Origin of the sequence: Haloarcula salina, from assembly GCF_049603855.1 — an archaeon.
In the GTDB taxonomy this organism is placed as follows: Archaea; Halobacteriota; Halobacteria; order Halobacteriales; family Haloarculaceae; genus Haloarcula; species Haloarcula salina_A.
This window is the reverse complement of record NZ_CP187150.1, coordinates 57,672-115,342: the sequence shown is the minus strand read 5'-3', so window position 1 is coordinate 115,342 and position 57,671 is coordinate 57,672. Positions and strand designations below refer to the sequence as shown.

43 protein-coding genes, 2 pseudogenes and 2 CRISPR repeat arrays (1 of these 47 only partly in view) are annotated in these 57,671 nt (G+C 52.8%); of the genes and pseudogenes, 20 read left to right on the top strand and 25 right to left on the bottom strand.

Going from position 1 to position 57,671, the window contains the following annotated elements; all coding sequences use genetic code 11:
* Window positions 1–78 precede the first annotated feature (78 nt).
* Together ACOZ4I_RS20385 and ACOZ4I_RS20380 are read left to right on the top strand one after the other, a co-directional pair.
* Window positions 79–276, top strand: coding sequence for a hypothetical protein (locus tag ACOZ4I_RS20385; RefSeq protein WP_424005631.1), 198 nt, complete (start codon window positions 79–81; stop codon window positions 274–276).
* The gene (locus tag ACOZ4I_RS20380; RefSeq protein ID WP_424005629.1) at window positions 266–562 is read left to right on the top strand and encodes a type II toxin-antitoxin system RelE family toxin; all 297 of its coding nucleotides are present in this window, start codon (window positions 266–268) and stop codon (window positions 560–562) included. The genes ACOZ4I_RS20385 and ACOZ4I_RS20380 overlap by 11 nt, the downstream gene beginning before the upstream one ends.
* A 218-nt stretch (window positions 563–780) precedes the next feature.
* Window positions 781–1,537: a CRISPR direct-repeat array (repeat unit 30 nt; unit sequence GTTTCAGACGGACCCTCGGGCGGTTGAAGC).
* A gap of 50 nt (window positions 1,538–1,587) precedes the next feature.
* Here ACOZ4I_RS20380 and ACOZ4I_RS20375 read toward each other — a convergent pair.
* On the bottom strand, window positions 1,588–3,384 hold the full coding sequence (locus ACOZ4I_RS20375) for a GmrSD restriction endonuclease domain-containing protein (protein ID WP_424005627.1): 1,797 nt from the start codon (window positions 3,382–3,384) through the stop codon (window positions 1,588–1,590).
* Between the two features lie 285 nt (window positions 3,385–3,669).
* A complete protein-coding gene (locus ACOZ4I_RS20370; protein WP_424005626.1) occupies window positions 3,670–3,873 on the bottom strand; it encodes a cold shock domain-containing protein in 204 nt (67 codons plus the stop codon).
* Window positions 3,874–3,951: 78 nt separating this feature from the next.
* Between ACOZ4I_RS20370 and ACOZ4I_RS20365 the strand changes: the two genes are divergently transcribed.
* Entirely contained in the window at window positions 3,952–5,868 is a 1,917-nt protein-coding gene (locus ACOZ4I_RS20365) for a pentapeptide repeat-containing protein (protein ID WP_424005624.1), read from the top strand.
* 674 nt (window positions 5,869–6,542) lie between these two features.
* Entirely contained in the window at window positions 6,543–7,127 is a 585-nt protein-coding gene (locus ACOZ4I_RS20360; RefSeq protein ID WP_424005622.1) for a 5' nucleotidase, NT5C type, read from the top strand.
* Between the two features lie 22 nt (window positions 7,128–7,149).
* Here ACOZ4I_RS20360 and ACOZ4I_RS20355 read toward each other — a convergent pair whose 3' ends face one another.
* Together ACOZ4I_RS20355 and ACOZ4I_RS20350 are read right to left on the bottom strand one after the other, a co-directional pair.
* Window positions 7,150–7,935 (bottom strand): hypothetical protein, encoded by a 786-nt coding sequence (locus ACOZ4I_RS20355; protein ID WP_424005620.1) that lies wholly within the window; start codon window positions 7,933–7,935, stop codon window positions 7,150–7,152.
* Window positions 7,935–8,669 carry a class I SAM-dependent methyltransferase gene (locus tag ACOZ4I_RS20350; RefSeq protein WP_424005619.1) on the bottom strand — a complete coding sequence of 245 codons (735 nt, stop codon included), beginning with the start codon at window positions 8,667–8,669 and terminating at the stop codon, window positions 7,935–7,937. Before ACOZ4I_RS20350 ends, ACOZ4I_RS20355 begins: the two co-directional genes overlap by 1 nt.
* A 174-nt stretch (window positions 8,670–8,843) precedes the next feature.
* Here ACOZ4I_RS20350 and ACOZ4I_RS20345 point away from each other — a divergent pair.
* Window positions 8,844–9,076: pseudogene (locus tag ACOZ4I_RS20345) on the top strand (hypothetical protein).
* A 117-nt stretch (window positions 9,077–9,193) separates the two neighbouring features.
* Window positions 9,194–9,618: a CRISPR direct-repeat array (repeat unit 30 nt; unit sequence GTTTCAGACGGACCCTTGGGCGGTTGAAGC).
* A gap of 235 nt (window positions 9,619–9,853) precedes the next feature.
* A complete protein-coding gene (locus ACOZ4I_RS20340; RefSeq protein ID WP_424005617.1) occupies window positions 9,854–10,273 on the top strand; it encodes a hypothetical protein in 420 nt (139 codons plus the stop codon).
* Between the two features lie 558 nt (window positions 10,274–10,831).
* Here ACOZ4I_RS20340 and ACOZ4I_RS20335 read toward each other — a convergent pair.
* Window positions 10,832–11,653, bottom strand: coding sequence for an HNH endonuclease (locus ACOZ4I_RS20335; protein WP_424005615.1), 822 nt, complete (start codon window positions 11,651–11,653; stop codon window positions 10,832–10,834).
* 93 nt (window positions 11,654–11,746) lie between these two features.
* Window positions 11,747–11,938: a hypothetical protein gene (locus ACOZ4I_RS20330; RefSeq protein ID WP_424005614.1), complete on the bottom strand. Its 192-nt coding sequence runs from the start codon at window positions 11,936–11,938 to the stop codon at window positions 11,747–11,749.
* Between the two features lie 391 nt (window positions 11,939–12,329).
* Here ACOZ4I_RS20330 and ACOZ4I_RS20325 point away from each other — a divergent pair, with 391 nt between their 5' ends.
* The 3 genes from ACOZ4I_RS20325 to ACOZ4I_RS20315 all read left to right on the top strand — a co-directional run bounded on the left by ACOZ4I_RS20325 (window position 12,330) and on the right by ACOZ4I_RS20315 (window position 15,720).
* A complete protein-coding gene (locus tag ACOZ4I_RS20325) occupies window positions 12,330–13,541 on the top strand; it encodes a hypothetical protein (RefSeq protein WP_424005612.1) in 1,212 nt (403 codons plus the stop codon).
* 195 nt (window positions 13,542–13,736) lie between these two features.
* Window positions 13,737–14,390, top strand: coding sequence for a metallophosphoesterase family protein (locus ACOZ4I_RS20320; RefSeq protein ID WP_424005610.1), 654 nt, complete (start codon window positions 13,737–13,739; stop codon window positions 14,388–14,390).
* Window positions 14,391–15,180: 790 nt separating this feature from the next.
* Complete coding sequence (locus ACOZ4I_RS20315) at window positions 15,181–15,720, top strand: hypothetical protein (RefSeq protein ID WP_424005608.1); 540 nt, start codon at window positions 15,181–15,183, stop codon at window positions 15,718–15,720.
* Window positions 15,721–15,751: 31 nt separating this feature from the next.
* Here ACOZ4I_RS20315 and ACOZ4I_RS20310 read toward each other — a convergent pair whose 3' ends face one another.
* From ACOZ4I_RS20310 to ACOZ4I_RS20285, 6 genes are all read right to left on the bottom strand, one after another.
* Window positions 15,752–17,020: a PD-(D/E)XK nuclease family protein gene (locus tag ACOZ4I_RS20310; protein WP_424005607.1), complete on the bottom strand. Its 1,269-nt coding sequence runs from the start codon at window positions 17,018–17,020 to the stop codon at window positions 15,752–15,754.
* Between the two features lie 242 nt (window positions 17,021–17,262).
* Entirely contained in the window at window positions 17,263–17,577 is a 315-nt protein-coding gene (locus tag ACOZ4I_RS20305) for a hypothetical protein (protein ID WP_424005605.1), read from the bottom strand.
* A 1-nt stretch (window position 17,578) separates the two neighbouring features.
* Window positions 17,579–18,121: a hypothetical protein gene (locus ACOZ4I_RS20300; RefSeq protein WP_424005603.1), complete on the bottom strand. Its 543-nt coding sequence runs from the start codon at window positions 18,119–18,121 to the stop codon at window positions 17,579–17,581.
* 329 nt (window positions 18,122–18,450) lie between these two features.
* Window positions 18,451–18,876 (bottom strand): hypothetical protein, encoded by a 426-nt coding sequence (locus tag ACOZ4I_RS20295; RefSeq protein WP_424005601.1) that lies wholly within the window; start codon window positions 18,874–18,876, stop codon window positions 18,451–18,453.
* A 128-nt stretch (window positions 18,877–19,004) separates the two neighbouring features.
* Window positions 19,005–19,484: a hypothetical protein gene (locus ACOZ4I_RS20290; protein WP_424005599.1), complete on the bottom strand. Its 480-nt coding sequence runs from the start codon at window positions 19,482–19,484 to the stop codon at window positions 19,005–19,007.
* The gene (locus ACOZ4I_RS20285; RefSeq protein ID WP_424005598.1) at window positions 19,481–19,966 is read right to left on the bottom strand and encodes a winged helix-turn-helix transcriptional regulator; all 486 of its coding nucleotides are present in this window, start codon (window positions 19,964–19,966) and stop codon (window positions 19,481–19,483) included. Before ACOZ4I_RS20285 ends, ACOZ4I_RS20290 begins: the two co-directional genes overlap by 4 nt.
* A 160-nt stretch (window positions 19,967–20,126) precedes the next feature.
* Here ACOZ4I_RS20285 and ACOZ4I_RS20280 point away from each other — a divergent pair, with 160 nt between their 5' ends.
* The gene (locus ACOZ4I_RS20280; protein ID WP_424005597.1) at window positions 20,127–20,822 is read left to right on the top strand and encodes a hypothetical protein; all 696 of its coding nucleotides are present in this window, start codon (window positions 20,127–20,129) and stop codon (window positions 20,820–20,822) included.
* 111 nt (window positions 20,823–20,933) lie between these two features.
* On the opposite strand, the gene ACOZ4I_RS20275 is transcribed toward ACOZ4I_RS20280, so the two are convergent.
* The 4 genes from ACOZ4I_RS20275 to ACOZ4I_RS20260 form a co-directional block, all read right to left on the bottom strand.
* The gene (locus ACOZ4I_RS20275; protein ID WP_424005596.1) at window positions 20,934–22,127 is read right to left on the bottom strand and encodes a PQQ-binding-like beta-propeller repeat protein; all 1,194 of its coding nucleotides are present in this window, start codon (window positions 22,125–22,127) and stop codon (window positions 20,934–20,936) included.
* An 803-nt stretch (window positions 22,128–22,930) separates the two neighbouring features.
* The gene (locus ACOZ4I_RS20270) at window positions 22,931–23,395 is read right to left on the bottom strand and encodes a hypothetical protein (protein ID WP_424005594.1); all 465 of its coding nucleotides are present in this window, start codon (window positions 23,393–23,395) and stop codon (window positions 22,931–22,933) included.
* 187 nt (window positions 23,396–23,582) lie between these two features.
* Entirely contained in the window at window positions 23,583–25,181 is a 1,599-nt protein-coding gene (locus ACOZ4I_RS20265; protein WP_424005593.1) for a restriction endonuclease, read from the bottom strand.
* Window positions 25,182–25,760: 579 nt separating this feature from the next.
* Window positions 25,761–27,776 (bottom strand): DEAD/DEAH box helicase family protein, encoded by a 2,016-nt coding sequence (locus tag ACOZ4I_RS20260; RefSeq protein ID WP_424005591.1) that lies wholly within the window; start codon window positions 27,774–27,776, stop codon window positions 25,761–25,763.
* Window positions 27,777–27,967: 191 nt separating this feature from the next.
* Here ACOZ4I_RS20260 and ACOZ4I_RS20255 point away from each other — a divergent pair, with 191 nt between their 5' ends.
* The 8 genes from ACOZ4I_RS20255 (at window position 27,968) to ACOZ4I_RS20220 (ending at window position 46,765) form a co-directional block, all read left to right on the top strand.
* Window positions 27,968–30,553: a PD-(D/E)XK nuclease family protein gene (locus tag ACOZ4I_RS20255; RefSeq protein ID WP_424005589.1), complete on the top strand. Its 2,586-nt coding sequence runs from the start codon at window positions 27,968–27,970 to the stop codon at window positions 30,551–30,553.
* A complete protein-coding gene (locus tag ACOZ4I_RS20250) occupies window positions 30,550–33,414 on the top strand; it encodes a UvrD-helicase domain-containing protein (RefSeq protein WP_424005587.1) in 2,865 nt (954 codons plus the stop codon). The genes ACOZ4I_RS20255 and ACOZ4I_RS20250 overlap by 4 nt, the downstream gene beginning before the upstream one ends.
* 380 nt (window positions 33,415–33,794) lie before the next feature.
* The gene (locus ACOZ4I_RS20245) at window positions 33,795–37,124 is read left to right on the top strand and encodes an ATP-binding protein (protein ID WP_424005585.1); all 3,330 of its coding nucleotides are present in this window, start codon (window positions 33,795–33,797) and stop codon (window positions 37,122–37,124) included.
* A complete protein-coding gene (locus tag ACOZ4I_RS20240; protein ID WP_424005583.1) occupies window positions 37,121–37,741 on the top strand; it encodes a DUF7680 family protein in 621 nt (206 codons plus the stop codon). The genes ACOZ4I_RS20245 and ACOZ4I_RS20240 overlap by 4 nt, the downstream gene beginning before the upstream one ends.
* Window positions 37,738–40,581, top strand: a complete 2,844-nt coding sequence (locus ACOZ4I_RS20235) for a DUF1156 domain-containing protein (RefSeq protein ID WP_424005582.1) — start codon at window positions 37,738–37,740, stop codon at window positions 40,579–40,581. Before ACOZ4I_RS20240 ends, ACOZ4I_RS20235 begins: the two co-directional genes overlap by 4 nt.
* A gap of 179 nt (window positions 40,582–40,760) precedes the next feature.
* Window positions 40,761–41,537: a hypothetical protein gene (locus tag ACOZ4I_RS20230; RefSeq protein WP_424005580.1), complete on the top strand. Its 777-nt coding sequence runs from the start codon at window positions 40,761–40,763 to the stop codon at window positions 41,535–41,537.
* A 53-nt stretch (window positions 41,538–41,590) separates the two neighbouring features.
* Complete coding sequence (locus tag ACOZ4I_RS20225) at window positions 41,591–45,526, top strand: helicase-related protein (protein WP_424005787.1); 3,936 nt, start codon at window positions 41,591–41,593, stop codon at window positions 45,524–45,526.
* A gap of 183 nt (window positions 45,527–45,709) precedes the next feature.
* Complete coding sequence (locus tag ACOZ4I_RS20220) at window positions 45,710–46,765, top strand: HNH endonuclease (RefSeq protein WP_424005785.1); 1,056 nt, start codon at window positions 45,710–45,712, stop codon at window positions 46,763–46,765.
* Between the two features lie 282 nt (window positions 46,766–47,047).
* On the opposite strand, the gene ACOZ4I_RS20215 is transcribed toward ACOZ4I_RS20220, so the two are convergent.
* Window positions 47,048–47,389: a DUF7344 domain-containing protein gene (locus ACOZ4I_RS20215; protein ID WP_424005784.1), complete on the bottom strand. Its 342-nt coding sequence runs from the start codon at window positions 47,387–47,389 to the stop codon at window positions 47,048–47,050.
* A 307-nt stretch (window positions 47,390–47,696) separates the two neighbouring features.
* Here ACOZ4I_RS20215 and ACOZ4I_RS20210 point away from each other — a divergent pair.
* Both ACOZ4I_RS20210 and ACOZ4I_RS20205 read left to right on the top strand, forming a co-directional pair.
* Window positions 47,697–48,013 (top strand): annotated as a pseudogene (locus ACOZ4I_RS20210) (DUF6293 family protein); the annotation flags it as partial.
* Entirely contained in the window at window positions 48,014–48,466 is a 453-nt protein-coding gene (locus tag ACOZ4I_RS20205) for a DUF6293 family protein (RefSeq protein WP_424005794.1), read from the top strand.
* 416 nt (window positions 48,467–48,882) lie between these two features.
* Here ACOZ4I_RS20205 and ACOZ4I_RS20200 read toward each other — a convergent pair whose 3' ends face one another.
* The 8 genes from ACOZ4I_RS20200 to ACOZ4I_RS20165 all read right to left on the bottom strand — a co-directional run.
* A complete protein-coding gene (locus ACOZ4I_RS20200) occupies window positions 48,883–50,154 on the bottom strand; it encodes an RNA-guided endonuclease TnpB family protein (protein ID WP_424005782.1) in 1,272 nt (423 codons plus the stop codon).
* 358 nt (window positions 50,155–50,512) lie between these two features.
* A complete protein-coding gene (locus ACOZ4I_RS20195; RefSeq protein ID WP_424005781.1) occupies window positions 50,513–51,397 on the bottom strand; it encodes an IS1595 family transposase in 885 nt (294 codons plus the stop codon).
* A 313-nt stretch (window positions 51,398–51,710) separates the two neighbouring features.
* Window positions 51,711–52,217, bottom strand: coding sequence for a twitching motility protein PilT (locus tag ACOZ4I_RS20190; RefSeq protein ID WP_424005779.1), 507 nt, complete (start codon window positions 52,215–52,217; stop codon window positions 51,711–51,713).
* The gene (locus ACOZ4I_RS20185; RefSeq protein ID WP_424005777.1) at window positions 52,214–52,540 is read right to left on the bottom strand and encodes a UPF0175 family protein; all 327 of its coding nucleotides are present in this window, start codon (window positions 52,538–52,540) and stop codon (window positions 52,214–52,216) included. Before ACOZ4I_RS20185 ends, ACOZ4I_RS20190 begins: the two co-directional genes overlap by 4 nt.
* 221 nt (window positions 52,541–52,761) lie before the next feature.
* Window positions 52,762–53,979, bottom strand: coding sequence for a tyrosine-type recombinase/integrase (locus ACOZ4I_RS20180; protein ID WP_424005775.1), 1,218 nt, complete (start codon window positions 53,977–53,979; stop codon window positions 52,762–52,764).
* 912 nt (window positions 53,980–54,891) lie between these two features.
* Complete coding sequence (locus ACOZ4I_RS20175) at window positions 54,892–55,263, bottom strand: hypothetical protein (protein WP_424005773.1); 372 nt, start codon at window positions 55,261–55,263, stop codon at window positions 54,892–54,894.
* On the bottom strand, window positions 55,263–56,144 hold the full coding sequence (locus ACOZ4I_RS20170) for a ParA family protein (RefSeq protein ID WP_424005771.1): 882 nt from the start codon (window positions 56,142–56,144) through the stop codon (window positions 55,263–55,265). Before ACOZ4I_RS20170 ends, ACOZ4I_RS20175 begins: the two co-directional genes overlap by 1 nt.
* Window positions 56,145–56,972: 828 nt before the next feature.
* A protein-coding gene (locus ACOZ4I_RS20165) for a molybdopterin oxidoreductase family protein (protein WP_424005769.1) crosses the window boundary here: on the bottom strand, window positions 56,973–57,671 show its end. It continues 1,269 nt past the right edge of the window; 699 of the gene's 1,968 nt are visible here — the last part of the coding sequence; the start codon falls outside the window, past its right edge; the stop codon is at window positions 56,973–56,975.

The window sequence follows — 57,671 nt, the reverse complement described above, 5'->3', positions numbered from 1 at the left end:
ACAGGATAGTGTCTCAGGAGCATAACGAAACACACCCGCTCCAGAACGGCTCTCTAAGCCTTAGCCCGGTGTTGTTTGATGGCAAACGCTACAAAACGGATCCCAGTCACCGAAGAACGATGGCGAGATCTGAACAAACTCAAGGAAGCTGGCGAAACGTACGACGACTTACTGGCAAAGCTGATCCAAGAACACGAGCGACATCAACTTGCCGAGCGAGCACAAGCGGTTCGCGAGGCGGACTCGGAGGAATTGACGCCGCTTGATGAGCTATAATGTCTTGCTTGCCGACCAACCACGTGAGTACATAAGTGCGCTTGACGACAAGAGCCGCCGGATCGTCAAAGAAAACCTCGGAAAACTTGCTGACGACCCTTACCCTCGTCCTGGTTCTGGCCAGGGTGACAAAGAAAAGCTCGTCGTTGACGGTGAGGAACTGTATCGCCTCCATATCGGACGAACGCATACTTCATTCTATGATATTCTCGAAGACAAGCAGGAAGTCCGTATAATCGAAGTACTTGATATTGATGAGGCTCACAATCGCTACGGATTCAATTGATTCGGACACATAGCGCAGGAGCTGACCCCAATCGGATCGGAGTCTTTCCCAGCACGACCAATCGTGTAGCTGCGACACGAGGATCGGTGGCGGCGGGTATCGGATTGTATTGCTTCGTTTTCCGTCGACCCCCCGGGGGTTGCGGGGTTATTGGAGGTCGACGAAAATAGTGAAGTGAGACCAGGCGAGAGATAGGCTGTGTCCCGGGAATCGGGCATGGTTTCAGACGGACCCTCGGGCGGTTGAAGCGCCACCAAGATCCACGTTTTCTTAGGGATCAGCGATAGTTTCAGACGGACCCTCGGGCGGTTGAAGCCAGCAGAATCCGTCGACGTCGCCGACCTCGGCTCCACAGTTTCAGACGGACCCTCGGGCGGTTGAAGCCGCTGTGCGTGCCCGAACTGTTCCCGTGGGGATTGGTTTCAGACGGACCCTCGGGCGGTTGAAGCGGATCTGCTGGACGCCTACAAAAACGTGTATGACAGTTTCAGACGGACCCTCGGGCGGTTGAAGCACCATGCGACCGTCGAAGCGGGCGAAGTCGCCGACCGTTTCAGACGGACCCTCGGGCGGTTGAAGCGCGTCAGCGGCCTGGACGTCTTCGGCCCACTCGACGAGTTTCAGACGGACCCTCGGGCGGTTGAAGCACTCCGTGATATACCTTCGTCAAACCGACGCATCCGTTTCAGACGGACCCTTGGGCGGTTGAAGCCCCGTCGGGTTCGTCGTGCTGATAGTCGGCTACCGGGTTACAGATGGACCCTTGGGCGGTTGAAGCGCGCAACTGAAAGCGTGGCTGCGGGAGTTGACTGGGTTACAGATGGACGCTTGGGCGGTTGAAGCCCGTTGAAGTCGTTCACGTTGATTTCGTATGTCTGTGTTACAGATGGACCCTTGGGCGGTTGAAGCGACCACGCGTCGTTTCGCGTGTCACGGTCGCGGGCGGTTACAGATGGACGCTTGGGCGGTTGAAGCGAGACGTATCACAACAAAGAAAACGAGCACATCGTGTTACAGATGGACCCTCACTCCTCTATGGGACCGAGAACGGACTGGAGTTCTTCCCTAATGAGTTCTGACCGCCGTTCAAGAAAGAGATCGAAGTTTTCGATCCGATGTGTTTCAGGATCGGTCGGGATAAGGTGGCGGTCGTAGAACGACTCGTCACGGCTCGCAAGCCACTCCTCGACTGGGGTATCCTGCTTTGCCTCGTTTTCCCGCCCGGTTAGCAACTGGAGGTTGGCAAGGCGATCAGCGTGCGCATCGAACGCCTTGGCCCGATCCCGATCCAACCCCGACTCAAGAAGTCGGTCTTCGGTTAACAGCGCACTTGGGAAGATGTGATCTTGGTGGTACTGGATACTCCCGAAGTCGATCTGGTCGTAAAGCAACGTTAGCGTGAGGAACGTTCGGTTTCCACCTTTCGTATACTCTAGAACGTTATCGATCATCTCTTCATTGAACCCGGTCACCTTCCCAAGATCAGCCATCTCCGTCTCTATTGCTGCCACCGGGAACGTCTCGCCCGGCTCGTCATTCAGTACCTCCCGAATCCGGTTCAACACCGAGTCTGCACTCCCAGAGAACGTCCCGTGTAGCAGCGACGTGAGCAACCAGCGTTTGATATCACGCTTCGTCTGGACGCGCTCGCGCTCGTCTCGGCGTAGTTTCTCTGCCGTCAACCCTGTCTGTTTGAAATAATACGCAATCGGAATGACCGCATTTCGACTCAGCAACGTCTGGCCACCGATACCGAAGTTGTTGACCAGCGTAGCCGCCTCCTCAATGGCCCGACGAATCTCGGGCCACTCTGCTTCCATTTTGGCAACGTTCTCGCGCTTGAATTGACTCACCCGATAGCGAACCGGCAAATCAGCCAAAACAAGCGATGACTTCAGGAGGAAGTCTTTCCCGTAACTGTTGGTCATCGGGAGCTGGGTGTTGAGATGATCGACGAAGGAAGTGAGTTCTTCACGGGCATCGTACTCCTTCCAGTTGGCCTGTGCAATCGAAAGGAGGAGATCGGACTTGCTGAGCTGTGTTCCCCCGTCATTCGTTCTGATGAATATTTCGAGAACACGATCGATATCCTGTTTCTGTTCTTCGAAGTACGTGATGTACTTCTGGTCGTGGACTGCCTGCTGGAGATCAAAGAGATTCTGGCGAAACACTCCCTCATTTTCGATTTCCAGCCCGGCTGTCTTCTTGTCGATGTAGTCCCGGAGTTCCATGGTGTCTGAGTAGTTGAGGATTGCCCCGGCTCGGAACCACCAGTCATCTTCGTGCCGGACGAGCGCCTGGTCGTACTTCTCTGCAGAGAGGAATTCGAACTGGTACCTCGTGTTCCGGTCGCCACCCTCCTCGGCCTTCACTCGCGGGTCAGCACTGAGATTTAGATACAAGCGTGATTTCGTCCATGAACTCCGATTCCGATACCATTGATAGGGCTCCTTGTATGTGTAGGTACCCTTGAGCCCGATGTAGAACGAAGAGAGCCGCTGCTGTCCGTCAAGGATGAGTTTCAAATCTCCTGCGCCGTCTGGTTTAGCCTTTGAGTTGCGTGTCTGGGCGTCCGTCTCGATCCACTTCGTAGAAGTGATGTAGTTTTTGATGAATCCATACATCGTGTACTCGTCCCAGTTCTCCTCGTGGAGATCCCAGTAAAGGAACGTCCCAATCGGATAGCCCTGGAGGACGGAGTCAAAAAGATCGGTAATCTGCTCACGCTCCCAGACAATCTCACGCTGAATGGCTGGGAGAAGGTAATCCCCGTTCTCTATTCGCCGCACCGCTTCCCGAATTGTCACCCGCTGGTCATACATTGACAGTACTACTGTAGGGGGCTCCCTTTAGTCGTTCGGGCGTGGCCCAGCTCACCAGCAATACCGTGGATACATCCAATTCGCTTTTAACTCAACCCTGTACACCAAACAAATTGTTTCCGGGATCCGCTTGTTCAGATGTTGTCGAGTGCGTTTGGAAAACACTCGGCAGGAAGAGTTTACCGGGTGTAATTCGGACTGTCTCGAAAAACAATCTCCGTAGACAATTTACTCAGACACAATCAAGTGCATTCTCCTGGGAGATGCCCGAATATACCTTCTCAATCATTCTTTCCCAGTGATCGGCGTAATCTTCAGCCCGCGTGGGCCTCGGCCACCATATTCGATATCGAAGGTAACGATCTCACCCTCCTCTGGGTAGGCTCCGTCGTAGTCGGAGATGTGGAAAAAGACATCGGGGTCCGCACCACGGTCAACGAACCCGAAGCTTTTCCGCTCGTGGAAAAACCGAATCTGACCCTTAGGCACGGCTCAGAATTAGTTGACTGATTGGTATAGCCTTTCTGGTGGGAAAAAGTTAGCATGTCTGCTCCGAATCTGAGAGATATGACAGAGACGGACGCCTGTGATTTTTTCTCTACGACCGAGTGGGATGAGCGGTTGCGACGTCACGTTGGGCGGACCTGGGACATCGAACAGGCGCTCTCTACATTGACCGACCGACCCGTCACTGAAGTCCTGGCAGACTTGGCCGACTCGACGGGAATTGACCGTGGCGCTCTTCACAACCACAACCTTGGTGAGTTGCTCGAACGCGATGGGGGCGAGGTTGTTGACGCAACGCTTGACAGGGCAGTCGACAAATGGAAACATGTCCAGGATGTTGACCTCCCCGACGAGTGCCCCCACGAGGTCGAGGGGAAGGGGCGGTGTGTCTTTCATGCTGGCCCCAACACTGTCGACGGGGATCGGGTCAGGATGGCGTTTCTGGACGTGCTCGCCTCAGAGAAGCCCCAGGCGAACTGCCTGGTTGGCCTGACAGCCGATCATCTCGACCTCTCGCGATCGACCGTTGAGGCGGTGAACGAGTTTCCCGTGGATCTCCGGTACGCTGAAGTCGGCTGCCTGGATCTCGTCGGCGCCGAATTCGCTCAGGACGTCCGGGCCAGTGGTATGGTCGTTGGAGACCCATCTTTCGAGAATGCGACGTTCCGCGGTCTCACGGACTTTTCGGGGGCTGTTCTGGGGACTGGGGGCGAAGAGGCGACCGGTCTAGAGGGTACTGCCGATGTCATGCATACGGACAACTTCGCCGAGTTTGAGGGCGACGTCTCCTTTCGGCGGACGACCTTCGATCGGAAGGCGGATTTCAAGCGTGCACGGTTTGGAGGTGATACGAGTTTCAACAGTGCCGCTTTTGGCGATATCGCGATGTTCAATTTCGCCCGTTACGAGGGCGGGTTGGACCTAATGCACGCGGTTTTTGACCGGAAGGCAGACTTCAGTAAGGCCACCGTCAGCGGCTATGCGGTGATGAACGCTACATACACGGGCAACGCGATGTTCAATTACACAACTTTCGAAGGCGAAGCCGACTTCTGGAACTCCACCTTTGAGGGCATGGTTGACTTCTGGGGAACGACGTTTCAGGCTTCCGTAGACTTCAGGTACGCCGACTTCCAGGGTCATGCCAGCATCAAGGAGGCCCACTTTGACGAGAGTTGTAATTTTACCGGTGCTCAGTTTCATCGAAAAGTGATTTTTGACCGGATTACTGCCGCCAACACCATCCAACTCACCGAAGCTATGCTCCCCAAAGGTCGGATCATCCAACCGTCAAGGGGCGTAACATATTACGACCTCACTGACGCGGTGCTCGGTGACGTTCGTCTCCTAAAACCGGACGGCTCAACCGCTGACCTAGACCGGTTCCGGTTCGTCGAGACTGACTTTGATGGGTTCGAGTTCTCACGCCACCGTGACGAACTGCGGGGCAACTGGCGGATTGACCGCTATGGCGGGACTAACCGCAATCCCTCTAACAACGAATTGGAAATGACCTATCTTCGAGCGAAAAACGGTGCTACGAGCAGCGGCGACAGCAAAGCGGCCTCCGAATTCTTCCTGCGGGAGATGAAGTATCGCCGCAAGAACAACTGGAATCTCTTGTGGACTGGAGACGGTCTACTCGATCGACTCCGAAGTGGGACTTGGTGGGTGGTGAGTTGGTTCTACAACGTCTCGTGTGGCTACGGTGAGCGACCACTGCGGACTGGACTCGCTTCGTTGGTAATCGTTGTGGGGTTTACTCTTATCTACTGGGCGTCACCATTACAACTTGAAAATGCAGGGCTGATGGCCTATCTCACCTTCAGTTTCCAGACCCTCGTGACTCTTATTTTTGGCGAGACTCCTGCTGTCGAACCAGTGTACGTACGGCTGTTGGCCTCGATTGAGGCGTTCATCGGGGCTTTCCTGATTGCTCTCTTCGTGTTCGCGCTTACACGGTCAATCCATAGATAGATTGACGCGAAGAATACTGGAAAATGATGCCCTGGCAAATGTACCAGTTGGGTTGTGGGCCGCTTGGTCTTGCCCGTGATCTATCTCGTCTCGTAATTGACCTACATTCGATAATCTGGTCTACAGAGCCATTCTGCCAGAGGTATTTCTGAAATTCGTGTTGGCCGGGATGACGCTCCAACCGACCCCATCGTAAGCAGCGTATCAGCAGGTCGTGGCGACGGTGGAGGACCATACTGCCTCATGTTCCGTCGACCCTCGGGGGGTTGAAGGGTTATTGGCGGTGGAGGAACATAGTGAAGTGAAACCAGGCTCGAGATAGGCTGTGTCCCGGAAATCGGACATGGTTACAGACGGACCCTTGGGCGGTTGAAGCTTCAACTGCCGGTCCAGGTTCTGCTCGACAGTCGAGTTTCAGGCGGACCCTTGGGCGGTTGTAGCAAGGGCTGCAATTTCGAATCATTTGATTCAGGGATCAGTTACAGAGAATCCTCGGACGGTCGATCAAAGATAGATCAGATCCGAATACACTGGCTCTCTTCGGTCTGAAAATTCGTTCTCCAAGTCTTGCAAGGCATTTGTGACCGAGTAAATATCGATCAGAATCGACTTATACTTTGACTCATAATATTGTGGCTCTGAGCGATTCAAAGGGTTCAGGGGTTTGTTTGACCATGAGAATTGCAGTTGATGTTGATGGAGTCTTGGCAGATCATGTCTCGGCAGTACTTTCTAGACTTCGGGCAGAAAACGATGGGTTCAGTAGGACGAATATGAGCATGACCCATTGGGACGAACCACTTCCAGAGTTAGGAACGAGCCTCAAGCCAGCGATTGAAGCTGCTGAGTCAGACCCGGAATTCGTTCGTAACATACCGCCCGTGAAGGGAGCAGTTCAGGGAACCACTGAACTAGTGGATCAAGGCCATGAGTTGATTATTGTGACCGCTCGCCCGAGAGCGATTCTTCCAGACACCCATGAGTGGTTAGAAGCTAACAGCATTCCGCACAACTATGAGGAAATTCTATCTACGGATGGTCAAATGAAGACAGTCGCAGATACAACAGTGTTGATTGATGACTATCCTGGGCATGTGAACGACTTCGCTAATGCCGGAAGATACGCTATTCTATTTGTTCAACCATGGAACAGATCGGAGGTGGATGACTTGATTGAGTCGGCTAATATCTTCGCTGCTGAAGACTGGGAGGAAGTTGTAGATGTTGTACAATCGCTCTCTGAAAAATTCGAATTATAAACCTCCAGTATTACTTTTGAACTCAATCTTCCTCCCAATCCGATAGATTGGCCTGTCTTTGCTGTGCCGTTGAATCCGTCTCTTCTACTTGGACAATTTTTTCTTTGTCTCCAAGATAGGTCCAATCTACCTTATCGATACGATACACAATTGTAATACCGAACAATACAAGGAGAACGGCGGAATCTTTCCACAGGCCAACGAATTCGAGTATATTTGCAAACTCAAAGATCGATACGAGAAGAAGCAAGACAAAATAGATGAGGGACCGCCGCTCGCACAACTTGACAACAAGAGAATAAATGAAGTTCTGGGTAGGATTTTCATCTTGCCCTTGATCCTCAAGTCTGTCGAAGGGTTCTTTTCGATATTCAGCGAGCTTCAAACCGTCCCAAACAGTGTATAAGAAGAAAATCAGCGCAAGTAGTGCAGCCACAATCTCGAGTTGTTCATACACGATTAACATAAATCCATAAATCACGACGAGAAATGCATCCAGGAAGAATCGAAGCATTCCGGCGACAGACCCATACAATACGGGATTGTTGCTTATTGAAGCGTTAAATCCATACCAGCTAAACAAAAGCGTGCTTACCCCAAGCATAAACGTTCCAAAGTTAGTTAGGAAAGCTAAATCTGGAATGGCAAGTGACCAGTTTTCCGAGAGTAATCCTTTCTGTCCAACGAGCTCTGGAGCGATGCCAATAGTCAACGAAAGAGTAAACAAGAAATCCAGCAGATCTGGCTTTACCTGATCTTTGTATCCTTCTCTACTATCGCTACTGCCAGTTTTAGTACCAGGACGCATTAATTATCAAATACCGCTGAGATGATTGAGCGCTTGTATGTTTCACCGGCGACATCGTCTTCGAATAGCAGTTCCATGGTTAATGTGGGGACTTTGGCGACCGGTAACTGTACCTCCAAATTCCTCGAATCATAGAGTTTCTTAGGAATATCGTTTAGAGGATCGACAATCACGTTTTCAGCTGGGTGAGAATTGGAGATGCTCTGGTAATATTCATCCTCCACTCCCAATCCAGACCAATATAACTGCCCATTAGATGACAGTACTCGACGAACCTCATCAAAATAGTTTTGCAAGACACTTTCTTCTATTAGGTGACAGGAAAAATATGAATCTATAACCAGGTCAATTGAATCCTCAGTAATCGGGAACCCTTCTGTAAGATCTGCTACTAGAACTTCAACCGAACCACTAACTGAAGACCGACCGATCCGTTCTCTTGTCCGTTCGATTGCTTCAGTTGAAAAGTCAATTGCAATCACATCGATACCTTGATCCGCTAGGTAGACAGCATTTCGACCGTTCCCACACCCAACATCTACCGCGACATCAACCGATTTGTAATCTAACTGTCCTTCTGCAGCAATGAGTGCTTTTGAGGGATCGTCTCGGTTGCTACTAGGGATAGCAGTGTGTCGAGCATATTCTTTATCCCAGTATTTACGACTGGCCGACTTTGGGAAGCTCAGTGAATCATTGGCTTGTCTAACAGTCGCTTTATTCCCTTCAGTCATTGTTTAGGTTCTTTTCGCCTCCCGATTATTTGATAGTGTGGGTCAAAAATGTAGGAAAAGTCCCTGTGGGATTTAATAATGACACTATTCCATCGGAATTGGATCTATTAGCGAATGAGGTGGACTAAAGGTCGGCGGCTCGCTGGTCGGTGATCTTGTGCGAGGTGTTGAGACATGAGTTGTACCGTCGAAGAACGGCGGGGTGTTCGATGTGCCGCGGGAGCGATATGTGACGACCGAATCCGTCGATATGCTCGCTCCAAACGCTAGTCAGTGCGATGCCTGGACGCTCGATGCCGTACTTCGGGATTCCACCGGAGGTGTTGCGGGAACTGGCGCTTGTCGGGTTGATGTTGCAGCCGACGCCGTTGCAGGCAGCGTATCAGTATGTCGTGGCGACGGTGTAGGACAATACTGTCTCATTTTCCGTCGACCCCCGGGGGGTTGAGGGGTTATTGTCGGTCGACGAAAATAGTGAAGTGAAACCAGGCTAGAGATCGGCTGTGTCCCGGAAATCGGGCATGGTTTCAGACGGACCCTTGGGCGGTTGAAGCCAGATGAGCCTCGGATGGTGAATTGCGTCACGGGGCGTTTCAGACGGACCCTTGGGCGGTTGAAGCATTCGGCGAGAGGAAGTTCAAAGAGGACATCGTCCCGTTTCAGACGGACCCTTGGGCGGTTGAAGCGCGCTGCAGGCGGTGGACCTGCCGGCGGTTGCTCAGGTTTCAGACGGACCCTTGGGCGGTTGAAGCCACCGAATCAACGAAGAGCTACCGTTCGACCTGGCGTTTCAGACGGACCCTTGGGCGGTTGAAGCTGCAAGAAGCATCGAGTCGGTAGACCGCCCTGTGATGTTTCAGGCGGACCCTTGGGCGGTTGAAGCTTCTCTGAAGGCTCCGAAGAGGTCATTGAGAAGACCGTTTCAGACGGACCCTTGGGCGGTTGAAGCAGAACTGGGTGTACCACGCGACGCTCCCGTGCATCGGTTCCAGATGGAACCTTCTGTGACGAAAAGATGTATAATTCTGTCGTCAGTTGCAACTCTGAACCAAGGAGTCCGCATTTTGAGGGGGGACTCACAGCTCCCGGGTTTGTGAAAGAACAATTCTAAAGCGCGCACGCCAGGCATCTGACGCAAAGCCGGACTACTAATAGGGCCAAACACTGGAATAGGATACAGAGAAATGGCAACGATCTATCTCGCTGGTCCGATCCAACAGGATGACGCCGATCCATATGCCTGGCACAACGCGATCCAGGATCATTCGCCGGAGATAGACTGGATCAACCCCTTTGAACTACATACCTACAATGAAGACGAGGTCTGGGACCATATTGACGAGATCATTGAGCAGGATTTAGAGGAGGTCGGGAACGCGGATGCTGTTCTTCTCCGCCGGATCGACGAATACAATCTCAGTGGGGCCTCAATAGAGGCAAGAGAAGCGTACACCAAGGGGATCCCGGTGATCGTCTGGAACGATGCAGAAACAGAGCTCCCGCTTTTTCTTCGAGGACACGTAGATGAAGTCTATGAATCTATGGAGGAAGCTGTGGAAGCGGTGAAAGCCGCCGTCATTGAACCCAAGACGACTGATTGCTGAGTTACAGCAACACTGATTCGAATCGAGTATCGGTATATGACCACGGCGGGATACGGCTATCGTGTCCCCCTTTCGTTGATTCCCAGGTGTTTCGGGAGTATTGGCGAACGTCGAAAATAATGAAGTGAAATCACGCTAAAGATGAGTTGAATCCCGGCATGGGGATGGTTACAGGCGGACCCTTGGACGGTTGAAGCAACCGCCCGGTCGACATCCCGATGACCGCACGGACAGTTACAGGCGGACCCTTGGACGGTTGAAGCCCGTCGAGCGAGCGACCAGGGAGGCCGAGTACGCGTTACAGGCGGACCCTTGGACGGTTGAAGCCGTGTACTCCCCAACCGAGGAGGGAGGAGAAAGAGTTTCAGACGAACCCATCAGTGGGTGAAGTATACTTCACGGAGACTGTTGTCGAGATGGTAGTTTCAGATCTCAAACTGTCGAATGAAAGTTGATGTCCACGCTAGCTAACCAACATAGAATAGCGTCAAATCGAACTGTTGGTTAAGGCTTTTTTGAGCGTTTCTTTGGGACACGGAGGTGGTGACAACTCGAATATCAGCCGTCTCGTCGATCTTCAAGCTTCTCTTTTAGCTCCCGGTTGAACTGCTTTCCTCGGCGACCGTGGTGCACCTTGCGGTGGCAGTTGGGACAGATCGCGATAACAAAGTCTGGATGATCTGGTCCACCATCACTTAGTCGGTTGACGTGATGGATCTCAAGATAGGGTTCGCCGTTTTGATTGAGGAAAGGTGCTTCTTCGCCACAGCCTTGGCAGACCCCATCAGCCCAACTGAGGGCGTATCTTCTCACTGATTCAGAGGTTTCGTATTCGGTCGACGTGGCTGTCCGACGATTTGGCTTCTCTGATGCACTAGCTTTAGCCTGGTCCCACAGATCTTCTTTTGTGATGTCGGCTGGGTTCTCACCAGAGGACGTATCAACGACTCTCTCCAGACGGAACCGAATGGCTGAGCGATCATCACGGTTTTTGTCTGGAAGGATCTCTGTATGCCAGTCGATGCAAGAGTATTGGCCAAGGTAGACAACGTGAGTGTCGTCAATAAGCGATTTTTCGAACAGATGGATTTCCTCATTGTTCTTTTTGTGATCACGGATATCAGAATTCCACCGACCAGTATTCGTAGATCGGTCAAAAGTCATATTATCTTCCTGGCCCGCCCCGGTGTAGACGAATTTGCCATCCGGTTTGAATTCATCTTTATATCCATACTTTTCGCCTTCGTCACCTGTGAAAATGAACACAAATGGATGATCTGCTGGGGAGGAAATCCCTCCACGTTCTCCCCCACCGAACTTCTCATGAAGGGTTCCACGTCGAATCACATCACCGATATTGTACGGAAATTGGGCTCCCATGGCACTGCTAACTGATGGTGTTCAGTTAGTGCTTTGGACCTGATGTGTAATTCCAACTACATTTGAGGGTAGTGATGGCGATCGTTACCGAACTTACCGCCTCTCCAGTTCTTCATCAGCTGTATTTAGTATCGACTCCAATCGATCACGGATCCTTTCGACCGAATATGGTGTTGGCTGATATCCAGGGGTATCAAGCTCGTCGGCAAAATCCTGAATTTGGTCTGCTATCTCTTCTCTAGCCTGCATTTGTTGCTGCCGTTCCTTTGCGTTCCCGTCGATCATTACTGGCTCACCGCACTCTGGACACCGCCAGTCAAACATGGTATCTGACTCACTCCATCTTCGTGCTTCGATCTGCTCACCACAGAATGAGCATTCAGTCGACCGCATCAGAGACTCACCATTGACACAGTTGTCCCTTTTTCAGTGGGACTTCAGTTAGTTCTATCCCCAAGTTCTGATTTGATCTCGTCAGGGTCACGAATCATTGCTGATTCAATATCCGGAAGACAAAAAGTCGCGTTGAGTCCCTTTCTAAAAAGTACTTGATATAATCGCCGGCAAATCTCTGTTGGGGTATGTGAATGTGCATATTGGGCGACCAATGCTCGAGCTATCGCTAGCATCGAGAGTGTCTCTTTATGTATTTGGGGAGAGATTTCCCGGAGAATACATGGCCACCGACGAAGTTCCTCAGATAACAGTCGATGACGACCGCGCTCATATCACAGAATTCGATATTACGGATTCAACGGTCGTCAAGTATCTCAAGCAGTTTGATAACGGGGAGAATCGAGAGGATGCCCTTCTCCGAGCGCTCCGTATCGGGGTTACGACGATGGAACTTGCGGAAACCTCTCAACAGGAAGAATTTGTCGAGCGGAAATTCGCCGAGATGCAGCGAGATCTTCAGGAAGAGATCACCCGGGTCGAGGATGAGGTTGAGGACAAGTTTGGTGATGATGGTCACGTCCCGCAGATTTTCGAGAAGCACCTCGGACAGAACGGGAATCTCAAGCAACACATCGAGGAGGCATTCAGCGAAGACGGCCCGTTTACCGAGCGGCTTGATGAAGAGCTCGGTGAAGACGGTGAACGCATTCAGCAGGCGCTGGATCCAGATACGGAAGGAACGCCGACGTACCGGCTCAAGCGGACGCTCCAGGATCAGATTCAGGACCTCCGTGATAAGATTGAGGAACAAGCAACTGCTGAGCAGACTGAGGAAGAGATTCGGCAGCGAACCACGCTGAAAGGCGATGACTTCGAAGACACGGTTGAGGAAATGCTCTCAAATCTCGTGTACAACACGAGCAATGAGGTTGAGTACACTGGCGATACGATTGGTGAGATCAGTGGCCGAAAAGTCGGCGACTTCGTTATCACCCTCAACGATACCGGCCAACGGATTGTTGTTGAAGCAAAAAGCGATAGCGGGTATTCCCAGCGGGCCATCAAGGAAGAACTTGCTGATGCCGTCGAAAATCGTGATGCGGATTACGGGATTATCGTCTTCGAGTGTGAGTCCTACATTCCGAGCAAGGTCGGGTATTTCCACGAATTTGATTCTGAGCGGCTTTCCGTAACACTCAAAGAAACTGAGGAAGACGACATTGAACCGGGATTCCTCCGAATCGCGTACAACTGGGCTCGGACGCGAGCAGTGCAGGGGTACGTTGATTCGGGTACTGCTTTCGATCCAGAAGCTATCCAGAACGCCGTGAGTGAGGTGAGCGATTCAATTGACCGATTCAGTACGATTCGGAAGAAGACGACTTCAATCAGGAAGACGGCGAACCAGATCGACGAAGAATTAGAGGAGATCGAGGGAGAGGTGAAGTCGGAGCTTGCGGACATCCGGACAGAGATACAGACAACTGAGTGAGTCATCAACCGGGGTAATAGAATCTGCTTTCACCGTGGCTACCCCAGAGAGCAGCCGTTGATGAGGCTCGCTCAGTTTGCACACTGCCTATCAAGACACCGATGAGCCCAGTTACTCCTTCTCCATTGAAGGGGCGTCTCCACCGTCAGCTAGCCCGTGGGTTACTCAAGTCTACCACGCCAAAATTGAGTTACGATGACAGCCGAGGCGACTCGAATCGGGTTGCTTTCCGACATTCATGGCAACGCTGTCGCATTGAACGCGGTCCTCGATGATATGGAGCCTGTTGATGCACTCGTCTGTGCCGGTGACATCGTCGGCTACGGCCCGTCACCTGAGGCGTGTCTGGATGTGGTCCGGGATCGAGAGATCCCAACGGTCATGGGAAATCATGATCGCGAGGTCGTCAGGGGGATGACATGGGAATCCGGGGACGAATACGCCCGTCGAGTTCTGTCATCAGAAGACCTGGAGTGGCTGGCGGAACTACCCCGAGAGCTGCGGCTGTTCGACGAGCGCCTCAAAGTCGTCCACGACCATCCTGACGAGCGGGACCGCTACACGGAACCAGCCGATTTCGCACCGACACTCCTCGATGATGAAGACATCCTCGTCCTTGGACACACGCATATCCAACACGCTGAGGCGTTCGACGAGGGGCTCGTCGTCAATCCCGGCAGTGTCGGCCAGCCTCGCGATGGCGACCCAGATGCTGCATATGCCATCGTCGATTTAGCCGATCTGACTGTTGATCTCTGCCGAGTTCCATACGACATCGAGAGCGTCCAGCAGCGTATCAAAGAGACCAGCATATCTGACCGGAACGGAGACCGACTGGCACGCGAATAGCGACCTGCTAAGTAATTCGGTTGTCTCCCTTCTCAATACGTGGTCTGTATTCATTTAATGTCTCTCAACAGTAGCCCGTGAATCAAGGGTAATTCGATTAGCTGGCCCCACTATTGAACGAACATCATCGTTTCAAGGTAGCAGCTGGTCTTCATCCAATGGGAGTTCCTCATCGATCAGTTATCTTCTATCCTCCGACACAATCGCACTTGACGACTCCCGTCAGGGTGGCTCAATGTCCAGGGCGGACCGGTAACGTCTGCTGCTTGGTGGACTTCCATAGTTGTCATCCCAAGCAGGCCGGCAATTTCCGGAGCATGAAGATCAGAGTAATCTCGTGCAATCGCAGCGCACTTCTGGCGGTCATCCCACTCATCTGTGCGGTTTTTGTCTAATAACATCAGGAGTACCATCCCGAGTGCGCTCTCAGAATCGGCGGGTGCTGAAGCAAATCCATGCTCATACATCAGCTCCCAGCACACTAGAGCCTCCTCCGAACTTCCATCAGAAGTACTGGTTCTCTTATCAGGCGAGGACATTCGTTTGAATGGGCCGAAACATGATATATATCACTGGCGGTTCTGGAGATCTATTATATAAGTTCTTTGGGTGTTGTAGGATATTTTCGGTGTTTGACAAACTGAAAACTGCACTGCCCAAAATAGTACAGAATTTAATACATCTTCAATAAACGCTGGATTTACATCCTCTGAAAACTAACAACGACACAGCTACGGGTACGGAAATTGGCCGGTATATTCTTCAGATATTCCTTCATCATATCTGATGTATGGACGAAAATTCGCCATACTGCAGTGCATCTAACTATTCAGTTGCTAAAACCCAAAGTGGTAAATATCTTCTTCAGTTTGAGGGGTGCGTGTTCTCCGATGATTCCCACTCCAAGAGAGACTTCACTGTTGAAAATGTTATACTTCCTGAGAAGCCTGGTATTGTTTTGGTAAATAACAAGCCTACTTGCCTCTCAGAGCCTGAAGTTGCGGGGATCCTCTTAGCGTTGGTGCGCGACTGTAACGCATTTTCGCCGCCCCTGGAAGCAGCTACAGTTGTCTTTGATGGCGGTCAAGTTGAACTACGGTTTGAACACAAGGACCTCCGGGTACAATTCCATTGCGAGGATTCGAGGACAGTGACTTGGTCAGCAATACACGACCGCCTGTATGACCTCCCTGCTGGCACAGAGTGGTTAATAATCACTATCGGTTCTCTGACGGCACGCGCAAAGGCCGAGATCAATCATGCAAATTACCGTGAAGGAAGCCATTATGTCGAAATATCAAACAATCTTCGATGGCAGGAACGAGATTAAGTTCAGTAAACAGCTATTTAAATTGCCTAAGCTATTGATCCGTGCTATTTGCGTGTTTTCGGATTGTGCAGTTAAGTGTTCTAGTGAGAAGATCAGCGATCTCTGCGTGTTCATCGAACGCTTCTGATAGCGTTTCATAATAACTCGTTGGGAATTTATCTTGGTTGAAATCATATGTGCTTTTAGTTATAACTCCTCCACTATTCACAATTTTAATTCCGTGTTCGTTAATCCACTGAGCTAATTCGTCGTCCTTTTCGTCCATTAGCTGATCGCGGAACGCCCTCTGTAAGTCGGTATCAGTCGGTTTATTCCTGGGCCATTTTATTTTGAATATTAGATCTCCATTCAAGAGATCTTTAGCATTTTTGATTTTGTGGACGAACTGGAGCTTTACTGCGGCTTCGCTAGTATTTGCAGTAGTCTCCATTTCTTCACCACGACGCCATTCAGTGCGGTATATTTGACCGTGCTTCGAATCCTTGCCGCGACCACAGTTCCACTTTTCAGACCACTCTGAGGGTTGGTACTGTTGTAATAATCGATTTGGCCAGTCATTTATCATTTCTTCCTGGAGTGATGTGAATGCCTGATGCGTCTCGTTGATTGCATCGGCATGTTTCAACCGCAGGCGTGCCTTCTCGATTGTGTCCGAGTCTGTGTGAGTATCTTTCATATTTAATTTCGTCTCGGCAGTTTCTAGGAATTCTGTTAGCTGTGTCGCACTGGTCAGTGGATATTGTCCGAGTTGCTGACCAACGGTTTGTTGAATCATCCGGATCACAGATTCCCACGGAACATCAGAGAAGGAATCATGGTCGGAAGACTTCCCTTTTGGTGCCAAGTATATGTACTTCTCTTCAAGCCCAGGTTCAAATCGCGCAGAAATCCAGCTTTGTTCTACATAGCGTTTTGTCTGGTCGTGCCCTTCGCCAGCATCTAATTTGATCTCGATACACATGAGCCACTCATTAGGAAGATAAATTATCAGGTCGGGCTGTCCACTTTCAATAGAAACCTCAGACTCCACGATAACATCAGTTAATTCTCTCCGCTGATTTTGGATGCCAAAGCTTGGATGTTCGCTCGAAATGGTTTCTAGAACAGCCTCAAGAATATCTGGCCCAAAGCCATGCTGTTCTGTGGGTGTAATATAGTATTCTAACAGGCGATGCCAGGATTTTTCTTTATGCTGAATGTCGAGAATTTCAAGTATCCTCTTCGGATTGTCCTTCTCACATATACTACCATACTCATTCGAGTGAGATTCAATTTTATCTTTAAGCCTATCTGAGCTCACATTATAGTGTGAATTTAAATAATAAATAAATGTTCTGTATGAATGTATAGTATACTTGTCATCCCAGTTAGGGAGTTCCCTGTTTCGCCGTTTCTCACTTCGACTTCATGAGGCAATCAAAGTGACATAACGTTTGACTTCCGATCGTCGGTTTGGGTATTCGTCTGCCATCATCAGATGATACGAAACTTTACAATCACCAGTTACTGTGATTCAACTTATTTTCAGCAAGATCTCATCTATTAAACCTTGATCTCCGATTGTGGCTCGTCCAAAACTTCTACCGCTACATCCTCTGTAACAGCCACGTTATAATCATCCTTTGCGAGGGTGTTGATCGCGTAGGCAAGCCCACTTGTATCAATCTCCCACATTTCCTGTTCGGGGTCCCACCGCCTGTGGGTCTCACTCCAGGATAGATCTTTGAGTGCGTCTTTAGCTCTGAATGGACACGTGACATAGACCTTCTTGCCGTACCTGGTACTGTGGGGTTCACAGAAACATATGATTGAGTCAATCTGTGGAATTCGTGAGACGATGTCAATCTCTATTGTCATCCTATAGCTTCCCCACGTGTGGCATTTTTTCATTATCGTAGAGATGCGACTGTAGGGGCTCCACCTCTGAAGATAGCGATTGTGTTTCACGCTCGGGCTCTTCGAAGATCCCGTTGAGACCAGTCTTCGCACAGAATTTCCCAATAGCTTCCTTTCTCTGGTCATTGAAGTTTTTACTGAGCTCCGACAGAAGCCACTGTACCGCATGCAACGTCCGGTCGGAATACTCGCTCATACTAATCTTAGTGTAACGAGCTTTCCCCAATACCGTTCTCTCAATCTTTGTTGCTTTTTCTTTTATTGGCTCATCGTCACGCTTCGTTTCCAACCTCAGGTCCTCGTTCGTAACCGTGTCGCTACTAGTCTCGAGAACTAGGCTCTTCTCTACAACACAGCACTGTTCGGTCAATATACCGAGTTGGAATAACGTCTGATTGGGTTGCTCGCTCTCAGAAATATATTTTAGAAATTTAGTGAATTTTGGCGACGCCTCCAGCGCGTCTCCATCGTAATTGAATGATATCCGTTCGATTTCCTCATCCATGATTTTGGTGAGAAGATAATACAGCCTCAGTTATAATAAATGTTTATTGTATTTAGATAGTAATATTTAGTCGTGAGAATTCTGGCAGCGGTTGAACTTCTGCCTCTCCAGAATCTTCTGGTTGTCAGATTCTCTATCGAGTTGGGTCTTCAATGAGAATCAGATAACCTGAAAGAGATGCAAGTACCCAGATTATATTTCGGACTCGAAAACTGCTAGTTGAAACATGTGAGAGAGAAGCCGAGTCATGGATGAACAGCCACTCTGCGTTACAGACAAGGTGTTCTAGAGATCGTCATTCGGGCTATAGTACGTCCGATTGAATTTCTTCACGTGTAGTAATGTTTTTCTTCCAGTTCCGTTATGAACTTCTTCGCCGTCATCACTGCCTGGTCCAGCTCATCCTTGCTGCAGGTAAAATAGATGTCTCGAAGGTGGTAGTTCGGATTGGTAGTCTTATACTCGGATGTCTCCCAGTCATACTTTGAGAACATCCTTGTTGTCTCATCGACGATCCACTCTGCGACAGCGTGGCACCGTAGCTGTTGCTCATCGTCTAATAGATCGGGATAGTTTTTATCGAAATTATATCCGGTTGGTTCGGGGATATCACCGACGATCACCTCTACCTCATCGTCCTCACGCTCAATCAAGAGAATCTTGGCATCGTGGTCAGTGAATGGGGTGTCGATATCGTATCTTACATCCGCCTTGTTGGCGAGCTTGGCTGACCTGTTACTGCTCCTGTTGGCCATGGTCAGATGTGATGACCGATCCTCTTGGTCTTTATCTACAGTTGGAGCAAGCCAAGTGTCTCAGGGGCTTAACTCAAAGCGGTTCACTAACTGCACTCCCACTACCCAGCAGCGTCATCGAGGAAGCGTCACCCGTCTGTTCTTTTTTCACTATCTGCTGAGGAATGGACAAATCTCATACGAGGAATGATCCCATTATACGAATTCGAGAGTAGATCACCAATCGGATCAATGATATACTGGAGAATGCCAGACTCAATATGGTGGCGAAGTTCTTCATTCACTTCTTCATAGGGGCTATCATCTGACCAGTCTTCGACGTGGCTCTCGATTTTCTCTCTTTCATCTGGGATGTGTATGAGAAGGTCTACTTCGATTTCACCGAACTTTGTCGGATCTTCTACTTGCCACGGTGCCTTTCCATCGACATATAAATCTAACTTCAACGATGCGGAACACTGGAATCCTTCTGGGTCTGATGTGTATGTCGGATTTTCTATATCGAATTCACTGCCGACAGATCCGATAACCGTTTTTCCAACAGTCGGTGTGGCATCGATATCAACGGAGGTGATATAATATTCTGGGAGAGAAAGATCCGGGATCATTGGGCCGGTGGTGTGTGCTGTTCCTCAGTTCCGACAGACTCGTCTCTTGAGGTTTGGTGGTATTCTTCTACCAATACTGGCCCGTCTCCATCTTGCCTTTGGATGTGATTCACAGGTGCAAATTCTGTGTCTGCCCTCTCAAATGAGTCAACAGATCCCAATGATTCTAGAAGACAGTGAACAAATCGCTCACCATATTCGCTGACTTCGTAGTAGGCATCAAACGGGCCCTCTTCTACACTGGTCGCTCGCTTGTTGATCAATCCACCGCGCTGGAGAGCGCGAAGACTATTCGAGAGCGTCTGATTATGGATCTCATCCTCTTCAGAGCTGAGCTGGTCTTTTAGCTCACTAAATGCGAGCGCCCCCTCATCTATGAGGGTGATCACAATTGCTTGCTTGGTGTCATTGTTGAATGCAGCTATTGCTGAACGAATCTCCAACGGAATTTTCTCTGCCGTTTTTTCGATGATTTCAGTCATTGTCAACTCTATTTGACTCAGCTAGTATAGGCTTTTCGGGCCAATTTTGGCATCACACGCTCAAGCCGTATCGTAGTGGGATATTGCGCCCATTGTACTTAGTCAAATATACTTGACCCACAAGGATAAAGGTATCGCCAAAGCTATCATCTTACACTAAATGACGAGCCGGTTTCCCAATGGGTTCGATGGGGCACGCGAGCGGATTGAGGATCAATCTGATCGTGCCCTCTACGAATATTTGCAGGTTCATATCTGCGGCCCCTACGTCACTGATTGTCACCCGTATCTGAGCGAAATCAAATACCAACTCCAGGACGAGGGATTCAAGCGAGCAAAGCTTTGTACTGACCGGCCCGAGACAACTCCAACCCATCTGGATAAGGATTCTCTCACAGATCAAGAAAAGCAAGAGTTACGCGAGTTCTGGACAGAAGTCAGCTATCAGTTTCTGCAGAATGCGGATGTCGCGATATTTTTCTTTCTTGATCCAACTCACAAACGGAGCTCACTTCCTGACCGTGCCTTTCGAGAAAAGGACAGCCCTTCTGATCATACTCATGGACAGCATAAACTGACTCAAGATCCAAATGGATCTGTCTTTGCAGAGCTCAAATATTGGCTCGATCAGGTAGATGCCGACGTGAGACGAACGATGGTCCTCTTTGAAAAGAGTAACTACGATGAAACAGGCAGTCTCGTCACTGGGAGTGTCGGGCTTGAAGGTGTTCACTGGGATACAATCGAATCAAATGCTGTTGATGATGGCTTCGATGCCGTTCGCTCTCGGTGTATCAATTGGGCAATGAACGATTGTAAACTCCGACTACAGGATAGATACTACGAGAATCAATAATCTGGACTGGCTATCGATATTATTCTGCCATATTACTGAATCGTGGGATCGCCCCCGAGATAACGAGGCGATTGCAGACTTTATGTCCCAATGCTTGGGATTCAGCCGCCTTTAAGCAGAAGAGGATGTCAACACAGTAGGCAGTTCAATCGCTCTAATCAGCCGCTCTGTCACGAGAATCCCGTGATCATCAGTAATGTGCAGTCGCTGAATCGGCCCATCTACAACCTGTGTGGCAGTCTGCAGACCCCCCGATTGTGGATTAACCGTAACAATATGCCCAGTCTCCGTTCCAGCGAGCATCGAGTTCTGGTAGTTCCATAGCTCGGTGGATACTTGACCATAGTTCCACTCCGAATAATCTAATGACGTGATATTTTCCCACTTGATTTCGGTTGCGGCCAGGTCAATAGCCCCTAGCATTGAGTTTTCTTCTTCAGTGATGATGTGATAGGCCAGGATGTCTCCGTGTGATGAGAGCGAGTGGAAGATCCCTGGATCTGACCCAGCCCAAATAAGTTCACCAGTCTCCGTATCGATAGCGAACAGATCGCTACCGTTCGTTCCAAAGAGCCGGTTGCGTTGGTGGTTGATCGTTACATTGTATGATGGACCATCGGTGTACTCTCGCTCTTCCCACTTCCATTCGGTTGCTCCGTCCTGCAGATTGATTTTGGCAGTGTCACGGGTATCTACAAGATAGAGGTACTCACCTGACCTGATAGCACGGGGGGTTGTGAACCGTACGTCAGCTGTCCAACGCCGTTCACCATTTGACGTACCGAAGGCCTTGACAGATTGGCCAGCCACAATGACGCTATCTTGATACACAATCGGACGGTCCGGCGAGAATGAGTCCGTGTCTTTGAACCAAAGCCGCTCACCTGTTGCGCGGTCAATCGCTAAGAGTCTCCCATGTCGACCAGTTGCAAACACGTGGTCATCACTGATTCCAACCGGCCTCTCAATAGTTTGTTCTGATTCGGCATTCCACCCTACGGAACCAGTCTTGCTGTCGATCTGATAGACTTTGCTTCCAAGAGAAATGAATAGATCTGATTCACTTGGCCCAACGGCGATCCCCGATGGATCACCTGTAACCTCGGCACCCCAGAGTACGTAATCTGGGAGAGGCTCGGGGGTTGGGGTCGACTCAACTGGTTCGGGGGTCGGCTGGACGGGGTAATCTGCCTCTCGATCTGTATTACTATTGCTGGGCGTAAGGGGGTTCAGTGGTGTCATACCCACTAATGAACTTAAGCCAACACCAACAGCCGCTTGACGAAGGAACGTACGTCGGTTCATGGGTTGTTCTCGCTTATATTAGTCTGGTCAGTTTCCGGTTTACGACGCAGATACAGATAGACCCATCCAATTCCGGGCAGGGCTGAGAGAACAAATACGACAGTCCGGAGGAACCAACTCTGTATCGTAACAGTCGCCCCGGCCACACCTGTAATCAGGAAGGCGCCGATCAAGCCCGCAATTGACATCCAAAGACTGTCCGGAAGCGAGTCTCGTACACTCTCTTCATCAGGTATCGAAACCGACGCAGCAGATCCATTGGCGATCATATTTGTTGTCTCGGTGCTAGTTGTAGCGCTTGCCGCAGACCTGTGCTCATCTGACTTTCGCTGGCTGACTGAAGAGCGTGTGTCAGTGTTTGAACCGAGGTCTGTAGCACTGCTCTTGACCTGTTGTTTAGCCTCTAATTGTTCACGGAGCGTCTGAGAATTCGCGTCCTTTGGTTGGGTGTCTCGTTCAGAACCCTCCTCATTTGACGCATGTGATACTGTTTCACTCTGTGGTTTAGGGGCTGGTTTTGTTTGCCCTCCTCGGCTACCCACACCGTATAAGATCGCACCACTAACGGAGAGGAACAGCCCTGCACCGATGAGTTGGCTTCGCAGGAAATTGGGTCGTTCGTACGACACAGTTGAGCATTCTTGGCCGAACATTGACGAATCAACACACGCAGTGCTTGAATCCGCGACAGTTGCTGGCTGGGCAAGGCCAAGAAGAACCAGGAGTACGCCTAGTGCAAGTATGGTGCCACCGAATGATTTGAGTGCCATTGGTAATATTGATGTGTCTCGTATTGGTATTGGTCAGATTATCAGGACGAACATAAACATCAAAAATATGGCCACAAACGCAATCGCAATCATTTGTGACCCATCCGCCTGATCCGATGGAGAAGTCATTTCCTTGGTTGAATTTGCGGTCTCCTCGCTCAGCAATTCTATTACGTCATCTAACGGATAATCAGCGAGTGTTTCTAAGCGGTCGATAAATTCGAGGACATACTGATCCGGATTTGCACCGATATTTATCTCCACTTCTTTTTCGCCAACGACCGTTACTTCGGTTGTCTCTTCATCTATCGATGTCAAAGAAACAGTGAGCTTCTCTCCGTAGCTGGATGAAATGATACCCCAGCGAAACCCGGTCTTAGCTATGATCTCGTTGTATTGTGACTCATGATAGGTTTTGATGTCATCAATAAGCTCTAACGCTCCTTTTACCAGAAGACGAGCGTCCTCGATTCCATGATCTAATCTTCTGCTTATCACTCTATTAGCAAATCGATTTTAGCATTATATATCCATGTTGGAATCAGGTATTCACCACATACATAGGTGAGTTGACACTTGCCGGGTGAGAAGGCGGTGTCTCCCTTCGTTGGAGTTTATCAAAAACAATATTTCGAAAACACCACCTCTTTCGTGAGGCAGTCAGGTCACTGACAATGAATGATCTTTACTTGATTGGAAATCCGGCTGGGGGGCCAGCGATATGATCTCTCAATTCGGAGTCGAGAGAGATCTCGATTACCTCCTCTTGGTTCAACTGGCGGAGCTTCTCATCTGGTGCAATATCAGCACTCATTAAGCCGGTGTGCGCCTTGGTTGCAGTTGGCACATTTTGGGCATATCGGATCCGAGAGATTGTAACATCTGGCGGCATTTCGATGTATCCCAGGTACCGAACACGTGTCTCTGGTTGAATGTTGATTCGCCGAGTCTGCCAACCAGCAGGCAGGTCGTGAGTATGGAGCTTCTGGGCGGGTTTGTATGCGAAGCCATCCTCATCTATAATAGTGAGATAATCATACCCACGCCATTCCCATTCGACGTCTCCTTTGTTGTGGATTGTGAGTGCAAGCAGCCGTCCGTCTGTAGAATTACCTGCCCCGATGACCAGTCCAGTCAAATGTTGGTTCCATATGCCGGTCACGGTCAACGCCAAATGCTTCCCGTCTAGGAAGACACCCTCTTCGGTCTTCTCTGGACCTAATTCAGTCTCCTCACTATGGTTACCGGTTGATCCACCATCTATGGCGTCCTTCTCCGAGACCAATTCAGTCTCTTTACTGCGTCTATCGGTTGATTCAGCACTCACCTCGTCGGCTTCTCCTTCTCCTTCTCCTTCTTCTTTGGTCTCTGTCCGTTCTTTCGGTGATTTCTGAATATTGAACCTAGACGGAGACACTCCATACTCCCTCAACTCGGCCGCAATATCATCTCCGGTCATCAGACTAATCCCTTCGATATTTGATGCCCGCTCAACGGCCTGAGCCGTGAATTCAGAGGTTGTTGCCACAATGACGGAGGTGGGGTTAAACTCACCGTCTGATAGGAGGCCGGCGACGCGTTGTACCTGTTGAATACCTATCTTGTTTTCCTTGGGCCGATATCGTTTCGCCTGAATGAGTATGTTCTCGTCATTTTTCGTTGCGATTACGTCGATCCCTTTGTCTCCGCTTCCTTTCGTGGTCCTTGTTGAGTATCCTTTAAGCTCCCACAGATGGGCCAAGATAGACTCAAATGTCGTGGGTTCGACCGAGTACAGCACTTGAACTGACCACGTTGTTTCGTGTTGTGAGGTCTGTATTTCACCCTCAATCCTGCCTCTGACGTATTCAACCCCCTCAGAAACGGGATCATTGAACTGAACAGGTATCGAACACTGCCACCCATCAGTCTGAATTATTATCTTATTCTTGAATATCCCTTCCCGGGACTCGATGTGGTCGACATCGAAAAGGGGAATCCTGCTTCCTGTATCTTCTCCCTTTCCTCCAGCATCTCCGATGAGGGTATAGATCGCGGCATCGGTGATCACGAGGATAGTCCAGCCCCGGTTTGATTTGAGCTGTTTGAACGTAGCTCCGGATTGGTAGGTGATCCCCTTTGTTTTGTTGTGAAAGACGTACTCGATGGATTCGCCTGACGAGATGTATTCGATAGCTGGTCGTACAAGATATCCTCGGCGCTCACCGTGAGACAGTGATTTCGAAAGAAGATCGGGATCAACGTCACCCCTTGCATCTTCAGCAATTTGCTCTATTTGGCCCATGAAGATCAAATGGGGGCAGAGAGCAAATAGATTCACTTGGGGCTATCAGCTGGTATCACTCGACATCATAGAAACAGAAAAAGAATGTTTAAACACATGTTCTATGAGTTTTATTTCTTGGAGTTGGCAAACCTTGACCATAGTTGAATATACTACCCAGGGTAAGACTACATCTTTTGAGAGACAAGAGCTATCAATCTCCTATCTGAGTACTAACGCAAGCGATGACGAAGTTATATTTCCACCCAGTAAATGACGATTGGATGCCATATTTTGTGGAGACTGTTGAGTCTGAGGTGGATTTCGATACTGTGCCACTGCCCGAAGAGATCGCGGATCTAGATGCAGCCCGAGTCTGGGGAACGACTCACGGCTCAACGAAGGAGACGTATTGGCAAGAGATGGAAGCTGGTGACTTCGTTCTCTTCACGAAAGATGGAGACGTGTTCGCGATTGGCCGCGTTGGGACGCCATTCCGGAGCAGAGAGTTCGGTGAGATCGTGTGGGATAATGCGGAGAGTGAACTGGGGTACACACTCACAGATTTCGAGACCGTTGACTTCCCCTATACGGAGGTTCTTAGCGATCTCGGATACTCTGACGGTTCCCGAGTCCAGGTAAGACCAAGATATCATAGATCTGTGCCCGGTCAACGCTATCAGTCTGTCGAAGGACTCGCCCCCGACGCTGGATGAACTCTCTTTCATTTCGTGAACTCGCGATAATCAATGCAGTGGAGCAATCTGGGACGTCAACACCTTCGTCCAGACACTTGATCGCCAACAGATAGTCAATCACCTGCTTCTCAAACCGGAAGAAGGCATCTTCCTGTTCATTTTCTCGAGTTGTTGTATAGACGCCGTAGTCAACATCTGAGCGGTTCCGAAGGCGCTGTTCAAGCGCCTCGATTTGTTCGGTGTCCTCGCAGAAGACAAGTGCTGGTTTTGGATGCTCTGTCGAGAGGAACCTCTCAAACATATCCGGCTTGTTCTCTGCTCGTTTTTTAATATCGGCTCGTTCACGGAGCAGATGCTCTAACCGATCCAGTGTGTCTTCATCAACGTTCTTGTCAGAATTGACCTGCGCTGAGAGCTGTTGAATTTCCGTGGAGAGTTCGGCATACTCCTCAAACTCGTACGGTTTTAGCTCACAGATGATTGGATGGTACTCATACTCAGTGAGATAGCCATTCTCAATGGCTTCTTCTGTGGTAAATTGGAACGGTTCGTGGCCGCCAAAATACTCATAGATTGCCTCAGTACCCTCTTCGTCCCACTGCCGATCTGGAGTTGCCGAGAGGCCGATTCGTCGGCCAGCATCGATTTCAAAGATTGCCTGGAACGAGGGTGCACCTGCGCGGTGGACTTCGTCAACAATCATCTGGAGCCGATCCTCCGGAATATGCGCTAAATAGTTCCGGAATGACTCACTGGATGCCGTGTGGAGCGTCGTCAAAACCACCGAACGTGGCAGATCATGCACTGCATCCAGTGATCCCACACGGAACGGATCAACCATAGACGTGATTTCTGCCTTCCAATTCGTATCTCCGCTGCATTCGAGGAGGTCAATCTGGTCACCAAAGACCGACTTGATCTCATCTTTCCACTGAGCAAGCAGAACTTTCGAGGGGACGACAATCACGGTGAGGCGGACGTCAGCCTGTAATCGGGCTGCCCGGAGGGCGGTAAAGGTCTTGCCCGCACCCGTAGCCATAGCAAATAATCCCCGGTAGTCATGCGTTCGCCACCACCTGATTGCCTCCTTTTGATGATCCCAGAGTTCGATTTCATCAGAGTCAGTGGTTGTTGACGTCGTGCCTTCTCCTTCCTCTGTAAAGAACTGCTCCAGTGCAGGAAGGCCATCAACAGTTCCAGGGCTTCGATCGGCAAATCCCTCTTCAATTGCCTCTGGGAGTTCCCGAACGGTTACCATATCGTCGTTATTGGTCCAGAGTTTATCAAACGCGTCTACCTTGTTTTTAATCCGGCTTTTCTCACCAGGTTCCCAACTTCTGAAAACATCAAATGACTCGTAGTTTTCGGTCCACGCAAGGGCTGTTTCGTTGATTGAGCCCGAGAATGCAACGCGATTCTCGTCCTCGTCCGCGATAATCCCCAGCTTCTCATGGTAATGTGCGAACGGATTAGATTCCGTTGCGGAGTTGAGATAGGCAATTTTGATTTCCAGATATCCCTGCTCAACCATCCACGCGAGGCATTTGAAGCGGTCAGTTTTGACGAATTCCAAGTAATCGCCTTCGAAGAGCGATTTTTCGAGCCGCTGCTCCAAGATTGACTGTTGTTCGGACTCGTCTTCTGCAGCTTGAAGGGCTTCAATATCATCTTCATCCAACCGTGGACTCGTAATCAGTCGCATCGTCCCCCCATTCGAAATTAGCCCTGCAAGTCCATTGGCAGCAAATTGGAGAGATTTGCTGTCGAAGTAGCCCGCAGCACGATCGTACTGCGTAGCCCGCCTCAATGCTGGAATATAGAACTGTTCCAATGGATTATCGCTTGAGCGATATTCGTCCTTGAGCGACAACCCCGAAAGTCCACTATCTGCACCCTCTGTGTCCGGGGACTCAGTCATTCAGTAGGGAGTATGGTGGTTGCTTTGAAATATGTTACTCTGGTTCCAGTGCTGAAAAAACGAGCTTGGATGGATCTTTGTCGAGGGATACTCCAATCATGACAGTGATAGTGATGATTAGGAGTGTCAGTCCGAAATATCGTCTCATCGCTCTATGAACCTTTATTAGTTGACAGCAGCCTCTTTCCGTCGTGTCATTTTCCAGGGCCAAACCAATCGACGATCTCTACAACGAGGTCGCTGAGTACGACCTCGTTATCGTTCCTGACGCGCCGCTGGCCAGTGCATTGAACCGCCGCATCGACCGCCCCCATCTCGGCTCGTTTGCAATCACTCCTCGCCGTCTCGCAGCGGGACGCCGAGAAGCGGCTGAAGACCGGATCGCCTTTCTGGAACTCGTCGAACAGACCGATCTCGACTGGAAACGTAGTGCCTACGCTATCGGGAATATCCTCCAGTGCTGGGAGCATCAGGGTCGTCTTGAGGCAATCCTCGACTACGAAGCCTACGTTGGCGATGCAACACGCCAGGCAGTTTCGTACATCGACGAACTCGATACAACATCCCAGCGGCTCACTGACTATCGAATCACCGCTGAACAGGATGTCGCTGTTGTCGGCTACGATCAACTGACCCAACTGGAACGGTCGATCCTCCCCGACGAATACGATACATACGACACATTCGACACTCGAGAGTTTGACAGACCGCCGTTCCACATCTTCGACTCTGCGACAGCTATTGTCGAGACAGTTGTGGATGCCGTTACTGAGGAGAATGCCGACGACGTCGCAGTTGTGCTCGACCAAGAGAGTGAGTTCTCGGCACTCATCGAATCCGCCCTCGAGGCTTCAGATATTCCGTTTTACGGCGGTCCTGGATTCATCGACAATCCCGACCACCGAACATTTGTCCAGTTACTTCGCGCTGCACACGGCGGCACTGATACCCGTGTCAGCGAGATCCGGCCGCTTCTGGCAAGACTGGACATCTCACTTGACATCGAACACGATGAGAAGCGACTCTACGAAATCGATGACGCCGAACTCGACTGGATTGTCGATTTCTGTGACCAAATCGAGGCTCACACTTTTACTGAGGCACTCAACCGGTTCGAAGACAGAGTGGGCCGGGATCTCGACACATTCCGTGCGGAACTGGAGACGCTCGGCATCGATGACAGTCCCGCAACTGAGCCCGCTGTCGATCAGCTCATATTCTATCTCCAAAGTTACGAGGTTCCAATCGACCGCGAGAACGAGGGTGTACTGCTCGCTGACGCCAAGTCAGCTGCCTATGTTGACCGGCCGGTTGTCTTCTATTTAGGGCTCAGCGATGACTGGTCACACTCAGCACCACGACGTCCCTGGGTCGACCAAGACGCCCAGTACACACGCAATATCAAACAGTTCCAGCTCCTGCTCCAAAGCGGGACGACGCAATACTATCTCGTGCAGGATGCGAAAGGTGGCTCCACGGTGACACCCTGTCTCTATTTCGAGGAGTTGCTCGACGAGGAATTCGAGCGCTTCAGCGACCTGGATTCGGAGACGCATACACGACGGTTTGACCGCTCCGGAACTGGATTCGAAAACGAACCGACCGACATCACTACCACTGACGTATCGACGATCAGCCAGTCGAGTCTCGGAACCTATGTCAATTCACCCCGGGATCATTTTTTCAGTCGACTCGTCGAGAGTCCGGACAAGGACTACTTCAAGGAGGGCAATCTCTTCCACGACTTCGCTGAGTTCTACGTCCACCACCCGGATTTCGTTGACGCGACCGTCATCGACGACGTCGTGGAGTACATGCTAACGAAGACGAAACCGTTCGTCCGGGCAGTCGACGAGGCAACGCGCCGGACGAAATACCGCGCTGGCATCGAGACAATCATTGGGTTCTTCGAGGAGCACACACCGGTCGATGGCGAGTTCTTGACCACCACGAGCGACTGGGGGACCAACGTCTTTGCTGAGCGCTTTGATCGACCAGTCGACTCACCCACCACTGAGCGGTGGTTCGAGAACGACGAGCTGGGCCTGAAAGGGAAGATCGATCTGGTTCAGTCACAGTCGCAACTGGTCGACCACAAGAGCGGTGGACGCAAACGCGCCTCCCAGGTCGTCAAGGATGCCGCGCTCGATCCACCCAGTGATTCGCCCAACTTCCAGGCACTGTTATACCTCACACACTGGCGCTCGGAGTATCCTGACCAGCAGTTGGAGTTCACGTTCTTCCACTTCCTCGAGACACTCGATGACGTTGTTGCCGGGGAGGGTGACCTGCAGGACACGCTGACAACAGTCACCTACTATCCAATGCCATTCGAGGAGTACGCCCGTTCCGAGGAGTTCTTCCATGAGTTGGTTGAAGAGGGCTCGAACAACTGCCAGAAGACGCTGTCCCAGGTTGACTACGGGGATTACGCTGCGGTGTTTGCCGAGACGGACCTTCCGGAAACAACGGATAGTGACGAACTTATTTCTTCAGCGTTCGGCCATACGTTGATCGCTCGAATGAAAGACCGTGTGGGCGACTACAAGTACGTCGAGTCGGGCTGCAAACAGGCAATACGCCAGCTCACACGCGTTCGTGGCAAGACCTACTTCAAAGGTGACCTTGACGCGTTCGAGGCGTTCGTGGACGAGCGCCTTACGGAATTAAATCACCGACGCGCTGGGACCGAACGGTTCCCGGTTGCAGGGCTTCGCGGCGAACCAAACTATCGCTACGTAGATAATCGCGATCTGCTTCTGGAGGGCGGCCAATGACCGACCTCGAACCAAACGACCAGCAACAGGACCTTATCAACAGTACAGACGGTCTGTATCGTGTGGACGCTGGCGCTGGCACCGGCAAGACCTTCAGCGTGACGCGCCGCTACGCGAACATCGTCTCACAGGACGACGTCGAACCAAGTGATGTCCTCCTAGTGACGTTCACGAACAACGCGGCCGCCGAAATGAAAGAGCGAATCGTCAGGCATTCGCACTACGGAATGCGTGAACTTTCGGATGCGCCAATCCAGACATTCCACTCGCTGTGCCACGACCTGCTTGAAGAGCACGGCCACGCCGCACCCACCTATCTCGGGATCGATGACCGCATCACGGGCTCAACACGCATCATCGAAGACGACCTTGTCGAAGAGGCACTGTTCAAGGAGTTCATCGACAGCTTCAGTGATGACCACCCCGAGTACGACGATCTCTTTCGGGCAGTCTCGGACCCCAGTGATCTCCTAGGGCTGCTCAATCAGTTGGCCGCAAAAGGCGTCTTCCCCGCCGCCGAGGGCTGGTACAGAGACGGCGAACGACACCTTGACGGGGATTTTAACGCATTCAAGCAGCAATTTGACGAGCTAAATGAGCCCCGGAATGGTGGGAACAAGCAGTCGGTGCTCCGGTCGAAGCTCGGTCGCTATGGACGAAACAAGACCTACCTCCCTGTTGCACCCGAGAAATCAGCGATTCGCGGGAACGGCAAACAGGTGCCTGATGACCTCGCACAGGAAATCTTTGATGAGGATCGGGCAGAGCTGAAGCAGTTCGTCCACGACGTCTATCACGAGTATCTCCGATTCGCGCTCCGGCGGAATTACCTGAACTTCGGGATGCTCCAGCTGTTCGCGTTCGTAGTACTCTGTGAGAATCACGACCTCCGTGAGGACGTCACGTTCGAGTACGTGATGATCGACGAATTCCAGGACTCCAGTGAGATCCAGTTCAAGCTCGCACTCCTCCTCGCTGGCACGAACAATATCTGCGTTGTTGGGGACTGGAAACAGAGCATCTACAGCTTCCAGTATGCCGACGTCGACAACATCGTCGAGTTCGAAGATCGGCTGGATCGGTTCGTCAAGCAGCTGAATAGCGATCACGAACGGATCTCGTTTCCAACCCACCCGATCAACACCATCGAACTCACCGAGAACTACCGTTCTACCGAGGAAATCCTCGAGTTCTCGGAACACAGCTTGCGTGTTTCGGCGGCCAACCACGACGATGTCGATGTCGAGGCCGTCAACGACCGCATCGTCTCCCTCAACTCGAACGCAGAGCACGAGAACACCACCATCGAGGGGATCCAGAGTGACGAGGAACTGGAAGCCGTTCTGGCGAAGGTGCAGGAAATCGTCGGCAATGAGGCGTACCAAGTTCCAGATGCGGACGGCACGCTCCGGACGCCCGAGTACGGCGATATTGCTGTCGTGACGCGCACCCGTGATTTCGGTCGTGAGTTGCTTGGGGCCGCCGAGGAGTATGGCCTGCCAATGGCCTATGAGGGGGGCATCGAACTCTTCCGGACAGATCAGGCGAAGCTTTTGCTTGCCTGGCTACGCATCCTGGAAGACGACCTCGACCGTGGCTGGTCAGTTGTTCTCGAGCGAGCGGGCTACACGCTCGAGGAAAGCAAATCGATCCTCGAGAACGAAACATATCCTGACCCGATGACGTCGTTCAAGGAGGAACTCCAGGGAATGGAGACGCTGGGTGGCGTCGCACGGCGTGTCTTTGGTCGCTATGGCTACGATGGGCCGACTGCGGACGTTGTGCTTCACACGCTCCAGTCAGTTCACAACGCGACAACACAGACGCGCGGTGACCTCATCCGCTTCATCGAACGTGGCATCGAGGCTGGGAGCACCCATGAGGTGCATGCTGGCGCAGGAACAAACTCGGTGACAGTCCAGACGATTCACGCAACGAAGGGACTCGAGTACCCCATCGTTATCCTCGCGAACATGAACAGCGGCCGCTTCCCACCACGTGGCGGTGGGAGCGCAGCCATCACGTATGATGATCCTGTTGGCCTGCGACAGCACAACGTGTACTCCGAGGAAGCACACGGAGTCCCTCACGTCTACGACAACTGGCACGCTGATGTCCTCCAGAAGTGTCTCCCTCGCAATTACGACGAGGAGCGACGTCTCCTCTACGTCGCAATCACACGTGCCGAGAATCACGTCGTCTTGTCCGCTGGTGAAGACCCAAACACGTTCATCGAGGAACTCCCAGTCGACGTTGCATCAGTCACACCAGATGTCGAAGCAAACACGGACAGAGAAACCAGACAGACCACGCTCCAGGTCGAGATGGCAGTTCCAGAAGGGCCACGAAGTCATACCCCCCACACGCTGATGCGTGATGACGTCTTTGAGGATGTCTCTGGTGGCCGCGGCACCGAATTCGGCACACAGGTCCACGACTTTGCCGAGGCGTATGCTCTCGGTGAGGCTGTCGAGCCATCGAACAGTGACGAAGCGAATGTCAAGCACTTCCTCGACAGCCTGGGCCACGAACTATTGGTTGAAGAGGATGCGTACCTGCCGCTATCGGTCGATGGGGAACGCGTAACAATCTCTGGGGTTGTTGACCTCGTTCACGTAACGCCTGACTGTGTCGAGATTGTGGACTACAAGACGGATCGCGGCCGGCACGGAGAAGACGAGTACGGCAAGCAACTGAGTGTCTACTACCACGTCGCTCGTGCTGTCTATCCTGATCGTGAAGTCACAGCAAGTATCCTGTATACGGAGTCCGGAACCCGTGTGGACATCACGCCACTCGACATGAGTGACCTTCAAGAGCTTGTCAAGGAAGTAGGTTCGTCGGCGACTGAAGGCGTCTGATCTACTCTCGAGTAGTATCGTGACTGGTCTGGCTTCGCAAACGGGGCCGGCGTTCCATCTCGATTCGATTGCCTGTCAAATATATTAACTTACATCAATAGACCCTGAGGACGGGCATTTTCCAGGATTGTCTAGGCAAAGGTTATAATCTTCCCGATGAGTGAGACAATCAATTCGATGGCTAAGATTATAAGCGGCCAAAAGACAGGGACTGTGGCGAAAACAGTCCTGTCAAGACCTGAATTGGAACAGGGTTACGCTTCGGATGGGGAACTACTGAGGCCTGATATCGCCGGTTCTAAAGCATTCCCGAATGGAAGTGTCATGAACAGCACCAACGACGAGTTCGGTAGCTCCTCCAATAGCAATCGACAACTCCCATGAGCGACTCTACATACCCTACACTGTTTGATTCGTGTACACCACGGAATGACGTCCTGGACGGTACGCTTCAGGAAGACCAATTCGCAGCAAGTCTAGCAACTGTCGCCCACGACCCCGATGAGGCAGCTCCCGACTACCGGGAAGCCGCTAAGTTCTTCGAGATGACTTACCCCACCGAGGGCCTGAAGACACTTCTGAGCAATCTAACGGGGCGGTTCCTCGCCAGTGGGACAGGACACGAGACAGACTACACGAGCAGCATTCTCTGTCTGGACACGCGCTTTGGGGGTGGCAAGACCCACGATCTCATTGCGTCGTACCATCTGGCTGAACACGCTGGGGACATCGAGAATCTGGGGACGCACCTTCTCCCGGGTGACGACAGTAGCGCCGGTGCCTATCAGGAAGCCGTAGCCGAGGGCCTCTCGGTCGACTCGGCAGTATTTGTTGGTGGCCACGTTGACGCCCGAAACGCTCGCAGTGATCGGAACGATCCCAACGCCCCGAACACGAAGACAATGTGGGGCGAGATCGCCTACCAGCTCTACGGCACGGACGGCTATGAGGAACTGAAGGAATACGACCAGAACCAGAACGCCCCCGGTCAGAACAAGCTCAAAGACCTCTTTGCCATCGGCGATGGCCCAGCTCTGGTCTTGATTGACGAGATCGCTGCGTACCTCGAGAGCGCGTCCGCCGTCGAGGTCGGTAACGCAACACTGGCTAGCCAGACGCTCAGTTTTGTTCTCTCACTTCTGGAGACGGCGTCCGAATCTGAGGATGTCACAATCGTCTACTCGATCGCAGACACAGCCTTTGAGGAGGAAGCCGAGGACGTGCGTGGGCTGATCGATGAGCTCAATCAGATCGGGCGCCGTCAGCACAAGACGGTCACGCCAACGGATGAGAGCGAAGTTGGACAGGTGCTCCAGCATCGGCTCTTCGAGAACATCGATGATGGGGCCGCTGCCGATGTGTCCCAGTCGTATTTCCAACTGTACTCCAACAGCGAGCGGCAGTTCCCCCAGGAGGCGACGGACGCAAGCTACGTCGACCGACTCGAACGGGAATACCCGTTCCACCCAACTGTCATCGATACGCTTACCGAGAAGATTGACACCATTCCGAAATTCCAGCGGACCCGTGGGGCGCTGAAGCTCCTCGCCCGTGCCGTCTATTACCGCTGGAACAATCGCCCGAACCACTACGACCGACATTGGATCCGGCTGTATGATCTCACGCCGGCTGACGACGCCCCTAGTGGAAGTATCAGTTCGACCCTCCACGAATCGCTGTTCGAGTTTGTTGATCTCAGCTCAGCCCTCTCAGCCGACATCTATAACGAGGACGGGACAGCGCATGCCCAACTCGAAGATCGCAAGTGGACAGAGAAGGGAATTCCAGCGCTCGGTTCGCATCTGACCACCGCTGTCCTCTGGCACAGCTTGGCCTATGGTGAACAGGCCACTGGACTCACTCGGGCCGAAATGAACGAGACGCTCGGTCATCCTAACGTTCGCTTCGACAACTACGATTCCGCTCTCGATGCACTGGCTGGATCGGATATGAGCGTCGCGTGTTACTACCTCTACGACGAAGAGCGAGTCCGATTCAAATCTGATCCGAACCTCATCAGGATCATCGACCAGCGGGTCGACAACACGCCTGACGCGCAAGCTCGCTCGCGCTTCGAAGCCCGCCTCGAAAGTGAGACTGGGACTGGTGCCTTCGATCCGGTTGCGTACCCTGAATCACCGGCTGACTTGCCCGACAAAGCGTCCACACCCCAGCTTGCCGTGATGCACATGGATACGGCACCGGTCACGACGGACTTGCTCGAAGACGACAGCAATGAGGAGTCCGTCCCGGAGAAGGTCCAATCGCTCTACGAGAAGTCAGCATCCAAGCAAGGCGGTGATGTCCAGAGTCGAGTCTACAAGAACTACGTCCTGTTCCTCGCACCTGATGACGAGCGCGTCCGGAGCGCCATCGACGAAGCCCGGCACCTCGAAGCAATCGAGGCACTCCTCGATGACTCCCAACAGACGGCTGATCTCTCGGAAGATCAGGTCGAGGAACTACGTGAACGACAGGACAAGAAGTACGGCTTACTTGGCGAGCTCGTCCGGGGCGTCTATCGCCATCTCTACTACGTCGATCGCGATGGACTTACGCACATCACGATCAACGCGACGGAAGCGAACGGTGGCACCTCGCTTGTCAGTGCCGTCGAAGAGACCCTCGATGACCGCCTGATTCGGGCTGATGCCGACGCGAAAGGTGTCGCGTTCTTCAAGCAGAAGCTCTGGCAGCGAACCCAAGACTCGATGACGACTCAGCAGCTTGTCGAACAGTTCGCCAAGAAGCCAGGACTCCCGTACCTCCTGAGTACGAAGCCACTCCGCAAAACCGTCGCGAAGATGGTCGACGAGGGCGGCTACACCTACTGGGACGCCGAGACTGAGACCGCCTACTGGGATGGTGACGCTGATGACCACCCGGAGAAGTGGCGCAAGCGCACACCATTTGCTGACTCGCCCGACGTTCACACCACAATCAAGGATACCGATGTGAAGATCGGCAACGACTACGTCGTCTATACGAGTATCGAAGCCCTCCTTGAGGTCCATCACGACACGATCCGGCCACCAGAAGCGTCCGAGGTCGAGTGCGCCGAGGACGGCTGTACGACGATGGTTGAGCCGTCCGGTGACGGCCCAGTGTATTGTGAACAGCATCAGGACGAACCAGCGAAGACGCCCTGTCAGCGCTGCGGTGAGAAGTACGACGAGAGTGAACTGAACCCCCAGGGACTCTGCCCAGACTGCACTCAGCCCTCTGGGTGGGACACGTCCACAAGCCAGATGGCGGCATCGCGAGCATTCAACGAGGTCCGGACCCATGCACTCTCGAAAGCAGCATCCGGTGGGTCACCAGGAGTCTCACAGGTCACCGTCGAAGTGATGGGCGAAGATCGGCTCTCGAAAGGCTCGTTCATCGCCCAGCGGGACGCGTTCACTGACCGGTCGGACGCGATTTCGGTTCGAATGAGTTACGACGTGAAGACGTCGGCCGGATCGAGCTACAACGCGAGCTACCAGGGGAGTCTCGACGATTTCTCGCGTGTGACCAACCAGCCCGATTCGTTTGGCGAGTCGGTCAACGTCACGCTGAAGTTCCGAACAATCCTCGACGAACCAGAACCGATAACCGACACCGAGGATGATGTGCTGGCAGAATTACGGGCGGGACTGGGGCAGACCAACATCGACGTGAAGGTTCAAGCCAGAGGACCGACCGAAGTACCCTCCGAGGCAACACAATGACGACGGGACTCGACACGACACGATCTAGTTCAGGGACCGAGGACACACCGGCATCCTCGTTCGGGAGTAGCGTCTACGGCGGGCGGCCAACGTTTGCGATGACGCGCCGCGAAGGGGCGAATGGCGGTGCGGTCACGCTGTACGAACTCCTCCCCGAAGAACAGGCGGCCGCCCGTCGCGATCGACTGGAACGCCACGGGCGCTCGCTCACAGTCAAGTCTTTCGAGGACCTGTTCGAAGATTCGTCTTCTGAAGAGGTACCACAATGGGATTGGGACGGATGGACCGCAGTGAAGATCGCCCGTCTTGATGGCGGTCGCTTCCGTGCTCTCAGCTCGCTCATCCAGGAAACGATCGACAACGCAGAACTTGACGCCGCAACTGTGATATCCAGTGGTGCTGGCGACCTGTTCCTCCCGGAGGCCGTCGGAGTACGTTTGGCACTTGCATTCCGTGGCATCAAACCGCTCCAGCGTGTCGACAGGATGCGTGCCCTCTGTCGGGGGGTTGCCCAGATGGGCGATGAGGAGTGTTACTACTGGCACGCGAAATGTCGCGCCCCGTCCAGCCCGAACGGCGAGAAGGCTCTCCGGACCTTGCTGACTGATCATCTATGAGTGACCACATTGACGATCTGAAACCGCTCGCAATCGAGGGACAGCTTCCACTGAAAGCAGTGGGTATTGAGAATCTGAAAGAAGGAAATCCGAAGCATATGCCGCCTCATCGGTATCTACATCCGTGGTTCGCACGGCGGCCCACGCCGGCGTCGCGTCTAGCCATCCTTGCATCGGTCCTTCCTCAAGATATTTCGGCCGATGACCTCCTTCAGTGGATGCAGATAGGGCCTAAGGAACTGGATGGTGGGCTATCGGAATATGTGGAGCGGAAGAAGGCGACTGAGTCAGAACGCAATGGGACGCTCGGAGAACATTATGGGTACCCTCGTCCCTTTACACAGTCGCCGAGTTCTACTGAGAAGGACGAACTTCACTCACTTCTTCGGGAGCAGTGGGATGGAGATTTACCTACCATTTTGGATCCAACTGCTGGTGGCGGGGTGATTCCGTTTGAAGCACTCCGATATGAATTACCAACCAGCGCGAACGAGCTGAATCCAGTTCCATCGTTGATTCTGAAGGTCCTTCTTCAGTATGCGCCTACGGCGGGGTCACTGAGTTCTGACCTCGACCACTGGGCCAAGAAAATCCATGAGCGTGCCCGAGATAATCTCGAAGAGTTCTACCCTGAATCGGAACCGGGCCAAAGTCCAGACGTGTATGTTACGTCTTATCGTGTGGAATGTCCACAATGTGGTGGAGACATCCCTTTGATTCCGAAGTGGACAATAAAGTCTGGAAGCGCGATTGTCAAGCCGACTATTGAGGATGACAGAAAGGTATCATATCGCTGCTATACTGATCTTGATCATCGTGATCTTGATGGGTTTGATCCGAACGACGGGTTTGTCGACAGAGGGGGAGAAGCCGATTGTCCCCACTGTAACGTTGTGACAGAGGGGGATGCGATCCGGGAGAAGTTTAGGAACGAGGACTTCGAGTACGAAATATACTGTGTTAGATATATTGACAGTGATGGCAAATCCGGTTTCCGAGCACCCACTGAGACGGATCAAGAAGCACTTACGCGAGCAAAAGAGCGCGTTGAGAATGACTATGAGCTTTCCACAATTCTATCTATTGAACGATTCGAAGGATACGCTGATCGCGCAGTTCCATATGGCGTAACGGAGCTTAGAGATCTATTTTCTCCTCGACAGCTGGTTTCTCACTACGAATACCTACAAGCTTTCAATCACTACAAAACCGAGATATTACGTGAACATGAAGAAAATGAGGCAGAGGCCATTCTCTCTGTTCTTTCTCTTGCGTGTAGCAAATTCATCGACCGAAACGCCCGGCTTGCAGACTGGGATACGAGCAAAGGATACCCGAACCCCGTCTTCAAAGGGAATATTTTGGTGTTCACACGGGTATTCTGCGACAATAACCCACTATTGGGAACTATGGACTTCAACTCTCTCTATGAGAAAGTCCGGGACTCCTACGAAGAACTCGTCTCATATCTTCCAGAGGGTGGCCAGCCAGCAACGATCACAAACGAAGATGCCGCCGAGCTGACGACCGACCGTGAAATCCAGGCAGCAGTTGTTGATCCACCTTACTATAGTAGTATTATGTATTCTGAACTTGCAGATGTCTTCTTTGGATGGTTAAAGGAATACCTCGGAGATATCCATCCAAACCTGTTTGACGGTGGCTTGACCGATAAAGAGAACGAAGCTGTCGCTAACCCAGAAAGGTTTGATAGCGTCTCAAGTAATTCCAAGTCGAAGAAAGAACTCGCTAATGAATTCTATGAAAGGAAGATGAGTGAAATATTCTCTAATCTATATGATCAGCTTTCATCTGGCGGCGTAATGACTGTAATGTTCACACATAAAGAAACGGATGCGTGGGACACTTTAGCTAAGTCACTTATCAACTCGGGCTTCGTCATTACTTCAACACACCCAATCACGAGTGAGATGCCACAGAGAGCTAATATGCGGAGTAATGCCTCCGCCGACTCTACCCTCCTCCTTACGGGCCGCAAACCCCACGAAGAACGCGATCCCGAAAATGCAATCCCGACCCTCTGGAGCGACGTCGAAGCTGACACCCGAGCAGCCGCGAAGGAGGCTGCTCGCGACCTTCTCGAATCAGGAATCTCCCTGACCAAAACCGACGTCATCATCTCTGCGTTCGGGCCGACACTCCGAGTCTTCGCCGACGCCTATCCCGTCGTTGACGACCAGGACGAAGAAGTCCCGCCACGGAAGGCCCTCGAAACAGCGCGGGAGGCCGTGACCCAGATCCTTGTTGACGAATACTTGGAGGGAATGGATGTCGACAATCTCGATGACATCACGGAGTGGTACATCCTCTGCTGGCTCGTCCACGAGGCCGAGACATTCTCGTACGACGATGGCCGCCAGCTCGGGCTCGGCATCGGTGTCGACATCGATGAGATCAAGCGCTCGACGAAGACCTGGCGCAAGAGCCGCGGTGACATCATCCTCCGCGGGCACGATGGCCGCGTGCAGAACATCAACGAGAAGCCCGAAGATCGGTCGAGTCGACTTCCGGTGGACCCAGATGACCTCTCGTTCCCGCGTTCGCTGGATGCCGTTCACGCCGCGATGCACGTCTACGACAAGCGCGGCGAGACCGAGACAATCGAATGGCTCAGGGAACGCAACTTCGACTCAGACAGTCAATTCAAGGCGACGCTGAAGGCGCTGTTACAGGTGCTGCCGAAAAACCACGCTGACTGGGAATTCGCTCGTGACCTTGCTGTTGGGCGAACGAGCGACGTGCTGGACCTGGACTTTAGCCCCAACGTCTTTGCAGAGGACGACGCCGAGACGACACAGACCACGCTCGGTGATCACTGAGCGAGATGCGTTCGTTCGGGGACCTCACTGCAACTCGCCTCGCTCTCCGGGAGCACCGTGGTGGGCTACCAACGAAGTTTCAGGTCCCACTGCCCGCTGATCAGTGGCACGCTGCAATTATCGACTGCTGCTGGCGTCGCTTCCAGTATTGCCTGCTGGTCCATAACGCAGCCATGTCGGTGTACAAAAGCGACCTCGAACACCGCACTTCATTCGATGGCCGAGTCCTGGACCCGCTCCCTGTTCGGCTCAGTTGGGGAATCGGACAGGTCGCTGATCTTCTCAAGAAATTTGAATCGACCTTTGAGGCGTTCACCTCCTCGATAGAGACCTGCCGGACCCGGGCAACGTTTGGAACTGAGACTCCCTACGAACTCCTGTCGCGTCGCTGGCTTCGACGTTCGCGGGATCTTCGAGACCGCATTGAGCTCTCCCTGCAGACCTCGATGTGGATCCAGTGGATCATGGAAAGTCTCTGGCAAGCAGACGAACTTGCTGCCTATCTTCAGGACAACGAGTCTCGCTATCTCCAGCAGTGTGGACCAGAGATGTTCAGTTACATTGCCCACCCGCCGTTACTCGTGGCTGTCTTGACCAGCGCGGCCATGGTCGAAGAAGTGGGTGCAGTCACAGTCGATGAACTCGATACCGGAATCAACCCAGAGTTGGACGACACGACACTCGATGAGGTTCTAACATGGATCCAAGATCAGGGTCTCGCTCCAGAGGCGATCGACCTGGATGTTCTTGATGATGTTCTGCGAGACGCACGCAACAACCTCTCACACTCAATGACGGCACGAAGCACGACGGTTACCGTAGAGACCTTCGAAACCTACGTCGAAGCAGTTCATATGGCGGTCCAATTGGGACTGCACCTCGCTGGTCGATTCGTCCGTGACGTGCTCGAACCCTTGGCCGATCTCCCGCTGACTCCAGATGTGGAACACAGCTGAGCGACTAGAGTGATTAAGTGGTACCAGATTGAGGTTGGTACGTAAGTTCAGTAATGGCCGACCTCCAGACCTATTCTTGGGATTCGATTTACGAGAGTCAACCCGCAACAGGTGGCTCGCATCTTGTCGATGAATTCTACGTTCCAGCCCTCGAACGTAGCGTTCGCTACGACCGCGTGGCGGGGTACTTCTCGAGCAGTGCCCTTGCCGTCGCCTCCCGCGGCATCCACGCGCTCATGGACAATGATGGAGAGATGCGACTGATCGTGGGCGCAGAGCTATACGAGACTGATCGACCAGTTCTAGAAGCGCTTTCGGACGAACTCAGTGAGGGGCTCGATGAACTCGATGACGAACGGCTTGATGCGCACCTCCAACTCCTTGCACAACTCCTCCAGGAGGGGCGACTCACGATTAAAGTCGCCGTCCCTCGGCGGGGGAACTGGGGTATTTTCCACCCAAAGGTCGGGATCTTTCACGACGAGGTCGGGAACTCACTGTCGTTCGAGGGCAGCGTTAACGAGACCGCCGGCGGCTGGGAGCGTAACTACGAGCGGTTCAAAGTCCATCGCGAATGGCACGATGGGCAGCGTGAATACGTCGAGGGTGACGTCGATACGTTCGGCCGTCTGTGGGAAGATAACCATCCCTATGTCGAAGTTTACGACCTGCCTGAGGCTATCGAAGCGGAACTCATCAACTGGAAGGCGCCGGACTCTGACACCGAGGTTGACACCGCATTGCAAATCGCCCGAGGTGAAGCGCCACCAACCGAGCGCGACAAAGCGAACATCATTGCCGACGGATCGCTTGCACCCGGTGGCCTGGCCCTCGCTGAAGAGGGCAGTACAATTACGCCGTGGCCCCACCAGCGCGTCGTTTCTGACACACTCGTCAACACCTACCCGAATAGTTTCCTCCTCTGTGACGAGGTCGGGCTTGGGAAGACGATCGAGGCTGGCCTCACGCTCTCCCGGCTTGGATTGACAAACGAGTTAGAAACAGGGCTCCTACTTGTCCCTGCGAGTCTGACGATCCAGTGGCAAGAAGAGCTCTGGGAGAAGTTCAATATCAACGCATATCGCTTTGACCGTGGAAGTGCCAGCGAGTACGTTTTCCATGACGCGTTCGGTCGCGAACAGGCACCGCCGTCAGTGACAGATCTCGATCTCGATGCCGACGAGCAATCAAAGGCGTGGGTTGAGAGCCCAATCTGGCGGTTCCTGCACGACCAACAGTCTGCGGAAACAACTGACGGTCCCGCGATTGTCATCATGTCGTGGCACACAGCCCGGCTCGACGATCGCTGGGATCAAGTCGCGCCACGTGACGAAGGTGCCGTTCGTACTCGCGATGACGTTCCAGCGAGTACACGGGGCCGAGAACCAGCCAATCGCGAAGGAGTCTGGGATGCAGTCATCATCGACGAGGCGCACAATGCCCGTTCCGGGAGCAAGTTCTATACGCTCCTTGAGCGCCTGCGGGAGCACACGCAGGCGTACTACCTGTTGACGGCAACACCGATGCAGTTGCACGCTGGCGAACTCTACGACCTGATGACGTTACTTGATCTTCCTGGCGAGTGGAACACGAAAGACCAGTTCGTCGAGTTCTTCGAAACTCGCCACGCACTGGCCCAAGCGCTGGACAGCCAGGTCGAGGGGGATGGTGGATCGGCCGATGCGTCGTGGTCTGCCCAAGCCACGCTGGACCAACAGCGGTACCAGGATCGATTACCGACCGAGCGGGCGCTGTCGGACAAGGTCTTCGATGCGGTTGCTGAGGAGCTTGAGATTGCTGACGAACAGCACGCACGCAGCATTGCGAAACAGCGAGTGCTGGAAGCGTGCAATCTCGCTTCAGACTATGGGGACGAGTACGACGGGTATATCGACTGCTTCAATTCGGCGGTCAACAACTACGATGTCGACCCATTCGAAGCGAACGAGGAAGAGAAGCTCAAATATCTGCTCTACCCAGACTGGAAGGCCGAAGACGAGTGGCTCACGTACTCCCGAAATGATCAGCTCAACGCCCTCGACGATCTTTCAGAGGCAGGGTGGCGCGTCATTCGAGATGTCCTTGCAGAATCCACCCCTGTTGATGCACTCATCCATCGGAACACTCGGGACACTCTGCGGAAGTATGAGCAGGTCGGATTGCTAGATGCGACGGTTCCAGACCGTGATCCCACGCAGCGAAAAATCGAATTGACAGCCGAAACGCGAGAGATCTACGACCGTATCGACGAGTATACGCGCAAGTTCTACAAACTCGCGCAGCAGTCTGACGAAGCTGAGACGCGGGCCATCGGCTTCGTGATGACAACCTATCGACAGCGCCTCACCAGCAGCGTCTACGCGATTTCACAGAGCCTGCAGAGCCGGCTCGAGACCTTGCGCGCTCAGCGGACCGTATTGAAGGGCAAACAACGGGCTGCCGGCCGTGATCAGCCGCGAGAGGGGTCGAGTCAGGCACTCCTGGACACACTCTCCGAGCTCGAACTGGACGATCTGGATGCGCTTGACGAAATCAGTGGTGACCTTGGGGACGCTGACCTTGCTGAAGTGGTCCCGAACGTTACTGAGCAGGGACTCAATCTACTTGAGCAAGAGATCGAGGAACTGGAATCGTTCGTTACCGAACTCAAGCGGATCGATGAAGACCCGAAAGTTAGTCAGTTGATTCAGGACCTCAGACAGCTGGATCGGGATGGACACAATCGGGTCATCATCTTCACACAGTATGCCGATACGATGGACTTCATCCGCAACAGTCTCACGTCTATCCACCGCACTTCAGTCGCGACATACTCTGGCCGGGGTGGCGAACTGTACGACCCCACCGAGGAACAATGGACGACAGTCGGCAAGGAGCGTGTGAAACGTGAGTTTGCCAACGATGACGGCCAGGTTGATATCCTCGTGTGTACTGACTCGGCTAGTGAGGGTCTGAACCTCCAGGAATGTGGCGCACTCATCAACTACGATCTCCCGTGGAACCCAATGCGAGTCGAGCAGCGTATCGGCCGAATCGACCGGATTGGACAGCGCTATGATGAGGTTACGATTCTCAACTACAGTTACAAGGACACGGTGGAGACGGATATCTACGACCGGCTTGATGACCGCATTGGGCTCTTTGAGAATGTCGTTGGAGACATGCAGCCAATCCTGTCGGGCGTCAGCCAGCAGATTCGAGATGCCACGTTGAACACCGCTCAAGACGAGAGTCAACACGCTGTTGAAGAGGCCGACAGACACCTCTCAGAGCAACTTGCGGAACAAGAGCAGGATGACCGAGTTGATGTTGGAGAATCGCTTGACTCGGTTGATACGCTCGTTAAACAAGACGTTATTGACGAGGCAAAGCTCGATGCCTGGCAGTCCTACAGCCATCCCGATATCGCCGATAACGGCGATGATGACTACGAGTATTCGGCCCCATTCGAAGTACCTGGCATCCAGTCGATCCTGGTCGACAACGAGACACTCACAGCAAGTGGATTGACATTCACGTCTGTACAGGACATCGATCTCAGTTCCAGTAGCGGAGAGTATGATGATGACTTCGAGTTCGATGAGAGTACGTATCGACTCACCACTGGTGAGAGCCCACTTGCGCTCCCATCAGATGGAGACAATCAGACGATGGCTCAGGCCATCGCTCCAGGTGACGAAGAGATAGCAGTCACGTTCTCTGCGGAGTGTGCAGATGAGTTCCCTTCGATCCAGCACCTCGCACCAGGAAACCCGCTACTAAGCCGGATTATCGATGTCCTACGAACCGCGACAGACGATCATACCCGGTTCACCAAGCAATCTGAGTTGCGTTCAGAAAGCGCATATAGGCCCATTGTGTCTGCATGGGCCCGGAAAGAATCGTTCGTGAGGATTGATGAAGACGGAAATGTGGCAGATGTCGCTACACTACAAGACCTTCCCAGATGGTGCGAGCGGTTCCTTGAAAACCGAAAACGAACCACGTAACTGATCGGGCATGGATGTCCCGTAATCTTGAGAATCGCAGTACATCCAGTGTAGCCCATTCCTAAGGCTACAGTACAGGGGTTGTCTGCAAAACCAGCTCTGTTGAAATCCTATTGAAACGATACATAGCGCATATACAGCAGAATTATACATTGAACGGTGAACAGCTACAATTGTCTGATAATGAATGCTTGGAAGCAGTTGGAACTCGGAGAACAAATCAGCTTACAAGTGGACTACCTTTCTTCATCAGAAAATGCCTTGGTGACTATCGGAAATCTGAAAATTAACCTGGGCAGATTGACGGATGATGTTGTTGGCGAAAAGATAGTCGTTGAAAAAGCATCAGAACAGTTTGGAGTATGCCTCAACACAGAATATCGCGAGGATGGGTATTTAGATTCCCATCCCTTGGCCAGCTATAATTTCTATCAGAATGTGGGGACGCATTCAGATCCGGAATATAGAGCGTGGATTCGCTCCAACTCTGACCCACAACCTGGTGAGGTGTTCACAGCTAAAATTGACAGGATAGGGTGGAATGATATGGGTGTCGTTGATGTCAACAATGATTACAAAATTCTTGTGAATGGTGTCACACAGGGTGATGTGGGAAAGTTGGTTGAAGCTAGAATGCGTGATAATGGACGATCGACGAACAAGGCTGAGAAACGGTCTGGCGATTTGAGAGTGATTGATACCCTGCCTTCGGCCCATTCTGTAGAAAGTGTAGAACGAATTGAAAACCATGAGGACTCCTCTGAAGATGCTCTCACCAATGCATCAGAGGAAGGTTCCTCGTCAGGAGAGGAAACGGTTAGTCCTCAGAATGACTCGGGATCACAAACGCTCAGCTCTCTCCGAAAGAAAGCAGAGGAAGATGCTATCGAAACAGTCCCCGAGGAATCTTCCACAAGTAAAGATCAACCGTCAGAATATACGAGGTCCGAAAAAGTCAAGAAATACGCAAAAGCTCGTGCCGAAGGCGTCTGTGAAGGATGCTCCGAACCTGCTCCATTCACGAGTAAGGCTGGGACTCCCTATTTGCACGCTCACCATGTCCATGAATTGAGCGAGGGGGGTTCAGATACGCCAGAGACCGTCATCGCACTCTGTCCCAACTGTCATTATCGGGTACATCACGGAGAAGACGGCAAAGAGTATAATGAGAAGCTAATACAGCGGTTAGCAGATATCGAGGGTCTTTCAGCCAAGTCGGTTCAGTCACAGACTCGTTAGTTGTGGAAACTGGGGAGCTGGCTGGTACGACTCTTATTTAGTATTCAGTTCACAATCTCGCCGAGCGACTGATCCAGTATTGGGAGATTTGATCTACTCCTCTGCGTAAATACGGACGAATAACCAGAATGCTATGCTGACTATATCTTCTGTATTAACCGTTATTTTGAGAGGGGGGGCTGCATCCGATTGTGACCGGTCGAATCAATAATTCTTCAAGGATTTCAACATATCCTCGAAACCAAATTTCACTCTGAAGCGGCCCAATCAATGCAGCCCCACTCAGAACCGGTTTCCTTCCAGTGACTCCGTCAGGTCCTGAACCGCGTTGATGAGTGTGTCGAGTCGGGCAGGGTCGAACGCAGTGATTCGCTGCTCCGATTGGTCGTAGTCAATGACCGCCGTTTCATCCAACGCAGGCAGATGACGATGGTGGAGTGAGCGTTCCAATTGATCGGGGGATAGTGGCGGCACGCTCGGCTGTGCCGAGAGCTCAGCAGCCAGTGTCGCACACTCCATCGGCACTTCCTCGGTCGAAAGTAGTTCGACGGCCCCGATCCGAACCTCGTGCCGGAAGATCGTGAATCCGTGGAGCGCGTCCTGTGTTGGCGCGTCGGCTGTCATTGTCCCCTCCTGGATCCCTGAGCGATCTGTTGACCAACCCAGCTGGCAGCGGTTGTAGAGCACATATTTGCCCATTCGGTTTGGCCTTCAGCGATCTGGAGTCCGGGGAGGGTCTGTTGATACCATTCATCCTCGTCACATGGCGACTGTGTCTGAGACCCCACATCTACTGCGAGCAGATGTCAGTTCATGAGTGTTAGTACGGGAGTATCGTTACAATCATTACTATCTGTTTGCTCGAACGTACTACTGGACCAATCAGGGGATCGCGGCCAGCGATTCGGGTTGCGGCACGGATCAGGCTATTATGGACTTTCCAGAGAACATTCACATCATGCCGTTCGGGTTCGAGAAAGACCGTATTGTCGAGACTGCGCTGCGGTCAAACGCCGACAAGGTCGTTCTGTTGGACTGGCTCGACGATATCGAACGCCCGTCGTACCACAACGACGTGCGCACGGCATTGGCAGACAGCCCATCGGAACAACGGAGATCGAGTGCAATATTTTCGACCTCTACGAGACGATTTCGGTGATCGCCGATCTGATCGTCAACGAACGCGAGGCCGGTAACGACGTCTATGTCAACCTCGCGACCGGGAGCAAGATCACCGCAATTGGTGGGATGATCGCCTGTATGGTGACTGGTGGGGCCGAACCGTACTACGTTCGAGCCGAGGAGTATTCGACGGGTGACGAGCCGGTCGGCCATGGGGTTGAGACGAAGATGGACCTCCCGCAGTACCCCATCGCGAAGCCAGCACCCCAGCGCATCGCAGTGCTCGGGTATCTCGTAAGTGAGGAAGACAGCCTGCGCGAGGGCATCAGTTACTCCGTCAACAAGAAAGATCTCATCAAATTCGGCAAACAGGAGGAGCTACCGTTTGCCGCCCACTACGATGGCAACTCGTACAACGGCTATTACCGCCGCCTCGAAACCCACGTGCTTGATCCGCTTCTGGAGAAGGGATACATTGAGATCGAAGAGCGCGGCCGTCGTAAGCTCGTCAGACCGACCGAACTCGGTCGGCAATCGTACGTGGCGTTTCAGTACGTTGATGACGAGCAGACGGTATAACAGCGGTTCGGGCTTTCATGACCTCCTGAGCACCCTCCATCCATGTAGTCCAGAGATTATATTTCGAGACGCCACATGAAGAGAGACAGGTGGCGCAAGCCCTCAGAACAATTGGGGCCTAATTTCACTTTCACTCTGGTTTCCATTCTTTTATTTGCATATCGACCATAATTATAAAGGCCATCTATTGATGGTAAAAGAGGAACCAATTGATGACAAGAAACAACCGCTTGGATGCCCACGCGAATGGAGAGAGCAACTATGCTAAACGCGACAATTCAGATACTCAGACCTCCTACTCACAAGAGACGTATTCAAACGAGCCAGAGGAGGTCGTTTTTTGTAAAACCTGCCGAGATAAAGTGACATCCTCCGCGCCGTGAACGGCGCGGCTTCCCACGCATGGGGAATACCAGCTAAGTGCGGCTATCGCTGGCAGAGGGTTCCGACCCGTGGAAGGCCGAGAGAGTCATTTGCGAGTGTTTCTCGCTCGTCTCACGGTGGGTCGTGGTGCTGTCACAGGCACTCCCATCCCGAGGCGAGTCATTGCCTGCCGGTTTCAGCGGCACGCTCTCTCCCCACGGGTCAGCCCGTTGTGCAACGTTGATTGCGCCGTTTATATCGCCCTGAAACGCCGTGATGTGGCACTCGTCGTTGGTACACCGGAACGTGGCTTGTGCGGCTCTGTTCCCGATGTGACCGCACTCGTGACACATCTGGCTGGTGTACTCCGGTCGGACGTACTCGACCGGGATACCTGCCTCTCGCGCTTTGTCCTCGACGCGGTTCTGTAAACGAGCGAACGCCCACGCATGGAGTCGCCGGTTCATGTACGCGCCGTAGTCCAATTCTTCGCGGATGTACGTCAGATTCTCCATCACCAGAACCGGCTTCTCGAATTGCCGGGCGTACTCCACGGCCTGCCGAGAAGCCTTCTCGACAATATCGGTGAGGGCGTTCTGGTAGTGGTTGAATCGCTCGTCTATCCGCCACTCAGCGGCGTCACGCTCTTGGAGTCGTTTCAGGGTGGTGTGCATCTCTTTGCGGAGATGCTTCGCACGGCTCCCGTCACACACAAACGGGCCAGTTGGTGAACCGTCCTTGAGGGCACAGCCCGTTATCAGGGCGGTTTCACCAATATCCAGACCGATGTGAGTTACGTCGTCGCCGTCTGTCGCGTAGTCGGGTTCTTCGACCGGAAACTCGACAGTGACGTGTAGTGTCCACGATGTACGATTCCGTTGCAGGCGGAGTTGGCCTGCCGACACCTCACCGTCTACGAGGTCGTGCCACAGACTGTCTTGTTCAGGATTGATACGAAGCGGTATCCAGAAATTCGTCCCGCGACCGGGTTGTGGAGCCCACCACGTAAACTCGTAGTCCCGCACCGGAGAGTGGTCAAACTCGGCGGCTTGGTTGGTGAGCCGAACCGGGTGGTCGTCGTCTAACTCCTGTGCGTCGTAGGTGTCGTGAAGTTGCGGGACGTAGTTACACAGGGCCGCTTTCGCCTGATACGGTAAGTCGTAGGGCGTCACCACGTCGCTGGTTGCGCTCATCGTGTCACATCCGGCGTCGAACGCCTCGTGTAGCCCCTCACGGTAGGTTTCGAGCAGGTCACACAGTTTCCGCTCCTTGTGTGCTGTCGGCGGGGCAAGCGTGGCTTCGAGCGTCTTAGTTGTCGTTTCCATCCGTCTCTAACCCTTGTTCGATTAGCTCGCGGTAGGCACGCGGATGGCGGATACCATTTTCACGAGCGTACTCTTTGACCCGCTCGTGTAGGTCGCCACCGCGCTCCATATCTATCTCTGTTCGCACAAGAATTTGTACGTTTCTGTCCTACTAAATACCTACGTTGGGTATTCAGTCAGGCAACAGCCACGGCGATTGTGGCACGGAGCTTACGCGATTCACTCCCGCCCTGCTCAGACCTCGGTTCCGACAGAGCGTCGGAACACTCGTCCTTCGCGGGAAGGGCGGGATTCTCTCGCTGTTAGAAGATTGCTGAGTACTATGAGCGGTCGCTCTTGTGAAGCACGTTGTTGATTTTCAGAGGGCGGCGTCGAGAGCATGTTTGAGCGCTTCGTCACCTGGTTTTCTGTAGAGTTCGCAGCGGAGCTGAAAGGCTCTGAAATACGGTGTTAGCTTGTCCTTTGACACTCCTCGATGGGGCGAGAGCCACGCGTCGCTGACGCGACGGTGGCTCTCGCAACCGTTGACGTGTACTTCGCCATCAGCGTATTCACCGTCGCCGTGGACGACGTATTCGCGGGAGAACGCGTCGTCTTCTTCGAGCGGCTCGTACGCCCGAAATCCGTCCGTATAGACGGTCAGCGACTCCTCATCGTGGTCAGCAAGCAGGAGTCGAATAGTCGATTCACCAGCGGATTTCGCTGGCACGACGTATCGATCGTCCGAGCCACGATCGACCAGCGTGAACACCGGCGGTTTGTCGCCGTCGTACGAGCCTCGTCCACGCGTGGACAGGCCACGCGAGCGCGACTTCTGGTCGCGCTCGCGGCCTTTGAGACCGGCAGAGACGTACACTTCGTCGATTTCGACCGGTCCAGACAGTGTGATCGAAGGCGCGTCGAGCGCGCTGGCGAAGCGCTCGACGCGCCGTCTCACCGTTCTGTACGAAAGATCGAGCTCCGCCTCGATCTGGCGAATACTCGTGTTGAACCGTAAGAACACGTAGATCGTGAAGTACCACTCTTTCAGCGAGAGCTTCGAATGAGCGAAGATCGTGCCGGTCTTGTCGTTGAACGTCCGGCCGCAATTCTTACACAGATACCGCTGATACTCCCGATAGCTGCCGTTTCTGACCGTCAGGTCAGAACGGCAGCGGGGGCACTCGACGCCATCACGCCAGCGAACCTGCTGCAACAGGTCCGCTGCAGCCGATTCCGACACGAACCGGCTTATTGGGAACATATCGGGCACCGCTGGCGCGGTGCCCTTGCCCTCTTCGACTTTCAGCCGCAGCTCTCGCTATCAACAATCTCCTTCGCAAGAGCGAATGTGCTATTGAAAGATCGGCGTCATCGAAGCCGGCGTCGAAGGTGGCCTCAGGGTACGCCGGCTCTCGGTCCACGTCAGTTGGCAACTGCTCCAACTTGAGCGTCCCACGGATGTCCCGTCGCGTTGTCTCGTGGCAACCGAGGTTGTGTCGTCATTCGTTCTTGAACAGACTGACGACCTACTGTTCCTAGAGAATTTCGGCAAGACTGTTCGTCAGCCACCGGCGTTAGTCGTCAAGGAATTCGTTGAGATCGCGAGCGGGGGACCGAAATCCAGCTTCGTCGATCCAGCGTTTGAGATACATATCTGCAGTCGTTACCGTAATATGATCACCTTCGACAAAACGGACAAGCAGCCCGATTGAGCCAGTTAGCTCAATACCGCGCTGGTTCGCAGTCGTACGTGCATCACCATCGTCAGTGATGACCGTTCCAGTAACGGCGTCTGCAACTGCCAGTGCCTGGGCTTCACCCGGGTCAAGCGTCTCCAAGAGAGACTGTTCTATTTCGTGTGCCTGCGACGACGGGTCAGCGACGGGGATATCCTTTTCAAGCACAGCAAGTGCGTGTTCGAGGTAGGGGTGGGTTTCAACACCCTCTGCGAGTTCCGTTTGGACAGCAGGAACCGTGACGAGTCGGGGGAGATCAACCAGCAGTTCGACGTGATCCACCTGCGCAAAGTTCGACAGGGCAGTTGTATTGAGAACGGTCGCGTTGTCAGGTGCCTCTGTCATTCGAGATTCCGGGCTACGTCGATTTCGTCGCGTGCGGCGTCCAGATCCTCGGGCCCAAATCGGAGTTCAACTCCCTCTTCTCGGAGGATGTCCCGCATCTCAAAGCGATTCACCTCGGCAAGCCGGGCAGCGGTTCCGAGAGTGATTTTCTCCTCTTCGTACAGTGAGACAGCAGCTGCAATCCGTGCATTCTCGTGTTCCTCGAAGTACTCACGTAACACATGGCGGATCGCATCGCTCTTGTTTTCGAAGATGCCCGCTTTGACAGCACCCTCCATGAGATCCGTGAGATCGTCCGGAATGGTGGCAGTAGTTCGGGACATGGCTTACTAGCTTCTAATTCTGCATACATCATATGAATTGCGGCGGTGCACCGGTGAATCGAGACTACGGCGCAGCAGTACCAGTGTTCCTGTCCAACCCAGTAAATAGAATATCGATCCTCGGCCGACCAAGTCAGCAGCTTCACGACTACTCTCGGGTTCGTGTACGGAAATTGCCTTCAACAACACCAGCTAGATGACAACGTGTAGCTGACAGTGCATTAGTTGAACAACCCCTCTAACTCGTCGCGCATCTCTTCCCGCCGATGGCGGCGCTGCTCAGCTTCGGAGAGGTAGTTATCGAGGACCACTCCCTCGTCGGTGGAGCCCTGCTCCTCGGCCACGTCGGCAAAGCGCTCGGCGACACGCCGGACAGCATCCCCGTAGGCCGTGTACCAGAACCGCCGTCCGAGCTTCGGGGTCGGTCGGCCGCCGTCGACGGTAACGTCGGCCTCTTCGGCAAGGCTGCGGAACCGGCGACGAATGGTCGACGTGGAGATGTGGCCACTCTTCGAACGCGTAGAGGGAAACAGAAACCCGTCCCAGCCGTCGCGATCGGCGAGATCGTCGAGACGCTCGTCGACGGCATCCAGCCCCGTCAACAGTGAGACGCTCCCCGGCCCGTTCTTCCGTTCGCCTTCTTCGAACTCGATGTGTGGGCCGCCTTCTTCGTCATCCGCTCCGAGGACGAGCTGATCTACGCGCAGCGCTGCGGCCTCACTCGGACGCAGGCCCCAGCCACAGACCGCGATGACGAGCAGACGGTCCTCGTCGGTTTCTGCAGCAGCGTGGAGCGCACGGACCTGGTCGGCGTCGAGAGCAGGGTTGTCCCACTCCGGTTCGGAGTCCCAGCCCATCCGTTTCTCGAGCCGGTAGGTCGGGTCAAAATCGGCGAGCCCGAAGTCGACTTGGTGTTGGTAGAACTGCCGGACTTCCTGGACGTATTTGAGCTTCGAGGCGTGCGTATTCAGTGCATCATCTTGCCGGCGGAGTACGTCGAAGGTATCGGCGACGCGGTCTTTCTCGTCGGCTCTCGAACCCTCACAGATGCCGCTGAGGAGGTCGTCTTCGCAGTGGACGTTCTGGTAAGCGCGTACGTATTTCCGGAGGACAGACCGGCGCGTGCTGACGGTCGCTTCGGCGCGACCCTGTCGGGTTGCCAGTTCCGCCAGATATTCCTCCAGCGCTTCGCGGGTCGCGTCGTCCTCGACGAACCCAAAGGGTTCCTCGGTCGATGGCTCCTCGAGCGGGACGCCGATCTCCTCGTAGAACTCGCCGGGCGAGAGGTCAAACTTCCGGGAGAGGTGACCAACGAAGCCCGCGTAGCGGTCTTTCAGCCACGCATAGGGTGGGGTTTCGGTCCGAGGGTCGAGGCCGTCGGCCCGCATTTCCGGTTCGATTTCATCCTGGTAGAACTCCTCGCAGTCGGTGAGGCTCATTGTCGAGTACCGCGGTGTGTCGGTTGTGCTGGACATCGTTTGGATTGCTGGCGTGAATTACCTCTTAGAGGGCGGTTCCTCGAGGTCGGGCCGATTCTAAGAGTGCTGTTTTCTCGTACGACAGTAGTACAGTCTCTTTACTGATAGTTCTTCGTGTGCAAGTTTCTGAGTGAGAAAACGCCGACAACACAGATACCACCCAATTTTGGCCTATTTGCCTGTAAATTGTATATCGCTATACCAAATATATGGTAACGAAGCTGAGGCTATATCGGGTCCAGCAAGGCTGTAATGCATGTATTTGGACGAATTGTTGAGGGAGAAGATTCCAGAGTGGAAACAATATTAGACCATCATCAGTAATTCAGGCCCACTCTATGTCTCCATCTTCAACATGATTTGTACTGAAAAGAACATCAAATTGGTCCGCATAGTACCGATAATGAAAGACTGCGTCCCCGTTACCTGAGTCAGGACGAGTCACACTAGCGGTGTAGCTGATAGTACTCCCATCCACACTTGGATTACTGAGTCTGAACGTATCTTCTTCCGGCAAGACTCCAACTGCCACATATAGCGAATAAGTACTAAAATTTGTACTCAGCCTTTCTCTGACCCGATCCAGCGTATTTGGTGATAGCGACTGTTCGAATTCGTCTTCAGAATCCAATAATACTGCCCAAATCGTGCCAACTCCATCGTCTAACTGAGGCTGTTCGGAAAAATATCGGTCCTCTGCCTCAACTAAGCGGCCAGATGTTTGCTCACTTATATTCTTTCTATTTGTAAACTTAACTGTCGCAGCACTCCCGACCACTGCACCACCAGCAGAAAAGAGGAAATCTCGACGAGAGATCATATTATACTAATATATCCGAACGTTCTCTATGAAATATCTGACGTAAAATCCGGCTATTCCCGTGCCTCTAACACCAGATCTGCCAGCCGATCTGGCTGTTCAGTACCCAGTCGAAGTAGTGCGTCATGGAGCTCTCGTTTTGGGACGTCACGGACACCTTCGTCTCTGAGTGCGCGTTTAACCTCGAAATCCAGTGCATCCTCGAAGGCCTCAATCGTCTCTTCGCGCGCGTATATGGCCTCCTGTTTGCTTTGGTCGAACGAAAAGGCCGGACGGTCGCGTGATTCGGGTTCTGTACGCTCGCTTTCTATACTCTGAGCGCGCGAGTCAGTGTCAGTGGCTTCGGGCATGGATTGAGGCTCCGCTTCGTCATCGTCATCCGCGTCCTGCTCGGCCGCCGCGTCTTCGAGATCGTCAAAGCCCATCAGCGGTTCACCTCCCCCGTCTCGACAATCTGGGCCAGTTCGTCATAGCATTGAAGCTGATCGCACTCTGCGTCGTAGTCACGTAGCGGCACGCCCTCGTCGTTGGCGTTATCGATGGCCGCTCGGTGGCGGATTCCCGGCAGATCGACATCGTACGAGCCGTTGTCGACGGCCTCCCAGTCCTCTGGAGAGAGATACGCGTAGTTCGGGACGTGCTTCGCGACGGCCTCGCGCGTCGTCATTTCCCGCAAGAGTCGCCGATCGCGGGTGTCGTGGTCGATACGCCCGCTGAGATCTGTCGGTGTAACCGCGAGAATGTCGAGATCGAAGTACTCGCGGGCCTCCATGACGAGACGCTGAACCGTGTTCGTGAGCCCGGTTTCGTAGCCGTTCTCCGGTCTTAGCGGGATAATGATATTGCCCGTCGCATACATCGCGTTGTCGTTCAGCTTCCCGCGATTAGCTGGACAGTCGATGACAATGTAGTCGTACGTCTCACCGAGTAGCTCTCCCACTAGTTCCTCTTTGAGTCGAGTCGTCCCCATCGTCGCCTCCTTGAGGCCGGACTGGACGTCCTCCAGATTGACGTGTGCCGGGAAGAGGTCGAGGCCATCGCTGACAGACGCGATGTACTCGTGCGGATCCGCCCCGTCGAGCAAGACATCGGCAGCGTGGTTCGTATTCCAGCGCTCACCGCGGTATGCGTCATCATGACCAAGGATGAGCGTCATGTGTCCGTTATCGTCGAGATCCACCAAGAGTGCACGTTCGTTTCGGTGCGCGAGCTCGCGACCGAGATTGATTGCGGTCGTCGTCTTGCCGAAGCCACCTTTCAAGACGCCGACAGCGACTGCGCGTGGCGTTGGTGAATCAGTATCCATAGCAAACGGTTTTACCTTAGGTGACTTAGCTATTGTGCCTAAGTAACCTAAGGTGAGTAAGATACCTAATTTGTCTAATTTTACTAAGTTACCTAAGGTAGAGAAGGTGCCTGAGCTACTGAGTGTGACTAATTTGACTAAGCTATCTAAGATACCTAAGGTACCTCATCTGTCTGAGTAGCAAATAATAGTTAACGTCAGCGCTGTGGGAGACAATACAACTCCAGTAAAAGGCGGATCGGGGAACAGTGTAACCGACGGTCCACAGGATCTACGAAAGCAGCCGCTCGATATCTCGATAACTCGGAGGAGATGGTTCGTGAATGGTATTCACATATTTAAGCTGGCGAGTTAAGGGATATTGCAACGGAGGCTCTCTCTAATCTTGATGGGTAAGATGTTTCCATTTGGACACTACTTCGCTTTTCACTTTCCAACCTTCAGCTTGGGAAATTCGTTGTACTTTTTCCCGAGAACGTCTGTGTGAACTGTATGTTTCGATCTGGGAGTGTCTCGTGTTTTTTCATTAGTATTGAGCGTATAGACTATTAGAGTAGAGGTGTTCGACGAGACTTATCTAAACATGCTGGGATACTAATATCATTTCACAGAAAAAGAAACCAACCAGGGGAATATATGACTATATTTGATTTTTGTGGGTTTAACACCCATATTTCGAAAATAAATAGTCAGGTATTCTACCACACGCACTCATGTCGGTTATTATAGGTTTTGAAATTAGATATAGAAAAGTAAGTACTATTAACCTATATTTGGAACAAAATTTGTATATAATCCGAAATTTTAGTGGGCTGGGTCCGCTGTACTTCAGCCATCCGTCCTCATCCGTGCTGCCGCCGGTTTGACAGTAACGGACGAGGAGTCCTCTCGCAGAATCGGATCAGCGACCGCTGCGTGGAGGTATACCGATCCTCGGCGTACGTCGGCATCGAGAGTCGCGTTCGTTTCAACAGCGGAGCTGTCAGTTGAGACGAGCACCGTATCGCCCGGTTCGATGCCTCGTTCGCTCGCGTCGTCCGGGTGGATTCGGAGCAATCGGTCGTCCGGTTGTGTGTTACCGTAGAACTCGCTCGTGCGGCCGCCGGTCACCAATTCGAGTCCGTCGGTTCGGCTGGACTCCCCAATCGGCTGTGGTGTCCCGAACGCGGCCAGTCCGTCGACAGTTGCGAAGCTCTCGCGATACAGTACGCCGTCATTGGACGGCCACTGTCGCCCCTCGTCGCCGATTTCATCAAACGAGAGCCGCTCGTGTGTCGGCGCGACTCGAGTCAACTCGTCGAACACCTCACCGATGCTCGCGTACTCGAAGTAATTCTCGTCCTCGGCTTCGAAGAACCGCTGTCCAATGGCCGCGAGAGTGGCGGCGTCTGACTGGGCCGCACCTGGCGGTCTCGATCCGGGGCGCAGTCGCTGGACCCGCCGTTCGAGATTCGTCACGGTCCCGGCCTTCTCGACGCCGGCCGCGGCCGGGAGTACCACGTCGGCGTGGCGCGTCGTCGCGCTCGG

Bases quoted from the DNA above. Each gene is read 5' to 3' on its own strand.
- ACOZ4I_RS20385 (WP_424005631.1), top strand. From the start codon at position 79: ATGGCAAACGCTACAAAACGGATCCCAGTCACCGAAGAACGATGGCGA.
- ACOZ4I_RS20380 (WP_424005629.1), top strand. From the start codon at position 266: ATGAGCTATAATGTCTTGCTTGCCGACCAACCACGTGAGTACATAAGT.
- ACOZ4I_RS20375 (WP_424005627.1), bottom strand. From the start codon at position 3,384: ATGTATGACCAGCGGGTGACAATTCGGGAAGCGGTGCGGCGAATAGAG.
- ACOZ4I_RS20365 (WP_424005624.1), top strand. From the start codon at position 3,952: ATGACAGAGACGGACGCCTGTGATTTTTTCTCTACGACCGAGTGGGAT.
- ACOZ4I_RS20360 (WP_424005622.1), top strand. From the start codon at position 6,543: ATGAGAATTGCAGTTGATGTTGATGGAGTCTTGGCAGATCATGTCTCG.
- ACOZ4I_RS20355 (WP_424005620.1), bottom strand. From the start codon at position 7,935: ATGCGTCCTGGTACTAAAACTGGCAGTAGCGATAGTAGAGAAGGATAC.
- ACOZ4I_RS20350 (WP_424005619.1), bottom strand. From the start codon at position 8,669: ATGACTGAAGGGAATAAAGCGACTGTTAGACAAGCCAATGATTCACTG.
- ACOZ4I_RS20340 (WP_424005617.1), top strand. From the start codon at position 9,854: ATGGCAACGATCTATCTCGCTGGTCCGATCCAACAGGATGACGCCGAT.
- ACOZ4I_RS20335 (WP_424005615.1), bottom strand. From the start codon at position 11,653: ATGGGAGCCCAATTTCCGTACAATATCGGTGATGTGATTCGACGTGGA.
- ACOZ4I_RS20330 (WP_424005614.1), bottom strand. From the start codon at position 11,938: ATGATCGACGGGAACGCAAAGGAACGGCAGCAACAAATGCAGGCTAGA.
- ACOZ4I_RS20325 (WP_424005612.1), top strand. From the start codon at position 12,330: ATGGCCACCGACGAAGTTCCTCAGATAACAGTCGATGACGACCGCGCT.
- ACOZ4I_RS20320 (WP_424005610.1), top strand. From the start codon at position 13,737: ATGACAGCCGAGGCGACTCGAATCGGGTTGCTTTCCGACATTCATGGC.
- ACOZ4I_RS20315 (WP_424005608.1), top strand. From the start codon at position 15,181: ATGGACGAAAATTCGCCATACTGCAGTGCATCTAACTATTCAGTTGCT.
- ACOZ4I_RS20305 (WP_424005605.1), bottom strand. From the start codon at position 17,577: ATGACAATAGAGATTGACATCGTCTCACGAATTCCACAGATTGACTCA.
- ACOZ4I_RS20300 (WP_424005603.1), bottom strand. From the start codon at position 18,121: ATGGATGAGGAAATCGAACGGATATCATTCAATTACGATGGAGACGCG.
- ACOZ4I_RS20295 (WP_424005601.1), bottom strand. From the start codon at position 18,876: ATGGCCAACAGGAGCAGTAACAGGTCAGCCAAGCTCGCCAACAAGGCG.
- ACOZ4I_RS20290 (WP_424005599.1), bottom strand. From the start codon at position 19,484: ATGATCCCGGATCTTTCTCTCCCAGAATATTATATCACCTCCGTTGAT.
- ACOZ4I_RS20285 (WP_424005598.1), bottom strand. From the start codon at position 19,966: ATGACTGAAATCATCGAAAAAACGGCAGAGAAAATTCCGTTGGAGATT.
- ACOZ4I_RS20280 (WP_424005597.1), top strand. From the start codon at position 20,127: ATGACGAGCCGGTTTCCCAATGGGTTCGATGGGGCACGCGAGCGGATT.
- ACOZ4I_RS20275 (WP_424005596.1), bottom strand. From the start codon at position 22,127: ATGAACCGACGTACGTTCCTTCGTCAAGCGGCTGTTGGTGTTGGCTTA.
- ACOZ4I_RS20265 (WP_424005593.1), bottom strand. From the start codon at position 25,181: ATGGGCCAAATAGAGCAAATTGCTGAAGATGCAAGGGGTGACGTTGAT.
- ACOZ4I_RS20260 (WP_424005591.1), bottom strand. From the start codon at position 27,776: ATGACTGAGTCCCCGGACACAGAGGGTGCAGATAGTGGACTTTCGGGG.
- ACOZ4I_RS20250 (WP_424005587.1), top strand. From the start codon at position 30,550: ATGACCGACCTCGAACCAAACGACCAGCAACAGGACCTTATCAACAGT.
- ACOZ4I_RS20245 (WP_424005585.1), top strand. From the start codon at position 33,795: ATGAGCGACTCTACATACCCTACACTGTTTGATTCGTGTACACCACGG.
- ACOZ4I_RS20240 (WP_424005583.1), top strand. From the start codon at position 37,121: ATGACGACGGGACTCGACACGACACGATCTAGTTCAGGGACCGAGGAC.
- ACOZ4I_RS20235 (WP_424005582.1), top strand. From the start codon at position 37,738: ATGAGTGACCACATTGACGATCTGAAACCGCTCGCAATCGAGGGACAG.
- ACOZ4I_RS20225 (WP_424005787.1), top strand. From the start codon at position 41,591: ATGGCCGACCTCCAGACCTATTCTTGGGATTCGATTTACGAGAGTCAA.
- ACOZ4I_RS20220 (WP_424005785.1), top strand. From the start codon at position 45,710: ATGAATGCTTGGAAGCAGTTGGAACTCGGAGAACAAATCAGCTTACAA.
- ACOZ4I_RS20215 (WP_424005784.1), bottom strand. From the start codon at position 47,389: ATGACAGCCGACGCGCCAACACAGGACGCGCTCCACGGATTCACGATC.
- ACOZ4I_RS20205 (WP_424005794.1), top strand. From the start codon at position 48,014: ATGATCGCCTGTATGGTGACTGGTGGGGCCGAACCGTACTACGTTCGA.
- ACOZ4I_RS20200 (WP_424005782.1), bottom strand. From the start codon at position 50,154: ATGGAAACGACAACTAAGACGCTCGAAGCCACGCTTGCCCCGCCGACA.
- ACOZ4I_RS20195 (WP_424005781.1), bottom strand. From the start codon at position 51,397: ATGTTCCCAATAAGCCGGTTCGTGTCGGAATCGGCTGCAGCGGACCTG.
- ACOZ4I_RS20190 (WP_424005779.1), bottom strand. From the start codon at position 52,217: ATGACAGAGGCACCTGACAACGCGACCGTTCTCAATACAACTGCCCTG.
- ACOZ4I_RS20185 (WP_424005777.1), bottom strand. From the start codon at position 52,540: ATGTCCCGAACTACTGCCACCATTCCGGACGATCTCACGGATCTCATG.
- ACOZ4I_RS20180 (WP_424005775.1), bottom strand. From the start codon at position 53,979: ATGAGCCTCACCGACTGCGAGGAGTTCTACCAGGATGAAATCGAACCG.
- ACOZ4I_RS20175 (WP_424005773.1), bottom strand. From the start codon at position 55,263: ATGGGCTTTGACGATCTCGAAGACGCGGCGGCCGAGCAGGACGCGGAT.
- ACOZ4I_RS20170 (WP_424005771.1), bottom strand. From the start codon at position 56,144: ATGGATACTGATTCACCAACGCCACGCGCAGTCGCTGTCGGCGTCTTG.